Source organism: Rhodococcus sp. P3_B8 (assembly GCF_056402775.1).
This window is the reverse complement of record NZ_JBFUGT010000045.1, coordinates 1-41071: the sequence shown is the minus strand read 5'-3', so window position 1 is coordinate 41071 and position 41071 is coordinate 1. Positions and strand designations below refer to the sequence as shown.

General features: G+C 67.5%; 39 protein-coding genes and 2 pseudogenes. 26 read left to right on the top strand and 15 right to left on the bottom strand.

Features of this window, described 5'->3' with window-relative positions; all coding sequences use genetic code 11:
- Positions 1-480, bottom strand: a 480-nt coding sequence (locus AC1D1G_RS17415) for an ATP-binding cassette domain-containing protein (protein ID WP_477953012.1), incomplete at its 3' end; no start/stop codon positions are given.
- 160 nt (positions 481-640) lie between these two features.
- Entirely contained in the window at positions 641-1930 is a 1290-nt protein-coding gene (locus AC1D1G_RS17410) for an NAD(P)-binding domain-containing protein (RefSeq protein ID WP_477953011.1), read from the bottom strand.
- 101 nt (positions 1931-2031) lie between these two features.
- Between AC1D1G_RS17410 and AC1D1G_RS17405 the strand changes: the two genes are divergently transcribed.
- The 6 genes from AC1D1G_RS17405 (at position 2032) to AC1D1G_RS17380 (ending at position 6424) form a co-directional block, all read left to right on the top strand.
- Positions 2032-2895 (top strand): helix-turn-helix domain-containing GNAT family N-acetyltransferase, encoded by an 864-nt coding sequence (locus AC1D1G_RS17405; protein ID WP_477953010.1) that lies wholly within the window; start codon positions 2032-2034, stop codon positions 2893-2895.
- A gap of 25 nt (positions 2896-2920) precedes the next feature.
- Positions 2921-3451, top strand: coding sequence for a DinB family protein (locus AC1D1G_RS17400; RefSeq protein WP_283353074.1), 531 nt, complete (start codon positions 2921-2923; stop codon positions 3449-3451).
- A 453-nt stretch (positions 3452-3904) separates the two neighbouring features.
- Positions 3905-4219 (top strand): hypothetical protein, encoded by a 315-nt coding sequence (locus AC1D1G_RS17395; RefSeq protein WP_283335781.1) that lies wholly within the window; start codon positions 3905-3907, stop codon positions 4217-4219.
- Positions 4220-4270: 51 nt separating this feature from the next.
- Positions 4271-4897: an alpha/beta fold hydrolase gene (locus AC1D1G_RS17390; protein ID WP_283353075.1), complete on the top strand. Its 627-nt coding sequence runs from the start codon at positions 4271-4273 to the stop codon at positions 4895-4897.
- Between the two features lie 69 nt (positions 4898-4966).
- Entirely contained in the window at positions 4967-5875 is a 909-nt protein-coding gene (locus AC1D1G_RS17385) for an alpha/beta hydrolase fold domain-containing protein (RefSeq protein ID WP_477953008.1), read from the top strand.
- A gap of 66 nt (positions 5876-5941) precedes the next feature.
- The gene (locus AC1D1G_RS17380) at positions 5942-6424 is read left to right on the top strand and encodes a carboxymuconolactone decarboxylase family protein (protein ID WP_029539728.1); all 483 of its coding nucleotides are present in this window, start codon (positions 5942-5944) and stop codon (positions 6422-6424) included.
- 12 nt (positions 6425-6436) lie between these two features.
- On the opposite strand, the gene AC1D1G_RS17375 is transcribed toward AC1D1G_RS17380, so the two are convergent.
- The 5 genes from AC1D1G_RS17375 to AC1D1G_RS17355 all read right to left on the bottom strand — a co-directional run bounded on the left by AC1D1G_RS17375 (position 6437) and on the right by AC1D1G_RS17355 (position 12659).
- Positions 6437-7330, bottom strand: coding sequence for a LysR family transcriptional regulator (locus AC1D1G_RS17375; RefSeq protein WP_283335784.1), 894 nt, complete (start codon positions 7328-7330; stop codon positions 6437-6439).
- A gap of 90 nt (positions 7331-7420) precedes the next feature.
- On the bottom strand, positions 7421-8692 hold the full coding sequence (locus AC1D1G_RS17370) for a glucarate dehydratase family protein (protein ID WP_283335785.1): 1272 nt from the start codon (positions 8690-8692) through the stop codon (positions 7421-7423).
- On the bottom strand, positions 8692-9627 hold the full coding sequence (locus AC1D1G_RS17365) for a 5-dehydro-4-deoxyglucarate dehydratase (protein ID WP_477953007.1): 936 nt from the start codon (positions 9625-9627) through the stop codon (positions 8692-8694). The genes AC1D1G_RS17370 and AC1D1G_RS17365 overlap by 1 nt, the downstream gene beginning before the upstream one ends.
- A gap of 25 nt (positions 9628-9652) precedes the next feature.
- Complete coding sequence (locus AC1D1G_RS17360) at positions 9653-11248, bottom strand: aldehyde dehydrogenase (NADP(+)) (RefSeq protein ID WP_283335786.1); 1596 nt, start codon at positions 11246-11248, stop codon at positions 9653-9655.
- Positions 11249-11297: 49 nt separating this feature from the next.
- Positions 11298-12659, bottom strand: a complete 1362-nt coding sequence (locus tag AC1D1G_RS17355) for an MFS transporter (protein ID WP_477953006.1) — start codon at positions 12657-12659, stop codon at positions 11298-11300.
- Positions 12660-12850: 191 nt separating this feature from the next.
- Between AC1D1G_RS17355 and AC1D1G_RS17350 the strand changes: the two genes are divergently transcribed.
- Entirely contained in the window at positions 12851-13438 is a 588-nt protein-coding gene (locus tag AC1D1G_RS17350) for a GNAT family N-acetyltransferase (protein WP_477953005.1), read from the top strand.
- Here AC1D1G_RS17350 and AC1D1G_RS17345 read toward each other — a convergent pair.
- Entirely contained in the window at positions 13414-14424 is a 1011-nt protein-coding gene (locus AC1D1G_RS17345; RefSeq protein WP_477953004.1) for an AraC family transcriptional regulator, read from the bottom strand. The two genes, AC1D1G_RS17350 and AC1D1G_RS17345, sit on opposite strands and share 25 nt — an antisense overlap.
- Before the next feature lie 204 nt (positions 14425-14628).
- Here AC1D1G_RS17345 and AC1D1G_RS17340 point away from each other — a divergent pair, with 204 nt between their 5' ends.
- The 11 genes and pseudogenes from AC1D1G_RS17340 (at position 14629) to AC1D1G_RS17290 (ending at position 25764) form a co-directional block, all read left to right on the top strand.
- Positions 14629-15603: a quinone oxidoreductase family protein gene (locus AC1D1G_RS17340; RefSeq protein WP_007296272.1), complete on the top strand. Its 975-nt coding sequence runs from the start codon at positions 14629-14631 to the stop codon at positions 15601-15603.
- Positions 15604-15639: 36 nt separating this feature from the next.
- On the top strand, positions 15640-16554 hold the full coding sequence (locus AC1D1G_RS17335; protein WP_477953003.1) for a TauD/TfdA dioxygenase family protein: 915 nt from the start codon (positions 15640-15642) through the stop codon (positions 16552-16554).
- Between the two features lie 48 nt (positions 16555-16602).
- Positions 16603-17655 (top strand): beta-keto acid cleavage family enzyme, encoded by a 1053-nt coding sequence (locus tag AC1D1G_RS17330; protein ID WP_283335791.1) that lies wholly within the window; start codon positions 16603-16605, stop codon positions 17653-17655.
- A gap of 107 nt (positions 17656-17762) precedes the next feature.
- Complete coding sequence (locus tag AC1D1G_RS17325; RefSeq protein WP_477953002.1) at positions 17763-19094, top strand: MFS transporter; 1332 nt, start codon at positions 17763-17765, stop codon at positions 19092-19094.
- Between the two features lie 27 nt (positions 19095-19121).
- Positions 19122-19730 carry an RBBP9/YdeN family alpha/beta hydrolase gene (locus AC1D1G_RS17320; protein ID WP_477953001.1) on the top strand — a complete coding sequence of 203 codons (609 nt, stop codon included), beginning with the start codon at positions 19122-19124 and terminating at the stop codon, positions 19728-19730.
- Positions 19727-20485 carry a CoA transferase subunit A gene (locus tag AC1D1G_RS17315; protein ID WP_283335794.1) on the top strand — a complete coding sequence of 253 codons (759 nt, stop codon included), beginning with the start codon at positions 19727-19729 and terminating at the stop codon, positions 20483-20485. Before AC1D1G_RS17320 ends, AC1D1G_RS17315 begins: the two co-directional genes overlap by 4 nt.
- A 1-nt stretch (position 20486) precedes the next feature.
- On the top strand, positions 20487-21134 hold the full coding sequence (locus tag AC1D1G_RS17310) for a CoA transferase subunit B (protein ID WP_317570924.1): 648 nt from the start codon (positions 20487-20489) through the stop codon (positions 21132-21134).
- A 36-nt stretch (positions 21135-21170) separates the two neighbouring features.
- The gene (locus AC1D1G_RS17305) at positions 21171-22742 is read left to right on the top strand and encodes a long-chain-fatty-acid--CoA ligase (RefSeq protein ID WP_477952999.1); all 1572 of its coding nucleotides are present in this window, start codon (positions 21171-21173) and stop codon (positions 22740-22742) included.
- 16 nt (positions 22743-22758) lie between these two features.
- Positions 22759-24457, top strand: a pseudogene (locus AC1D1G_RS17300) (PHA/PHB synthase family protein).
- A 27-nt stretch (positions 24458-24484) separates the two neighbouring features.
- Complete coding sequence (locus AC1D1G_RS17295) at positions 24485-24937, top strand: MaoC family dehydratase (protein ID WP_477952998.1); 453 nt, start codon at positions 24485-24487, stop codon at positions 24935-24937.
- Complete coding sequence (locus AC1D1G_RS17290; RefSeq protein ID WP_477952996.1) at positions 24934-25764, top strand: alpha/beta fold hydrolase; 831 nt, start codon at positions 24934-24936, stop codon at positions 25762-25764. Before AC1D1G_RS17295 ends, AC1D1G_RS17290 begins: the two co-directional genes overlap by 4 nt.
- A gap of 20 nt (positions 25765-25784) precedes the next feature.
- Here AC1D1G_RS17290 and AC1D1G_RS17285 read toward each other — a convergent pair whose 3' ends face one another.
- From AC1D1G_RS17285 to AC1D1G_RS17270, 4 genes are all read right to left on the bottom strand, one after another.
- Positions 25785-27500, bottom strand: a complete 1716-nt coding sequence (locus AC1D1G_RS17285) for an alpha/beta hydrolase (protein ID WP_477952995.1) — start codon at positions 27498-27500, stop codon at positions 25785-25787.
- Between the two features lie 130 nt (positions 27501-27630).
- Positions 27631-28008: an SHOCT domain-containing protein gene (locus AC1D1G_RS17280; protein ID WP_317570929.1), complete on the bottom strand. Its 378-nt coding sequence runs from the start codon at positions 28006-28008 to the stop codon at positions 27631-27633.
- A 62-nt stretch (positions 28009-28070) separates the two neighbouring features.
- On the bottom strand, positions 28071-28520 hold the full coding sequence (locus AC1D1G_RS17275) for a DUF6325 family protein (RefSeq protein ID WP_011596324.1): 450 nt from the start codon (positions 28518-28520) through the stop codon (positions 28071-28073).
- Between the two features lie 80 nt (positions 28521-28600).
- Positions 28601-28825, bottom strand: a complete 225-nt coding sequence (locus AC1D1G_RS17270; protein WP_283335803.1) for a three-helix bundle dimerization domain-containing protein — start codon at positions 28823-28825, stop codon at positions 28601-28603.
- 215 nt (positions 28826-29040) lie between these two features.
- Between AC1D1G_RS17270 and AC1D1G_RS17265 the strand changes: the two genes are divergently transcribed.
- Genes AC1D1G_RS17265 through AC1D1G_RS17250 form a run of 4 tightly spaced genes read left to right on the top strand, consistent with a single transcriptional unit; the run spans position 29041 to position 34819 of the window.
- Positions 29041-29439: a DUF7144 family membrane protein gene (locus AC1D1G_RS17265; protein ID WP_009476827.1), complete on the top strand. Its 399-nt coding sequence runs from the start codon at positions 29041-29043 to the stop codon at positions 29437-29439.
- A 25-nt stretch (positions 29440-29464) separates the two neighbouring features.
- On the top strand, positions 29465-30307 hold the full coding sequence (gene ppk2, locus AC1D1G_RS17260) for a polyphosphate kinase 2 (protein ID WP_009476826.1): 843 nt from the start codon (positions 29465-29467) through the stop codon (positions 30305-30307).
- Positions 30308-30334: 27 nt separating this feature from the next.
- The gene (locus AC1D1G_RS17255) at positions 30335-33094 is read left to right on the top strand and encodes a cation-translocating P-type ATPase (RefSeq protein WP_283353092.1); all 2760 of its coding nucleotides are present in this window, start codon (positions 30335-30337) and stop codon (positions 33092-33094) included.
- Between the two features lie 9 nt (positions 33095-33103).
- The gene (locus AC1D1G_RS17250) at positions 33104-34819 is read left to right on the top strand and encodes a SulP family inorganic anion transporter (protein WP_477952994.1); all 1716 of its coding nucleotides are present in this window, start codon (positions 33104-33106) and stop codon (positions 34817-34819) included.
- Between the two features lie 4 nt (positions 34820-34823).
- On the opposite strand, the gene AC1D1G_RS17245 is transcribed toward AC1D1G_RS17250, so the two are convergent.
- Together AC1D1G_RS17245 and AC1D1G_RS17240 are read right to left on the bottom strand one after the other, a co-directional pair.
- Positions 34824-36170 (bottom strand): diacylglycerol/lipid kinase family protein, encoded by a 1347-nt coding sequence (locus AC1D1G_RS17245; protein WP_477952993.1) that lies wholly within the window; start codon positions 36168-36170, stop codon positions 34824-34826.
- A 131-nt stretch (positions 36171-36301) separates the two neighbouring features.
- Positions 36302-38332: an alkaline phosphatase family protein gene (locus AC1D1G_RS17240; protein WP_477953013.1), complete on the bottom strand. Its 2031-nt coding sequence runs from the start codon at positions 38330-38332 to the stop codon at positions 36302-36304.
- Positions 38333-38366: 34 nt separating this feature from the next.
- Between AC1D1G_RS17240 and AC1D1G_RS17235 the strand changes: the two genes are divergently transcribed.
- Positions 38367-39149 (top strand): MBL fold metallo-hydrolase, encoded by a 783-nt coding sequence (locus tag AC1D1G_RS17235; protein ID WP_317570931.1) that lies wholly within the window; start codon positions 38367-38369, stop codon positions 39147-39149.
- 103 nt (positions 39150-39252) lie between these two features.
- A complete protein-coding gene (locus AC1D1G_RS17230) occupies positions 39253-39861 on the top strand; it encodes a potassium channel family protein (RefSeq protein WP_283353094.1) in 609 nt (202 codons plus the stop codon).
- Between the two features lie 26 nt (positions 39862-39887).
- Here AC1D1G_RS17230 and AC1D1G_RS17225 read toward each other — a convergent pair whose 3' ends face one another.
- Positions 39888-40295, bottom strand: coding sequence for a DUF7144 family membrane protein (locus tag AC1D1G_RS17225; RefSeq protein WP_283335809.1), 408 nt, complete (start codon positions 40293-40295; stop codon positions 39888-39890).
- Positions 40296-40460: 165 nt separating this feature from the next.
- Between AC1D1G_RS17225 and AC1D1G_RS17220 the strand changes: the two genes are divergently transcribed.
- Complete coding sequence (locus tag AC1D1G_RS17220; protein WP_105414911.1) at positions 40461-40859, top strand: DUF7144 family membrane protein; 399 nt, start codon at positions 40461-40463, stop codon at positions 40857-40859.
- Positions 40860-40865: 6 nt separating this feature from the next.
- Positions 40866-41071: pseudogene (locus AC1D1G_RS17215) on the top strand (hypothetical protein); the annotation flags it as partial.

The window sequence follows — 41071 nt, the reverse complement described above, 5'->3', positions numbered from 1 at the left end:
GTCGAGGAACAGTACCGACGGGGAGCCGACGAGGCTGGCGGCCAGATCGACCCGGCGGCGCGAGCCCCCGGAGAGTTCCCCGACCCGCCGGGACGCGTATTCCTGCAGCCCGAGCCGGTCGATCAGCGCGTCGGCCCGCGCGCGGGCGGTGCGGCGCAGCCCGGTCAGTCGGCCGATCAGCTCCAGATTCTCTCGGGCGGTGAGGAATTCGTCGAGACCGGCGTATTGGCCGGTCACGCCGATCCGGCGGCGGACCTCGGTGGCGTGGACGACGACGTCCAGGTTCTCGATCCGCACGCGGCCGATGGCGGGCCGCACCAAGGTGGCGAGGGTGCGGATCAGGGTGGTCTTGCCGGCACCGTTGTGGCCGAGCACACCGAGCGTGGTCCCGGCGGCAGCCTCCAAGTCGACACCGTCGAGGGCCCACGTCGTGCCGTAGGCGACGTGCAGATCCTCGACCACGACGGTCGGCGCGCTCATCGCACACCCCCGAACCGGTAAGCGGCGGGGCGGGCAATCGGATGGATGGTCATCGGAGGTTCCTCTCGGAAGATGTGCTCCCACCCGCGGGTGAGTGGGAGTCCGCTTCCTCAGACGAACCAACCTCGAGTTGGACGCACCCGCAGCAGAATCAGGCAGGTCAGGAGATGGTGGCGCCATCGGCGGCGGGTTCAGGTTCGTCGAAGACCCCGGCGCCGCCGCATACCCCGGTCTCCGGCAACGTGAGTTCGACGCGGGCGGCGGCGGCGTGGTCGCCGGCCAGGGCGGCGGTAATGCTGCGGACCTGCTCGTACCCGGTCATTGCCAGGAACGTCGGCGCCCGCCCGTAGCTCTTCATCCCGACCAGGAACACATTCGGCTCCGGATGCGACAGTTCGGCTACCCCGTGCGGGTAGACGCTGCCGCAGGAGTGCACGTTCGGATCGATCAACGGCGCCAACCCGACCGGGGCCTGCAGCACCGGGTCCAGGCCGAGGCGGACTTCCGAGAGCCAGGACAGGTCGGGACGGAAGCCGGTGAGCACCACCACCCGATCGACGTTCTCGATCCGGGCTCCGGTGTCGGACACCAACACCACCTGACCATCGGCGGCAGCTTCGACGGCCGCGGTGCGAAATCCCGTGACCACCCGCAACATTCCGTCGTCGACGGCCCTCTTGGCGCGCAATCCGAGGGCGCCGCGAGCGGGCAGCTGGTCGCCCTCGCCGCCACCGAAGGTGGATCCGACGTCGCCGCGGCGCAGCACCCAGCTGATTCGGGTACCCGGCGTCTGCTTCTCCAGGCCCGCCAGCGCCACGATGGCGGTCAGCGCCGAGTGCCCGCTGCCGGCGATCACGATGTGCTTGTCCGCGTACCGGGCGCGCACCTCGGGGTTGTCGATGTTCGGGACCCGGTATTCGAGAACGTCGGCGGCGGCGCGCTCGCCGAGCGCGGGCAGGCCTTCCCCGCCGAGGGGATTGGGGGTGGCCCAGGTGCCGGAGGCATCGATCAGGGTCTGCGCGGTGATCCGATCCTCGGTGCCGTCGGCGCGGCGGATGTGTACCGAGAGGGGTTCGGTGTCGCGGCCGGCGTCGACGACACGGTCCCGGCCCCGCCGGGCCACCCCGACCACCTCGGTCGACAGCTGCACGGTGTCGCCGAGTGCGGCCGCGAGGGGTTGCAGGTAGTTCGCAGTCCAGTCCTGGCCGGTCGGGTACGCCTGGTCGTCCGGCGCCACCCAGCCGGTGGCGTCGAGCAGGCGGCGGGCCGACGGATCGATCAGCTCACCCCAACGGGAGAACAACCGCACGTGATTCCACTGCGCGATCGCCGCACCGGCTATCGGACCGCGGTCGAGGACCAGCGGAGTCAGGCCGCGCTCACGCAACTGGGCCGCGGCAGCGAGGCCGATTGGTCCGGCCCCCACGACGACAACGGGCACAGAGTTCATCTCGGAAGTCCTTTCATCGACACTCATCGATCTTCCACTGCGGAGAGTATCGATACGCGTCGATGAAGGCAACCATCGATGGATATCGATATAGTGGGGGCATGACTGCACTGGACATTCCGGTCGCTCGCACCGCCAACGAGGTGGATGCGTTGGCGCCGGAGGACGCGGCCACCTATGCCGGGTGGTTCGCCTGCCTGGCCGATCCCACCCGGGTGCGACTGCTGCACCAGGTCGCCTCCCGCCCGGCCGGGATCAACGTGGGCGAACTGGCCGAGGCTCTGGGCATCGGCCAGCCCACCGTCTCGCACCACGTGCGCAAGCTTGCCGCCGTCGGATTCGTCTCGGTCCGCAAGAGCGGAACCAGCACCGTGGTCATGGTCAATCCGGCCTGCTGCACCGGGCTGCCGCACGCCGCCGACGCAGTGATGGGCGTGCTGACCCCGCGCCCCTGCTGCCCGGACGACCTGCCCGGCGACGTCACCGTGCGAACCATGACCGATCAGGACTGGGATGACGTGCGCCGGATCTACGGCGAGGGCATCGCCACCCGCAACGCCACCTTCACCACCGAGGTCCCCACCCAGGCGACGCTCGATGGACTGTGGCTGCCCGGGCATCGGTGGGTCGCCGAGATCGACGACGTCGTGGTCGGCTGGGCCGCCCTGTCCCCGGTGTCCGGGCGAGCCTGCTACGCCGGGGTGGCCGAGAACTCGATCTACGTCGCCGACGGGATGCGCGGGCGCGGCGTCGGCAAGGCGTTGCTGCGCTCCCAGGTCATCGCCGCCGACGAGGCCGGACTGTGGACCTTGCAGACCTCGATCTTCCCCGAGAATCGGGCCAGCATCGCCCTGCACCACTCCGCCGGATTCCGCACCCTCGGTGTGCGCGAACGCATCGCCCGACTCGACGACATATGGCGCGACACCGTGTTTCTCGAGCGCCGCTCCCCCGTCGTCGGATAATCCTCTGAATCGACTGGGGCACAAGATGTCCGAGCAGCAACCTGTCGATCGTGCCGCGATCGCCGCGGAGCTCGAACGCGCCCGGAGCGTGCTGCACGAATTACTCGACGGCGCGAGCGCCGCAGATCTCGCGAGGCGTTCGTCCGGAACCCGGTGGACCAACGAGCAATTGCTGTTCCACATGGTCTTCGGCTACATGGTCGTTCGCCGGCTGCTCCTGCTGATCCGGATGTTCTCCCAGTTGTCGGAGGGGGCGAGCCGACGGTTCGCGCACGTGCTCGACGCGGCCACCCCAGCCTTCGACGAGGTCAACTATCGGGGCTCCGCCCTGGCAGCGGTCGTCTACAACCGCCACCGGATGGGCCGCCACTTCGACCGCGTCATCGCTTCGCTGCAACGCTCCCTCGCCCGGCAGACCGATGCAGACCTACAGCGCAGCATGTCCTTTCCGGTGCGCTGGGACCCGTTCTTCACCGAGACCATGACCGTCGAGCAGGTCTTTCGATACCCCGGGAAGCACTTCGACTTCCACCGGCAACAGCTCACTCTCAACTGAACCGGGCCAGCTGCCCGTTGTCGATGGGGATGGTTCATCGATGCGCCGGCGCGGGCCCCGCATGATCGACATATACGACACGTAGGAATTCGATTCCTACCGACGTGACGAAATCATGGTGGACAGTTGTTTAATATCAGAATGTGAGAAAAAGCGTCTTTAATCGAAACGTTCCGCAGACCCGTGTGCGATAGGCAAAGTAAGCGGAGATCGACGATCCCGTGGTTCACAGAAACAACAGAGAAGAGAATTACTCGCACTCGGCTGACGATCGAGTGATCCAGGACAGGGATTCTCGGCTCCCACCGGTAGCCGAGAATCCACACCCTGAACAGGGGTAATTCGCCTCCGCAAGTGTGTCGTAGGAATATTTGACAGATCGGTGGCACGATCTCGGGAGAAAACTGACAATTCCGCTGCAGGAGTCGGGGATTATCGAATGAGGTGAGCACCATGAAAAACAAATTCGCTGTGCGATCGGCAGTCGTGGCCGCCGTCATCGCTCCCACCCTGGTTTTCGCGGGCGGCACTCCGGCCACAGCGGCACCAACACTGAACGCGGGCGGATCCGGCCAGGTAGAGGTCAGAGTCCCGACCGGTGAAAGCTGGACGTGCTTCGCATTCGACTCGAACTTCACGTTCAAGACGGGTGCCTTCGCGGCGGGTCTCGGTACGCTCGACGGATTCGCGAAGGGATCGAATGTGACCGCGTTCTGCTTCGGCAACATGGCCCCGTTCTTCTTCTCGGGCAGTGTGAAAGTCACCTAGACCGGAACCCTTTCGCCGCATCGAACGTGCCCTCGGCAGTATGTTGGAGACATGAAGGCCTTACTCGCCCTTCTGTCTCTGCTGCTCGCCGTCGTGGTGGGCTGCTCCGGCGATGACAGCACACCGTCGGCGGGCAGTGACACGTCCGGCACCGAGATCGAGGTCGGCGGCGGCGACGCGTTGCAGTGGGGAGATGGCGAGTACGGAGTGGTGCTGGCCCACGGTGCCGTCTTCGACGCCGCCAGCTGGGAAGACCAGGCCTCGGCGATCGCCAACCAGGGTGCCACTGTTATCGCCGTCGAGGACATCACGCCGGAGTCGATCGCGGCCACCGTCGCCAGCCTCATAGACAATGGGCACCCCGACGTCGCGCTGGTGGGCGGAAGCGCGGGCGCCGACGCCATCCTGCAACTGGCCTCGCAGCAGCCCGACCTTCCCGACCAGCTGGTGCTGCTCTCCCCGAATCGGGTGGTCGACGGCCTCGGCAGTGAGCCCAAGCTGTTCATCGCCAGCGAGGACGAGCCCGTCGCCGGCGTGTCGCAGCAACTCGCCGACGGCTCACCGGGCGCCGACAACAAAGTGATCCTTCTGCCGGGCTCCGCCCACGGGCAGAACATCTTCGACGGTGAGAACGCTGACGCGGCAATGGACGCGATCCTCCAACGACTGGCCAACTGAGGACCGAATTGCCGTGTCAACTCGCCGGAGCGGCCGCGCCGAGTCCGCGAACACGTCACAATGAGGGGCGTGATCATTCCCGATATTCGCCCCGCAATCGTTCACACCGGGGTTCGGATACTGCTGGGCCGCAACAAACTCCGCACGGCCGAGGACACGCGGCGCGACGTCCACGCGACGACGCTGCGGCCGGCCTCGTTCAACCCGCCACCATCTCCGCTCCTGCGCGGGGTGCGGCTCTCCGCCGACCGCACGGGCGGATTTCCCGTCTTCACCGTCGAACCGGACAACGGGCGATACGGAAAGACTGTGGTCGACTTCCACGGCGGTGCCTATGTCCGCGAAATAACGTCCTTCCACTGGCTGTTCGCGCGCACCATCACCACGGCGGCATCGGTCCGGCTTCTGCTACCGATCTACCCCCTCGCCCCGCACCGGACGGCCGCCCGCACCGTCGCCGATGCGGCCGACCTCGTCGAATCGGCAATCTCCGCCCGAGGCGCCGACAACGTGGCGGTGATCGGCGATTCCGCCGGTGGCGGGCTCGCGCTCGCCGCAGCGCAGGAACTCAAACGGAGGGGCGCACCCCAGCCGTCGCGGCTGATCCTTGTCGCCCCGTGGCTGGACGCCACCATGAGCGACCCCACGCAAGCCATCATCGAGAAGCGCGACATCCTCCTCGCGCGCGGAGGACTGGAAGAAGCCGGCCGACTCTACGCGGGAGACCTCGAGGTCACCGACTGGCGCGTCAGCCCCCTCTTCGGCGACCTCACCGGCCTCGCGCCCATGAGCGTGTACACCGGCACCCACGACATTCTCGTCACCGACTCCCGCGCGCTCACTCAGCGAGCACGCGAGGCCGGCACGACAGTCGACTACATCGAGGAGATCGGGATGCAGCACGACTACGCACTCTTCCCCCTGATCCGTCAGGCACGTGCCGCCCGCGAAGACATCGTCCGCACACTGCGAGCGTAACCACCGAAGATATAGAACACGTGTCAGATCTTCCGCCTGCGACACCTCCCGCTGTAGCATTCGGGGATGAGTCGAGTAGGTAGCTACAGTGACGATGACGTGGCAGGTTGGCTGTCGATCTCACCCGAGCTGGGTGGTGCACTCGGCGCTTTCACGGACGCCGTGTACAACCGGAACCGGTTACCGTTACGGGTCCGGGAGATCGCGCGGATGGCGGTCGCGGAGGCCAATGAGTGCGCCGTGTGCCTCGGCACCCGCGACAGGAGTGGCGCCGATGCGGGGATCGACGAGCACTTCTACGATCACGTTCTCGAGTGGGAGTCGTGGCCCGGGTACAGCGCCGAGGAGCGGACGGCGGCGGAGTTCGCCCACCGGTTCGCCACCGATCACACGGCGCTCCGCGACGACGAAGACTTCTGGGCGCGGTGTCACGAGCATTTCACCGACGAGATCCTGACGGACCTGGCGCTGTCGTGCGCGTTGTGGCTGGGGACGGGCCGGGTACTGCGGGTGCTCGACATCGGTCAGACGTGCAAGCTCACGCTCTGAGCACTCCGGTTCTCATTCCCATTCCCGCTTCGGCAGGACGTCCTCCATGAACCTGCGCAACGCGGGGTTCCGGTTGTCCGACCGCCAGGCGGCGTTCATCTGGACGGGCCGGTCGCGGACGGCGGAGACGGGACGGAACACAACCCCCTCCGGGTGCATCGTCTGCGCGGATTCGGGCACGAGGGCCATGCCGAGCCCGGACCGGACGAGCACCAGCATGGTGTGCACCTGCGTGACGTACTGGACGTAGCGCGGAGAGGCGCCGACGATCGTGAACGTGCTGATGAGCAGTTCGTGGAAGTACCGCGCATCGACGGGCGAATACATGACGACGGGCTGATCGTCGAAGTCCTCCACGGCCAGCTGCTCGGCGTCGGCGAGGGGGTGACCCGCGGGCAGCGCGGCGACGAGCCGTTCGTGGTGGATGGGGCGCGTGTCGATGCCGGGGCGGGTGAGGATCGGGCGGATCAGCCCGAGGTCCAGTTCACCGCTGATCAACGATTCGATCTGCACGGAGGTGACCATTTCCCGCAGAACGACTTTCACGTCCGGGAGTCTGTCCCGGGCGGCCTCGAGCAACCTCGGCAGCACCGCGTGCGCGGACGCGCCGGTGAATCCGACGACGACGGTGCCGAGGTCACCGGCCGGGACGCGCCGCACCGTCAGTGCGGCACTCTCCGACAGGCTCAGGATGCGCCGGGCGTCGGGCAGGAACGCGGTACCGGCGGCGGTGAGGGTGACGGATCGGCTGGTGCGGTCGATCAACTGCACGCCGAGTTCGCTTTCGAGTTGCTGGATCTGACGGCTCAGCGGCGGCTGCGTCATGTGCAGGCGTTCGGCGGCGCGACCGAAGTGCAGTTCCTCCGCGACGGCGATGAAACACGACAGCCGCGCGAGGGAGAACATTCGATCCACTCCTTTGCCTCGGGGTGGACTCAATGTATCCCACCCCGAAGGCGCCGACCGAGACCGCGGTCGGCGCCTCCGATGAGACAGTTACCAGCGAGGGCAGGTGTTCTCGAACGTCGGATCCACCGACTGCATGTATCCGGTGTCGTCGCGGTCGCGCACCCCGCAGTCGAGGTACTGCTGGTGCAGGGCGGCGAGGGCGTCCTCGTCGATCTCCACACCGAGACCCGGCGTCGTCGGCACCGGGACCGCGCCGTCGACGAACTTCAGCACACCGGGCTTGACGACGTCCTCGGTCTTCCACGGCCAGTGCGTGTCACACGCGTACGTGAGGTTCGGTGTGGCGCCGGCGAGGTGCACCATCGCGGCCAGGCTGATGCCGAGATGCGAGTTGGAGTGCATCGACAGGCCCAGACCGAAGTTGTCGCAGATACCGGCGAGCAACCGCGACCGCTGCAGGCCACCCCAGTAGTGGTGATCCGACAGCACGACCTGGACCGAATCCTTCCGCACCGCGGGCTCGAGCTGATCGAAAGCGACGACGCACATGTTCGTCGCCAGCGGCATCTTCGCCTCCCGCGCGACCTCGGCCATGCCGTCGAGGCCCGGCGTCGGGTCCTCGAGGTATTCGACGATGCCGTCGAGTTCCGACGCGACCCTGATCGACGTGTCGACGGTCCACGCGGCGTTGGGGTCGAGGCGCAGCGGCAGGTCGGGGAACGCGGCACGCAGTGCCTTGATGCCGGCGATCTCTTCGTCCGGCGAGAACACGCCGCCCTTGACCTTGATGGCCTCGAAGCCGTACTCGCCGATCATCTTCTGCGCCTGACGGACCAGACCGTCGGGGTCGATCGCCTCGCCCCATTCGTCGGGCTCGGCGCCCGGGTGCCCGGCCCACTTGTAGAACAGGTAGGCGCTGAACGGGACGGCGTCGCGCACCTTGCCGCCGAGCAGATCGGACACCGGCCGGCCGAGCGCCTTGCCCTGCACGTCGAGGCACGCCACCTCGAATGGGGAGAACACGCGGTCGGTGGTGCTGGCCGTGGTGATCATGCCCGCGACACCGTCACCGCCCGTGACGGTCAGGGTCGCGACCTTCTCGTCGATCGCCGCGCGGATCGCGTTGAGCGCGAACACGTCGAGCCCGACGATCGCCTCGGCGGCCGCCTCGAGCCGGATGAGGTGGGCTGTGTCGGCGTACGTTTCACCGAGGCCGACGAGCCCGCCGTCCGTGTCGAGCTGAATGATCGCACGCAGCGCGTAGGGCTGGTGCACGCCGACGGTGTTGAGGAGCGGCGGGTCGACGAACGCGACGGGAGTGATCCGCGCGCCGGTGATCCGGATGGGTGCGGCAGCCATCAGACTGCCGCCTGCACAGCCAGGGCGTCGGCGAGCACGGCGCGGCCGGCCGCGGTGATCTGCGCGAGTTCGAGCAGGTGGGCCTCGCTCGTCGGAACGAGCGGCGGCCGCACGGACCCGGCGTCGATACCTTCCATCGCGACACCCGACTTGATCAGCGACACCGCGTATCCGGGCACCTGGTCGCGCAGGCGCACCAGGGGGTGGAAGAAGTCGCGGAGCAGCGCGTCGGTGAGTTCCTCGTTGCCGGATTCGAGCGCCTCGTAGAACCCGAGAGCGAGTTCGGGCGCGAACGCGAACGTCGCGGACGAGTACAGTGTGACGCCGATCGCGCGGTACGCCTGCTGGGTGACCTCGGCGGTGGGCATGCCGTTGAAGAACAGGAACGGCTTGCCGGACGGGGCGAGCGCATCCTTCACCGCACGCACGATGCGGCTCACCTTGTCGAGATCACCGGTGCCGTCCTTGAACCCGACCACGGTCGGGAACTGCGCGACCTCCACGGCGGCCGCCTCGTCGAACCGGGCGTTACCGCGGTTGTAGACGACGAGCGGGAGATCGGTGGTGTCGGCGACCGCGCGGGTGTACTCCACCAGACCGGCCTGCGGCATCGTCACCAGGTACGGCGGGAGCAGCAGGATGCCGTCGGCGCCATTCTCCTTCGCGCTGGCGGCGAATTCCTTGGCCTGCTGCACCGAGCCGCCGGCCCCGGCGAACACGGGGACGCGTCCGGCGACGACCTCGGTGGCCCTGGCGACGATCTTGCCGAACTCCTCCAGCCCGAGGGCGTGGAATTCGCCGGTGCCGCAGGCGATGAAGACGCCTCCGGGGCCGGCGTCGACACCCTTGGCAACGTGCTCGGCGAGCCGGTCGTAGTCGACGTCGCCGGATGCGGTGAACGGGGTGACGGGGAAGAACAAGACGCCGTCGAGCATGGGGAACTCCTTCACGAAGGGAAAATCAGGCTTGGGTGAGTCGGCCGTCGATGCGGCGCCACAACTGGTCGGGGTTGCCGTCGGCGATGGCGGCGGGGAGCAGCGAGCTCGGAACATCCTGGTAGGCAACGGGACGCAGGAACCGTTCGATCGCCAGCGAGCCGACGGACGTGGTACGCGAGTCGGAGGTCGCGGGATGCGGGCCACCGTGCACCATCGCGTGGCCGACCTCGACCCCGGTGGGCCAGCCGTTGAACAGGATCCGGCCGGCCTTGAGCTCGAGGACGGGCAGCAGCCGTCCGGCCTCGTCGAGATCGGCGTCGTCGACGTGGACGGTCGCGGTCAACTGGCCTTCCAGCTGCGCCGCCACGGCACGCACCTGCTCGGCGTCGCGGCACTTGACGATCAGACTGGACGAACCGAATACCTCCTGCTGCAACACCTCCGAACCCAGGAACGTGTCGGCGTCGCTGCTGAACAGGGCGGCCCGGCACGAATTGGGTGCGTCGGACTCGACGCCGCGGGCCTCCACGGTGGCCGCACCCTCGAGGGCGGCGACACCGTCGGCGTAGGAGCCGGCGATGACCGGAGTGAGCATCGGCGTCGGCACCGCCTCGGCGACCGCGGCATTCGCGGCCGCGACGAACTCGGCGAGTCCGGGACCGTCGACGGCGATGACGAGTCCGGGGTTGGTGCAGAACTGGCCGGACCCGAGCGTCAGCGACCCGACGAACGCGCGGCCGAGGTCGGCGCCGCGGGTGGCGAGGGCGTTCTCGAGAAGGAATACCGGGTTGATCGAACTCATCTCGGCGTACACCGGGATGGGTTCCGGACGTCCGGCGGCAGCGGCGACCAGAGCGGTTCCACCGGAACGGGATCCGGTGAATCCGACGGCCTTGATGCGCGGGTCGGTGACCAGTGCGGTGCCGAGCCCGCGGCCCGAGCCGAACAGCAGGGAGAACGTGCCCGCGGGCATGCCGGTGCTCGTGACGGCGTCGGCGATGGCGCGGCCGACGAGTTCGGAGGTGCCGGGGTGCGCGTCGTGAGCCTTCACGACGACGGGGCAGCCCGCAGCCAGCGCGGACGCGGTGTCGCCGCCGGCCACGGAGAAGGCGAGGGGGAAGTTGCTCGCGCCGAACACCGCGACGGGTCCGAGCGGTACCTTCCGCTGCCGGATGTCGGCACGGGGCAGGGGCGTCCGGTCGGGCATCGCGGGATCGATGCGGGCACCGTTCCAGCCACCGTCACGCAGGACGCCGGCGAACAGCCGCAGCTGTCCGGACGTGCGGCCCACCTCACCGGTGATACGGCCCTGGGGAAGTCCGGATTCGGCGCAGGCCCGTGCGATGAGCGTCTCGCCGAGGGCCTCGATGTTGTCGGCGATCGCCTCGAGGAACTGGGCGCGCTTATCGCTGCTCGTTGCGCGGAACGGCGCGAACGCCTCGGCGGCGGCGGCGCAGGCGGCGTCGACGTCTCGTTCGTCACCGTGCGCGAAGCCCGGTTCCAGCCGGCCGTCGGTGGTGGGGTCGATGCCGTGGATCGTCGTGCCGGAACCCTGGACGGGCTTCCCTGCGATGATCATCTGTCCGGTCACGTCGGTCCGGTTCACCGTTGCTGTCATGATTCAGTCCTCGAGTTCTCGTCTGCGTTTCGTATGTGCCGGTGAGAGGTCACTTGGCTGCCACGGTGGGCTCGTCGGAGCCCACCTCTGGCAGGTCGGCGACGTCGTCGATGTCTTCCTTGTCGCGCCGGAAGTACGTCACCGCCGCGGCGGCGGCCAGGGCGAAGAGCGACAACACGACGAGGCCGATCGTCACCGTGCCGGTCTGCTCCTTGATCACTCCGAAGCCGAACGGGGCCACGAAGCCACCCAGGTTGCCGAGCGAGTTGATGATCGCGATCGCCGGCGCCAGCACCATCGGGTGGAGTGTGCGCTGCGGAATGGACCAGAACAGCGGGCTCGCGCTCTTGAATCCCATCGTCGCGACGCACAGCAGCGGAAGCGCCAGCCAGGGCGTGACGAACGCGGCGGCCATCGTGCCGATACCGCCGATGAGCAGCGCGGCGACGAGGTAGGGCTTGTGCCGTCCGGTGCGGTCCGCGGAGCGGTTGGAGTAGTACATCGCGAAGATCGCGCAGATCCACGGCAGCGAGGAGAGCAGTCCGACGGTGACGTCGGTGGTGCCCGGGATGCGGCGGATGATCGAGGGGAGCCAGAACGTGTTGGCGTAGATCGCCATGGTGATCGCGAAGAAGATGCCGCAGCACACCAGGATCCGCGGCTGCAGGAGCAGCTTCCAGCGCGAGCCCGACTCGCCGCGCTTCGCGGACGCCTTGCTGCGCAGCACGTCCTCCTCGGCGATGACGGCCTGCAGGTCGTGCTTCTCCGGGCCGGTGAGCCACTTCGCGTCGTCGATCTTCGAGTCGAGCAGGCGGTAGGCGATGCATCCGACGACGACGGACAGCAGTCCCTCCAGCGCGAACATCCACTGCCAGCCGTGATGTCCGCCGAGTCCGTCGAGGGACAGCAGCGGTCCGGACAGCGGTCCCGAGATGGCGGCCGCGATGGAGGATCCGGCGATGAACAGTGCCGTGGCGCGGCTGCGGTGGTTGTTCGGCAGCCACCGGGTGAAGTAGAAGATGATGGCCGGGAAGAAGCCGGCCTCGGCGACACCGAGGAGGAACCGCAGGGCGTAGAACATCTCCGGGCCGTTGACGAACGCCATCGCCGCGGACACCAGGCCCCACGAGATCATGATGCGGGTGAGCCACACCTTGGCGCCGAACTTCTCCATGAGCACGTTCGACGGCAGTTCGAAGATTGCATAGGCGATGAAGAAGACACCCGCACCGAAGCCGTACGCCGCAGCACCGATTCCCACGTCCGCCTCGAGATGCGTCTGCGCGTAGCCGATGTTGGATCTGTTGAGCTGGTTGCAGATGAGCATGACGATGAACAGCGGGACGACGCGACGGAAGATCTTGGAGACCGCGCTGTCGACTGCCGGGGAAACGGCGAGGGGGAGGGTCATCGGTGACTCCTCTCTGTGTGCTGGCGCTGGTGGTGCGGGGAACGTTGGAGGACTCCGATCACGCCCGGCTACCAGGCGTGACCTGAGTCATAGGAATCACGCTAGAGGCATGTTCGATACATGTCCAAGTCAAAGATTCTCGTTATCGATGCCGAAGTTGAATCGACGTGGTTCCTGCTAGTTTTCCTACCGTGAGCGCCGACGTAGTCACCTTCGAGTTCGTCCGCACGACCCGCGAATTCTTCCCCCAACTGCAACGATGGCTCCGCGAACCGCACGTCGCGCGGTTCTGGAACCACGACACCGCGGACGCCGACATCGAGCGCGACTTCGGCGGCAGCATCGACGGCACCGAACCCTGCGAGGACTTCCTCGTCCTGCGCGACGGCGTGCCCTTCGGATTCATCCAGCGGTACCGGATCGCGGACTACCCCGAGGACCTCGCGCTCCTCACGGCCCTCGTCGAGATCCCGCCGGGAAGCATCTCCATCGACTACTACGTCGGCGACCCGCAACACACCGGACAGGGACTGGGAACCGCGATGATCAGCGCGTTCGTCGCCAAGTGCCGCGCCGACCTACCCGACGCCACCGCGATCGTCGTCCCCGTCGTCGTCCCCAACCGGGCGTCGTGGCGCGCGCTCGAGAAGGCCGGCTTCCGCCGCGTCGGCGAGGGCTACCTGCCGCCGGACAACCCCATCGACGACGGCGCCCACTACATCAGCAGGCTCGATCTGGACGAGTTCCGGCCGATTCAGCCGGCGTCGCCCGACCGCTGAGCGCGCCAGCGGCTCGGGCTGCACCCGAACCGCCCGCTGAACCAGCGCGAGAAGTTACTGGGCGCCGAGAACGCCAGCACGTCCGCGATCTCGGTGAGACTCAGGCGGGGATTCGCGACCATCCGTTCGGCGAGTTCGACGCGGGTCGCGTCGAGGACGGTCGAGAACGTCTCCCCACTCTCGGCGAGGCGGCGATGCACCGTTCGCCGGTCGACCCCCAGACTGCGAGCCACTTGCTCGACGGAACAGCGGCCCGTCGGCAGCAGTAGTTCGATCAGCTCGCGGACCCGGCTCACGATCGTCACGTCGTCCGACGGCTCCCAGGACTCGAGGAGTTGCTGGGTGTAGCGACGGAGCAGTGGATCGGACATCTTGTTCGGCTCAGCCAGGTCGCCGGCGTCGATGACGATGCCTGCGAACTCGTGGTCGAAGTTCACTACCGGCCCGAACAGACGCCGGTGGGTCGCCGCGTCCGCAGGAGCCGGATGAGGGAAGCAGACGGCGAGCGGTTTCCAGCCGCCCCCGAGGAAGCCGCGCAGCAGCCGGTGCAGCACTCCGACCGCCAGTTCCACCGACTGCCGTGTCTCGGTTGCCTCCCCCACGTCCAGTTCGACGCGCAAGGTCGCGAGACCGTTCGACTCGGACATCCGCGTCTGCAACGCCTCGTTGTACGTGTGCGTGTACCGCGTGAGCACGCGCAGGGCGCTGCGGACGTCGGGCTCCTCGCGCACGACGAGGCTGAGCGGGCCAAGGTTGGAGAACTGCCGGCGCTCGGCGAGGCGCACCCCGAAGTCTGCGTGCCCGGACGCCTCCACCGACTGCTCGAGCAGGTGCGCGATCGCCGCGGCCGGGATCCATCGGTCTTGCAGTGCGAGGCCGGACGGATCAAGGCCGGCGGACCTCATCAACGGCACCGGATCGACGCCGAGCGACCGGCACAGCTCGAGGTATCCGTTCAGCGACGCGTAGCGCGCAAGGGGTTTCATGCCACCTCCAATGCCCTGTCCCGAAATGATAGGCCGTCTGTCCCGTCAGGATAAGCAATCGACCAGGTGCGCCCGTACTGTTAGGTGCATCACAGAAGCGGTCGGAGAGGTGATCCGCCACACCGGGCCACCCCCGCCCCGCCCGACCGCGACCGGTCCGGCGGCGGCACCGCACCGATCATCACATCGAAGAGGAGAAATACTGTGGCACAGGCTGTTCGGTTCTACGAGCACGGCGCTCCGGAAGTCATGAAGTGGGAGAACGTCGAGGTCGGGGAGCCCGGTCCCCACGGGGTCCGGATCCGGCACGAGGCCGTCGGACTGAACTTCGCCGACACCTACTTCCGCACCGGCCTGTACCCGGCCGAGTTGCCCGCGGGCATGGGAGTGGAGGCGGCCGGTGTCGTCGAGGAAGTCGGCTCCGGCGTGACCCACGTGCAGGTCGGTGACCGCGTCACCTACACGGGCAGCCCCCTCGGCGCCTACAGCACCGAACGCGTGATGCCGGCCGCACCGCTGATACCGCTGCCCGAAGCGATCCGCTTCGACACCGCGGCCGCGATGACGATGCGCGGTCTGACCACGGCCTACCTGCTGCGGCGCATCCACCCGCTGAAGGCGGGCGACACCGTGCTCCTGCACGCCGCGGCCGGCGGCGTCGGCCTGATCTTCACGCAGTGGGCAAAGTTGCTGGGCATCAACGTGATCGGCACCGTGTCCACCGACGAGAAGGCCGCGATCGCCCGCGCCCACGGCTGTGAGCACGTGATCGTCTACACCCGGGAGAACGTCGCCGAGCGGGTTCGGGAAATCACCGACGGTGCCGGCGTCCCCGTCGTGTACGACAGCATCGGCGAGTCCACCTTCCAGACGTCGCTCGACTGCCTCGCCCGGCGCGGACTGCTGGTGTGCTTCGGAACGGCCTCCGGACCGATTCCTCCGATCAACGCGATGCAGTTGGCTGTCAAGGGTTCACTGTTCGTCACCCGACCCGCGCTCGCCGACTACATCGCCGACCCGGCGGAGCGCGCCGAACTCGCCGGTGAACTCTTCGGGCACGTCGAGGCCGGCCGGATCCGGATCGAGATCAACCAAAGCTACGGGCTCGAGGACGCCGTCCAGGCGCACCACGATCTCGAATCCGGCCGCAGCATCGGCTCCTCCGTGTTCCGACTCTGACAGCGCCACCACATTCACCCCGACGGAGACACCACCATGACCGACACCGCGCAACTGACCTACTCGCCCGAACCGCACACGATCCTCTCCCCTTCCGGATCCTTCCGATTCGCACCGCTCACCTGCTCGATCGGCGCCGAACTGTTCGACGTGAACCTCGGTGACGCCGCCCGCGACGACGCCCTGTTCGCCGAACTGCGGGAACTGCTGCTCGAGTACAAGGTTTTGTTCCTCCGCGACCAGGACATGTCCCGCGCCGAGCACGTGGCGCTGGCCGAGCGGTTCGGCCCGCTCGAGGACCACCCGGCCGTGGGGAGCGACCCCGACCACCCGGGGCTGGTGCAAATCTACAAGGACCTCGACAGCCCGGCCGAGCACTACGAGAATGCCTTTCACTGCGACGCCACCTGGCGGGAGAACCCGCCGATGGGCTGCGTGCTCCGCTGCGTGGAGACGCCCCCGATCGGCGGAGACACCATCTGGGTGAACATGGCCCTGGCGTACGAGAAGCTTCCCGAGCAGGTCAAGAAGCAGATCGACGGACTCCGCGCCCGGCACAGCATCGAGGCGTCGTTCGGTGCCGCGCAGCCGCTGGAACAGCGGCACGCGCTGCACGAGAGGTTCCCCGACGCCGAGCACCCCGTGGTGCGCACGCACCCCGACACCGGCGAAAAGATCTTGTTCGTCAACGCTTTCGCGACCCACTTCGTCAATTACCACACCCCGGAGAACATCCGGTACGGCATCGACTACGCGCCCGGCAGCAGCAACCTGCTCAACTACCTGATCAGCCAGGCGTCGATTCCCGAGTACCAGGTGCGGTGGCGGTGGACGAAGAACAGCGTCGCGATCTGGGACAACCGGTCCACCCAGCACTACGCGGTCCAGGACTACTGGCCCGCCGTCCGCAAGATGGAGCGCGCCGGCATCATCGGCGACCGGCCCTTCTGATTACTCACTGCCCCTTTTCATCAGATCCGATTTCGAACGGAGAACACCATGCACTTCCACGACGACGCCCTCTTCCCCGAGACCCAGGAGAAGCTGGTCATCACCTGTGCCCCGTACGGTCCCGAGTGGGAGCCGGACGACTTCCGCGAAGACCTGCCGCTGACGATGGACGAGCACGTCCAGAAGGCGGTGGACTGCTACGAGGCCGGCGCCACCGTCCTGCACATCCACGTCCGCGAGCTCGACGGCAAGGGCTCCAAGCGGCTCTCGAAGTTCAACGAGTTGCTCGCCGGACTCCGCCAGGCGGTGCCGGACATGATCCTGCAGGTCGGCGGATCGATCTCCTTCGCACCCGAAGGCGAAGGGGCGGATGCGAAGTGGCTCTCTGACGACACCCGGCACATGCTGGCCGACCTCGATCCCGCACCCGACCAGGTCACGATCGCGATCAACACCTCTCAGATGAACATCATGGAACTCATGACCGCCGACGACATCGCCGGCACCTCGATGGAGCGGCCCGAGCTCGCCGAGGCGTACCGGGAGATGACGGTCCCGGCAGGCCCGGCGTGGGTCGAGGAGCATCTGCGTCGCCTGCAGGCGGCCGGAATTCAGCCGCACTTCCAGCTCTCGAGCATCCCCCAGCTCGAGACCGTCGAGCGGCTCATCCGGCGCGGGATCTACACCGGTCCGCTCAACCTGACCTGGGTCGGCATCGGCGGCGGCTTCGACGGACCCAACCCGTACAACATCATGAACTTCATCCAGCGAGTCCCGGACGGCGCCTGCCTGACCCTCGAGACCCTGATGCGCAGCGTGCTGCCGGTCAACGCGATGGCGATCGCGATGGGCCTGCACCCCCGTTGCGGTAACGAGGACACCATCTGGGGACGCAAGGGCGAGAAGATGACCTCCGTCCAGCAGATCGAGCAGTTGGTCCGCGTCGCCGGTGAACTGGGCCGCGAAGTGGCCACCGGCAAGGAGGCCCGCGACATCTACCGGATCGGTCAGACCTACGCCGATGCCGACGAAACCCTCGCCAAGCTCGGCTACGCGCCCAACCGCCGTCCCGGCCAGGTGGGCTTCACCCACCACGCCTGAGTTCCGGCGCCGGGGGGATCTCGGTCACGACCGGGGAGAGAGCGGGTAGATCGCTGCCCGCTCTCTCCCCCACCCCTTTATCACTCCTGACGGCCATAGGAGGCCTCATGGGACTGCCTGCCACCACCGCCCTGAACACCACCACCCCGAATACCACCACCGGGAGCACCGCTCCGGCCTCCCGGTCCCGGTTCTATCCGTGGATCGTCTTCGCACTCACCTTCGGTCTGCTGCTGTCGGACTACATGTCCCGGCAGGTCCTCAGTGCCGTCTTCCCGCTCCTCAAAACCGAATGGACACTGACCGATTCACAGCTGGCGTCGCTCAGCAGCGTCGTCGCGCTGATGGTCGGACTGCTGACCCTCCCGCTGTCGCTGCTCGCCGACCGGTGGGGTCGCGTGAAGAGCCTGCTCCTGATGGCCGTGCTCTGGAGCCTCGCAACCCTGCTCTGCGCCGTGGCGAGCAGCTACGAGCAGATGCTCGGGGCCCGCTTCCTGGTCGGCGTGGGTGAAGCCGCGTACGGCAGCGTCGGCATCGCGGTGGTTCTCAGCGTGTTCGCCCCGCGAGTGCACTCCACGCTCAGCGGCGCCTTCATGGGCGGCGGATCGTTCGGGTCCGTGATCGGCGTCGCCCTCGGCGGCGTGATCGCCGTCAACCTCGGCTGGCGCTGGTCGTTCGCCGCGATGGCCGTCTTCGGGCTCATGCTCGTCGCCCTGTTCCGGGCTCTGGTCTCCGAACGCAAACTTGCTCAGCATGCGGCCGACGACGACCCTGCCGACACACCCGGCCCCGCCGGATTCCGGGCGCCGATCTCGAGCCTGTTCACCACCCCCGCCGTCGTGTTCGCCTACATCGGTGGTGGTCTCCAGATGTTCACCGCAGGTGTGCTTCTGGCGTGGCTGCCGAGTTTCTTCAACCGGTCCTACGGTCTCGCCCTCGACAAGGCCGGTGCGATGGCCTCGATCTTCGTCCTGCTCGTCGGCAGCGGCATGGTGGTGTGCGGCATCATCACCGACCGCGTGAGCCGCAACGATCCCGCTCGGAAATGGACCACCGCGGTGGTCTTCGGAGTGATCTCCCTCGTCTTCCTCGGCGCCGGGTTCCAGTTGCCGACCGGCACGTCCCAACTGGTCCTGATCGGTATCGGTGCCTTCTTCTCCGCCGGCTCGTCCGGCCCCATCGCCGCGATGGTCGCGAACCTCACCCACTCGTCGGTGCGCGCCTCGGCCTTCGGCACGCTCACCCTCGCCAACAACCTCCTCGGACTGGCACTGGGGCCCTTCGTCGTCGGGGTGCTTGCCGACCGCTTCGGGCTCGTCACTGCCTTGCAGATCGCTCCCCTGATCTACATCGTCGCGATCATCGCCCTCGTCCTCGGCAAGCGCGCCTACCCGGCCGGACGCCGCAAGCTCGCCGCCCTCACCACCGCACCCGCCTGATCCACCTCCGAAGAACTGGAGTCGACCGTGACCACCTCCACCTCCACCGCACCGACCGTGGTGATCGTGCCCGGACTGCGGGACCACGTCGCCGACCACTGGCAGACCTTGCTCGCCGAGAGACTCGACACCGCGCGGACGGTGCCGCCGCTCGAACGGGACAAGCTCAGCCTCGCGGCCCGGGTCGCCGCCCTCGACGCCGTCGTCGCCGACATCGACGGCCCGGTCGTGCTGGTCGCTCACAGTGCGGGAGTGGCGATCACCGTCCACTGGGCGCAGCAGTCCACCTGCCCGGTCCAGGGCGCCCTGCTGGTCACCCCACCGGACCTCGAGGAACCACTGCCCGCGGGGTATCCCACCCCCGGGGAACTCGAGCAGGGTGGCTGGGATCCCGTCCCCCGGGGCCGGCTGCCGTTCCCCAGCGTCGTCGCCGCCAGCACCAACGATCCGATGGCCCGATTCCGCCGGGTCGCCGGGATGGCCGAGTCGTGGGGCAGCAAGCTCGTCGACCTCGGCGCGGTCGGCCACCTCAATCCCGCCGCCGGCTACGGGTACTGGCCGTACGCCGAGGAACTGCTTCGGGAACTGATTGAGAGCACGGTCGTCCCCGGCCTCGCGAACGCAGATGCCCGATGACGCGCAAAGTGTTCGGTTCGGCCGCCGACGCCGTCGCGGACATCGGGCCCGGTGCGTCGCTGGCGGTCGGCGGGTTCGGGTTGTGCGGCATCCCGGACGAGCTGATCGCCGCGATCGCCGCCGGTGACGCCACCGACCTGGAGGTGTACTCCAACAACTGCGGCGTCGACGACCGCGGGCTCGGGATCCTGCTCACCCGCAACCGGATTCGCCGCGTCACCGCGTCATATGTCGGGGAGAACAAGGAATTCGCCCGCCAGTACCTGTCGGGTGAACTCGAGGTCGAACTGACGCCGCAGGGCACCCTGGCCGAGAAGCTGCGAGCCGGCGGTGCGGGGATCCCCGCGTTCTTCACCCCTGCCGGGGTCGGAACGCCCGTGTCCGACGGCGGGCTGCCGTGGCGGTACGCAGCCGACGGATCGGTGGCCGTCGCGTCTCCGCCGAAGGAGGTCCGCGAATTCGCAGGCCGCCAGTACGTGCTCGAGGAGTCGATCACTGCCGACTTCGCACTCGTCCACGCCCGCATCGGCGACGCCGAAGGCAACCTCGTCTTCGCGAAGGCCGCAGGCAACTTCAACCCGCTCGCCGCGATGGCCGGCCGCATCTGTATCGCACAGGTCGAGCAGCTCGTCGAGCCCGGGGTCCTCGACCCGGCGCGGGTGCACCTGCCGGGGATCTTCGTCGACCGCATCGTCCACACCGGGACTCAGGACAAGCAGATCGAGAAGCGCACCGTCGCCGCGAGGAAGGACTGACATGACCACCATCGTCGAGACGATCGGCTGGACCCGCGAGGACATGGCAGCCCGTGCCGCCCGGGAACTGTCGCCGGGTGAGTACGTCAACCTCGGTATCGGGCTGCCCACGCTGATCCCGAACTTCCTGCCCGCAGGGTTCGACGTGACGCTGCACAGCGAGAACGGCATCCTCGGCACCGGACCGTATCCGGACGAGGACGCGGTGGATGCGGATCTGATCAACGCAGGCAAGGAAACGGTCACCGTCAACGCGGGTGCGTCGTTCTTCGATTCGGCGCTCAGCTTCGGGATGATCCGCGGCGCCCACATCGACACCGCCGTCCTCGGCGGAATGCAGGTCTCCGCGGCAGGCGACCTCGCGAACTGGATGGTTCCGGGGAGGATGGTCAAGGGCATGGGCGGTGCGATGGACCTCGTGCACGGCGCCCGCAAAGTCATCGTGGTCATGGAGCACTGCGACAAGTCCGGTGCCCCGAAGATCGTCGAACGCTGCACCCTGCCTCTCACCGGACGCGGTGTCGTGCACCGGGTCATCACCAACCTAGCCGTCGTCGACGTCACCGACTCCGGTCTCGTGTTGCGCGAGTGCGCGCCCGGGGTCACCGAAGACCTGGTGCGCGCCGCCACCGCAGCGGCGCTGTCGTAGCGCTTCTCCCACCCTCCCACCACGAGAAAGTCTCCCGTGCTCAACCTTTCCGTCCTTCTCGAAGACTCCGCCCGCCGATTCCCCGACCGCGATGCCCTGATTCTCGGCGACGCACGGATGACGTACGCCGACCTCGACGCCCGGTCGAACCAGGTCGCGAACCTGCTGATGTCATGCGGCATCGAACCCGGTGACAAGGTCGCGCTCTCCTGTCCCAACATCCCCCAGTTCCCCGTCGTCTACTACGGCATCCTCAAGGCCGGCGCGGTGGTCGTACCGCTCAACGTCCTCCTCAAGGACCGCGAGATCGCTTATCACCTCGCAGATTCCGACGCCAAGGCGTACTTGTGCTACGACGGCACCCCCGACCTGCCGATGGGCGAGTACGGGCGCTCCGCGTTCACGCAGAGTCCGCACTGCCGCAGCATGTTCCGCATCACCACCGACCCGGACGCTCCCGCCTCGATCGACGGCATCGGAACGCTCGCGGACGCCGTCGCGGATCGCGACATCGAGTGCGAGACCGTGGTCCGCGAACCCGGGGACACCGCGGTCATCCTCTACACGAGCGGGACCACCGGAAAACCCAAGGGCGCCGAGCTCACCCACGCCAACATGGTGCTGAACGCGCTGACCGCCAATCGTCTCTTCGACAGCACACCGGCCACCCACGACCGGTACCTGGTGACCCTGCCGCTGTTCCACTCGTTCGGCCAGACCGTCACCCTCAACGCCGGAATCTCGGTCGGGGCGACCCTCGTGCTGCTGCCCCGGTTCGAGGCCGCCGCCGCACTCGATCTCATCGAACGGGAGAACATCACCGTATTCGCCGGGGTGCCCACCATGTACTGGGGTCTGCTCGGCGCCCCCGACGAACACCCCGCCGACATCGACCGCATCGCCGGCAACATGCGACTGGCGATCTCCGGTGGCGCCGCGCTGCCGGTGGAGATCCTCACCCGGTTCGCCGACCGCTTCGGTGTCCAGATCCTCGAGGGATACGGACTGTCCGAGACGTCGCCGCTCGCGACGTTCAGCGATCCCGGCGGCGATCCACGGCCCGGATCGATCGGTGTCCCCGTGTGGGGAATCGAGGCCCGGCTCGTCGACAAGAACTGGAACACCGTCACCGGAGCCGGTGACATCGGCGAGATCGCGTTGCGCGGGCACAACATCATGAAGGGCTACTACAACCGCCCGGACGCCACGGCAGAAGTGCTGCGGGACGGCTGGTTCCGGACCGGCGACCTCGCCCGCGTCGACGACGACGGCTTCTACTACATCGTCGACCGGGCCAAGGACCTGATCGTGCGCGGCGGATTCAACGTGTACCCCCGTGAGATCGAAGAAGTCCTCCTCGGCCACGACGCCATTTCTCTCGCCGCCGTCGTCGGCGTCCCCGACGACAGTCACGGCGAGGAGATCAAGGCCTACGTCATCCTCGAGCCCGGCGCACGGGTCACCGCGGACGAGGTGATCGCCTGGGCCAAGCAGCAGATGGCGAGCTACAAGTACCCCCGCACCGTCGAATTCGTCACCACCCTTCCCATGACCGCCACCGGCAAGATCCTCAAACGCGAACTCGGCCGCGCCCCGGCCGCACTCTGATACCGAAAGCACAAGCGTGAGCGACACTCCCCTCCCCACCATCCCCGACGAGCTCACCGCTCCCCTCGACCTTCTGCTCACCAGCGGAACCCGCGGCGTCGCCGCCCGCATGCTCCCCGACAGCTCGTGGACCCGTCTCGGGGTCGGCCTCGCCGGCCGGCCGGGTACCGTTGCCCGGCGCGGCGGCGCCCTCGTCCGCGAACTCGGCGCCATCGCCGTCGGCACCTCGGATCGAACTCCCGCGAAGTCGGACAAACGCTTCGGCGACGCCGCGTGGCAGCAGAATCCGGCCCTGCGCCGGGCGATGCAGGCGTATCTCGCGACGTCGCACACCGCTGCGGCCCTGCTCGACGACGCCGAACTGGACTGGCGTGACCACGAGCGGATGCGGTTCGTCCTCGACAACCTCGTCGAAGGCATGTCCCCCACCAACAATCCACTTCTCAGCCCGCTGGGCTGGAAGGCAATGGTGGACACGGGCGGCCTCAGTGCGGCACGCGGAGTCCGCGCGCTCGTCCGCGACATGCTGTCGAAACCGCGCGTGCCCGCCATGGTCGAACCCGACGCGTTCGCCGTCGGGGAGGACGTGGCTGCGACGAAGGGTGCCGTGGTCCTGCAGACCCGCACCTTCGAACTGATCCACTACACGCCGCAGACGGAGAAGGTCCACGCCACACCGCTGTTGATCGTCCCGCCCGTCATCAACAAGTACTACATCCTCGACATTGCACCGGGCCGCAGTCTGATCGAGTACCTCCTGCAGCAGGGTCAGCAGGTCTTCGCGATCTCCTGGCGCAACCCCCACGCCCGGCACCGGGACTGGGATGCCGACACCTACGGCGCGGCGATCGTGGAGGCGCTCGATACGGCGCAGTGCATTGCCGGGACCGACAGCGCCCACGTCCTGGGCACCTGCTCGGGTGGGATTCTCGCGGCGATGGTCGCGGCACATCTCGCCGAGATCGGTGAGGGCGACCGCATCGCCGGCCTCACCCTGGCCGTCACCGTCCTCGACCAGACCCAGGCCGGCACCGCGGCTGCCGTCATGAGCGAGCGCGCCGCCGCGGCCGCGATCCGCGACTCGGCCGCCAAGGGGTATCTCGACGGCCGCACCCTCGCCGAGATGTTCGCCTGGCTGCGTCCGACCGACCTGGTCTGGCGGTACTGGGTGAACAACTACGTGCAGGGCCGGGCTCCTGCCGCCTTCGACGTGCTGTTCTGGAACTCCGACACCACCCGCATGGCGGCGGCATTGCACCGCGATCTCGTCCTGCTCGGGCTGCGCAACGCGCTCACGACGCCGGGCGCTGCGACCATGCTCGGCACACCCGTCGACCTTGCCACCGTGACCGCCGACGCGTACGTCGTCGGCGGCTCCGCCGACCACCTCTGCCCGTGGCAGTCCACCTACCGGAGCGCTCGCCTGCTCGGCAGCAAGGACTCCCGGTTCGTGCTGTCGTCGAACGGACACATCGCCTCACTCGTGAACCCCCCCGGGCAATCCGCGAGCGTCCTTCCGATTCGGGCAACCCGACCCGGAGACTCCGGACGAATGGCTGGCCGCGGCGGAGACCGCACCGGACTCGTGGTGGCCCGACTACGCCCGCTGGCTCGGCGAACGCAGCGGACCCGACATCGACGCCCCCGGCAGCCTCGGCGCCCGGCAGTTCCCCCCGCTCGGGCCCGCCCCGGGCACCTACGTCCACCACAGCTGACCCGCTCGACACCACAGAGGGACATTCATGCCCATGCATCTCACACAGCCCACCGATCTCCTCGGGCTCGTCGGACAGACCGTCGGAACCACCGGCACGCTCAAAATTGCTCAGGATCAGGTGAATCTGTTCGCCGACGCGACCGGGGACCACCAGTGGATCCACACCGATCCCGAACGGGCGGCCCATGGCCCCTTCGGCTGCACGATCGCGCACGGCTATCTCACGCTGTCGTTGGCGCCGAGCATCCTCGCCGAGGTTCTCACCGTCGACGGCGTCCACGCCGCCCTCAATTACGGCCTGAACAAGGTGCGGTTCCCGGCGCCCGTGCCCGTCGGTTCCGCGCTGCGCGTCACAGTGTCCGTGATCGCCGCGCAACGGAAACCGGCCGGCATCGAGGCAGTCTTCGGGTTGACCTACGAGATCGACGGCGGAACGCGTCCGGTATGCATCGCGGACGTCGTGGTGCTCTACACGTGAGCGTGACCGAATTGTTCGGCAGGGGCGACCGGTTCGAAGACAGGGACGTTCCGGTCGGGGGTCGGCGGATCCGGGTGCGGATCCGCCGCGGGACCGGTGTGCCCCTGGTTCTGTGCAACGGCATCGGAGCGGGCCTGGAAGTACTGGACCCGCTGGTCGCCGCATTGGATCCGGCGGCGACGATCATCAGTTTCGACGTGCCCGGTACCGGGGGTTCGCCGGCCTCACCGGTCCCGTACGGGATTCCTGCCCTCGCGTGCGGCCTGAGCCGCCTCCTCACCGAGATCGGGGTCGATGTCGTCGACATCCTCGGCTTGTCCTGGGGCGGAGCGCTGGCCCAGCAGTTCGCCCTGCAGAATCCGCGGCGCTGTCGGCGCGTCGTCCTCGTCGCCACCGGGACCGGGGCCCTGATGATTCCGGGCCACCCGCGTGTGCTCGCGAAGATGCTGACTCCGAGGCGGTTCACCGACACCGGCTATGCGGCTGCCATCGCCGGCGACCTGTACGGTGGCACGGCGCGCCTCGGCGGTGAAGCCGTTGCGCGAGTCTTCAGAAAACAGATGCACACGGGCTCCCGCATCGGTTATCTCCATCAACTCCTCGCGGGGGCGATGTGGACGAGCCTGCCGATACTTCCGCTCATCCGGCAGCCCACACTGATCGTCGCGGGCACCGACGACCCGATCATTCCCATCGCCAACGCCCACATCATGAACGCGCTCCTGCCGCACGCGACGCTGCACCTGCACCCCGGCGGTCACCTCGACATCGTCACCAACGCAACCGATCTCGCACCCGCTGTCAGGTCCTTCCTCGCGTCGCCGTAGCCGCCGGCCCGCACAACAGGTCAGCCGTCCTCCCCCATCTCGGCGAGCGTCGTCCGCAGGCGCTCGGTATCCGCCGGGGTCCAGCCCTCGGGCGACAGGATTGCGCTCCACGCGTCGGCGATGTCGACGACGTACGTGTGTCCGTGCCCGTCGGGAACGCCCGTCGACACCGCCATGTCGGCCGCCACCTGGAGGAAAGTCACGAACGGGAACCACTGTGTGCTGTCGAGGACGTCGTAGCCACGGTCCTCCTTCAGCCAGTCGGGCTCGCTCAGCAGCAGTTCCGGCGACCACCAGACGATCGGGTCCGACGGGTGTTGGAGGTAGACCATCCGCGGCCGTCCCCACGGGGCGTCGGGGCGCGGCAGGTCCTCCTGCGCCCGCGCACCGAATCGGACGGTCTCGCCCTGCTCGTAGATCGGCAGCCATTCGGGCGAGCCCGGATCGCGGTTCGTGGTGACGTCGGTCCATATCTCGTTCGCGTTCGGCGGCCCCGTGAACAGCACGCCGTCGGTGCGAGCCTCGACGTCGTCGACACTGCCGAATGCACTTTCACCTCCGAAGGAGCCGAGACTCTCCCCCATCACGACGAGCTTCGGACGGGACTCCGGTGGCAATACCTTCCACTTGTCGTACACAGCGTCGAACAATGCCTCCCCGGCCTGGTGGGCACGCTCCTTGTCGACCAGGAAGGACAGCCAACTCGGCAGATAGGAGTACTGCAATCCGACCATCGCGGTGTCGCCGTTGTACATGTACTCCAGCGAGGAGGCGAGGCTCTCGTTGATCCACCCGGTACCGGTGGTCGTGGCCACGCCCACGACCGCACGATCGAACCCGCCGGCGCGTTCGAGTTCGTCCGCTGCCAGCTGGGCGTTCCCGGTGATCGAATCGCCGCCGCTGGCGAGCCCGGCGTAAGTCCGGATCGGCTCCACCGCGGGCCGCCCGCCATTGAACGCGGACAATTCGTCGACGGTCGGGCCACGCGACATGAATGAACGGCCCTGCCGGCCCAGCGAATCCCACGTGACGAGCGAGTCCGGTCCGCCCGAACGCAGCGACGACGTCGGCGGCTCGTCACCGGCCTTGGTCTCCTGGTTGACGGCGGCGAACGAATTGTTCAGCCCCGACATGATCACGCGCACCGCGGCGCCGTTGACGAGTGCGAACAGCAGCGCCACCACCAGTACGCCGATGGCCGTCGCCGAGATCCGCCGCGGCACCACCCGGCTGATCTTGCGTTCGACCCACCGCACCGCCCGCAGCAGAACCCGGGCAAGCGCCACCAACCCGACGTAGATCAGCACCGCCACGACCACCATGACGAGATACCCGAACCACGGGAATGGTGCGGCACTCATGATCGCCCGCAACTGCGACTGCCAATCCCAGAACCACACCAGTATCGCTACGGTTCCGACGATTCCGATCACCGACGCCACCCGGCGCACCATTGTCTTCACATGGGTGGGCGCCTCCCGCTGCACGAGGTAGCGGACCAACTTGGAACCGAGGAATCCGATGGCGTAGCCGATCGCCGCCGAGACGCCGGTGACCAATCCCTGGAAGAACGGACCGCGCGGCAGCAGTGTCGGCGTCAACGACAGCCACACGAACAGGACCGCGACCACCAGCCCCCCGAAGGCATAGCGGTCGGGAAGCCAGCGACGATGCCCGGGTGGCCGGACAGGACCGGCTTCGCGCTCGGGTGCACCATCGATCACATCGTTCGGCACCTACCAAGCGTAGCTGTCACAGAGTCGCTATCGACGGCAATCCGCAATCACACCACGTCCCGTGAACACCGAAGCCCACGTGGGATGTTCGGATTTCTGCCGAGTCTGCCCGGCCGACCGTCGACCGACGCTACGTCAGTGTCTTCGTCTTGATCGCCTGGAACTCGGCGTCGGTGATCGCGCCGGAATCGAGCAGCGCCTTGGCTTCCGTGATCTGCTGAGCCGGGGACTTCCCGGCGACGTCGCGGATGTAGGAGTCCTGGGCCTGCTTGACCTGATGAGCGGCGGCCATCGACCGCTTCGCCATGCCGTCGCCCCGGGCGATCACGTACACCAGTGCCGACAGGAAGGGAATGACGAACAGCAAGAGGATCCAGATCGCCTTGACCCACCCCGAGGTCTCGCGATCCCGGAACAGGTCGGTGATGATCGAGAACAACACGGACAAGTAGGCCGCGAAGGCGAAACAGACGAAGATGAACCAGAAGAACTCCCAGAAACCTTCCATTTTCGACGCTCCGTCCACTAGGTGTTCCGGTCAGCAGGCCAGGATTCCGGCCTCCTCGAATCTCAATTGGTGGTGTCGAGCGTGTCGAGCGCCGCCAGAATGCCCTGGACGGGGATTCGCCCGGAGGCCACCAGCTGCGCACCCTCGCGCCGGAGGGCGGAGGCGAACGGTGCGGCCCAGCAGTTCTCGTAGACGAGGATAGCTCCGGAGCATCCGGGGGCCAGGACGGCAGCCGCGTCCTCGAGGTCTGTTCGGTCGATCAGACCCGTCGCCGCCTCGGCGAACAGCGTCACGTCCACACCGCCGTCGAGCCCGAGGTCCTCGATGGCGACACCGGCGAGTGATCCGTCGGCTTCCTTACGGACGAAGATCAGGTCGAGCACGCGGATGATGTTTCGTTCTACCAGGTCGATCAGAAGGGGCAAGGCCGATCCGTCGGGTCTCCGGTCGGCAGGGAACTCCACGACGAGATAGTCGATGGGCCCGAGTTCGTCGAAATCGGTGTCGTTCACTGCAGGACCTCTCTTCTGAAGACAGCAGCGACAGCCACACACGGCGTCGCACCAGTATTACCCAGTCCGCGACGACACCGCTAGAGCACAATGTCACCGGCGGCCGGCACCGTACTGTCGGCAAGGTCGCGGCGGGCGGCCTTCTCCACCAGGAGCGGGACGAAGTCCCGGATCCTGCACTCCGCGAAGCGCTTGTGAACTGTGCGCACGGTGTGCTCGATGTCCACGGGTGACACGGACGGGTACCGAGTCATCAGGCGCTCGATGACCTGTTCGACCTGAAGGAACTCGTCGTCACCGATCATCGACTCATCGTCGTCCCGCTGCGAAACCACCGTCAAGACACGAAATGGCCTCTCGAGCAACTCGGTTCGGTGTCAGGGCGGTGAATATGCCTGATTCTGGGATCGATCCAGTATCCGCAGAATTCGCGGAAATCCAATTTCCCGACTACCGCCAGGTGGAACGGCGGACAATGGAGGTACCGGGCCGCCGGCTCGCAGTAGGGAAAGGGACGGTCATGTCCGAGACAACGTCGGTCAAGCAGGGCGTCGCGGCAGGCACTTCGATCGGGGCGGCCATCATCATGGTGACCGTGGGGATCATCCACCTCTTCCAAGGAATCGCTGCGGTTGCCGAGAACGAAGTATTCGTGGCGGGGCTGAACTACATCTACAAGTTCGACCTGACCACCTGGGGCTGGATCCACATCGTGCTGGGTGTGCTCGTCGCAGGCGTCGGCCTCGCGCTGTTCACCGGCGCGGGATGGGCTCGAGTGTCCGCGATCGTGATCGCGGCCGTCTCCATACTCGCCAACTTCCTGTGGCTTCCCTACTACCCGTGGTGGTCGGTGCTCATCATCGCCCTCGACGTCGTGGTGATCTGGGCCGTGTCGACCTGGAATCCGGATCGGGTCTGAGCAGTCGGCGGCCAGGGTAGAAGCCGTGGGAAAGAAGTCGAAGCACGAGAAGTCCGGCCTCGACCTGCCCCGGCCGGACGGTGCCGAGCCTGCCGCACCGATGAAGAACAAGAAGTACCGCCGCCTACTCCGTCCGCTTCACGGCGAACTCGTCGCATTGCAGGAGTGGGTGAAATCGTCGGATGCGCGGATCTGCATCGTCTTCGAGGGCCGCGACACCGCCGGGAAAGGCGGCGTGATCAAGGCGATCACCGAGCGGGTCAGTCCGCGCGTATTCCGTGTCGTCGCCTTGCCTGCCCCGACCGATCGCGAGAAGTCGCAGATGTACGTGCAGCGGTACCTTCCCCATCTCCCGGCCGGCGGAGAGGTCGTCATCTTCGACCGCAGTTGGTACAACCGCGCGGGCGTCGAACGGGTGATGGGTTTCTGCACCGAGGAGGAAGCGCAGCAGTTCCTCCAACTCGTCCCGACGGTCGAACGCGCGATCGTCGACTCGGGCGTCATCCTGCTGAAGTACTGGCTGGAGGTGAGCGAGGAACAACAGACGCTTCGCCTGCAGAGCAGGATCGACGATCCGCGGAAGGTCTGGAAGCTGTCGGACCTGGACCTGAAGTCGTACACCCATTGGTACGACTACTCGCGGGCGCGGGACGAGATGTTCCACTTCACCGACACCGGCTGGGCGCCCTGGTACGTCGCGGTCAACGACGACAAGAAACGCGGTCGGCTCAACATCATCAGCCACCTGCTGAGCCAGATCCCCTACGAACCCCTCGAACGCCCCGACATCACCTTGCCGGAGCGGCGGGGCCCGCACGGCTACGAGGCGCCGAGGCAGCCACTGCACTGGATTCCCACCCCCTACTGAGAATCCGAGCCGAAAGGACGAGCGGTCATGGTCTCGACGGAACCCGCGCAAGCGCAGACTGCCTGGCATGCCCAGGACGCCGACGCCGTCGTGTCCGCACTGGCCTCCGATCGGCAGGCGGGGCTGACGGCCGGCGAAGTGGACGAACGTCGCCGACGGCACGGTCCGAACGAGATCGCCTCCGAGCCGGCGCCGTCGACGTGGTCGATCGCGTTGCTGCAGTTGAAGGACCCCATGAACCTGATGCTGGTCGCGGTGGCCGTGGTCAGCATCGTCATCGGCGAAATTCCGACGGCGATCGTGGTCGCGGTTCTCGTCGGGCTCAACATCGTGCTGGGCACACGGCAGGAAGTGAAGGCGCGCGCCAGCGTCGACGCACTGGCGAAGATGCAGACACCGCAGGCGCGGGTGGTCCGCGACGGCACTCTGACCCAGCTCGACGCCACCGAGCTCGTGCCGGGCGACGTCGTGCAGCTCGAGGCGGGCGACATCGTCCCCGCGGACGGCCGCCTGCTCACGACGGCCACCTTGGAGACCCAGGAGGCGGCACTGACGGGTGAGAGTGCACCCGTCGCGAAGGACCCCCAGACGCTCGGCACCATCGACGTTTCTCTCGGCGACCGCAGCAACATGGGTTTCCAGAACACCTCGGTCACCCGCGGTACCGCCACCATGGTGGTCACCGAGACGGGAATGCACACCCAGATGGGCCAGATCGCGTCGATGCTGTCTGCGGTCGCACCGAGCAAGTCCCCGCTGCAGCGCGAACTGGACTCGCTCACGAAAGTGCTCGGCGTCATCGCGTGGACTTCGGTGGCGATCATCGTGATCATCGGGGTGATTCGCGGACAGGACGTGACGACGCTTCTGCTGCTCGGCATTTCCATGGGGGTCTCCGCGATCCCCACCGGTCTGCCGACGTTCGTCCAGGCGATGCTGGCCTACGGTGCACGGCAGCTGGCCGACGCCAAAGCCATCGTGAAGAATCTCACGGACGTCGAGACGCTCGGCGCGACCAGCGTGATCAACTCGGACAAGACCGGCACGCTGACGATGAACCAGATGACCGTGCGGTCGCTGTACTTCCACTGCCGGTGGTACACCGTCGATGGTGAGGGTTACGCCAAGTCGGGGAAGATCACCCACGTCGCGGGCGAGGCCGCCCCGGATTTCACGCTGCTCGCGTACGGGTTGTGCCTCGACAGCGACGCCACGGTCTCCGGCACCGGAGAGGTCGTCGGCGACCCGACGGAAGCCGCGCTGGTGGTGCTCGCGGCGAAGATCGGTGTCGACGCCCCACTGACCCGGCGAACGTATCCGCGCGTCGCCGCCGTGCCGTTCGACTCCGCATACAAGTTCATGGCGACGTTCCACCATCTGGAAGTCGATGGCCGAACCCAATTCGTGGAACTGGTCAAGGGCGGGCCCGACGTTGTCCTGGCGCGGTGCGCGACCGCCTTCCGGCCGGGCAGGCAGGAGGTGCCGCTCGACGAGGTCCGGGAGGAACTGACGGCAGCGAATCGGACCATGTCCGAGAAGGGACTTCGCGTGCTGGCCTTCGCGGTCCGCCGCCTCGACGGGCAGGAGGAGGCCGCGGTGGCCGACCCCATGTCCTACGTCGCGGACCTCACGTTCGTCGGCATGGTCGGCATCATCGACCCGCTTCGGCCGGAGGCGATCGAATCGGTGCGCACCGCCCACGAGGCCGGCATCGACGTCCGCATGATCACCGGCGACCACGCGATCACGGCATCCGCGATCGGCGCCGAACTCGGGCTCGGACCGGGCGCGATCGGTGGTGCGGAACTGCAGGCCATGACCGATGAAGAACTGTCGGCCGCACTCCCGAACCTGCACGTGTTCGGCCGCGTCACTCCCCAGGACAAACTACGCCTGGCCGACGTCATGCAGAAGAACGGCGCGGTCGTGGCGATGACCGGGGACGCCGTCAACGACGCGGCCGCGCTGAAGAAGGCCGATATCGGCGTAGCCATGGGCTCGGGGAGCGAAGTCACCAAACAGGCGGGCAAGATGGTGCTCACCGACGACAATTTCGGTACCCTGATCACCGCGATCCGGTTGGGCCGCAACATCTACGACAAGATCGTGTCCTACATCCGATACCAGATGTCGAAACTGTTCTCGCTGGTGCTGCTGTTTCTCGTCGCGAGCATTTTCGACATCAACGACGGGGTCGCGCTCACCCCGCTGATGGTGCTGTTCCAGCACTTCTTCATCACGCTGTTCCCGGTCGCCGTCATCATGCTCGACCCTCCTGCGCCGGATCTGATGAACAAGCCGCCCCGCGACCCGAAGATGCCGATCGCCAACCGGAGGGCGTTCGTGCAGTGGCTGGCATACGGCGTCCTGCAGTTCGCCGTCACGCTTGCCGCGATGCTCCTCGCGCCGGGCGAGATGAGCACGACCGAGGCGACCGTCCCCATGACGACGGCGTTCGTGGTGCTGTCGTTCGGTTCCATCCTCGCCGGGCTCGTCATGCGGCGCGACCCGGAGTCCGGGCTCACCCCACCGATCCTCGGCGCACTGAAGATCCTGTCGATCCCGGTCATCGTGACGGTGTTCGCGGTCGAGGCTGGGTTCCTCCAGGACCTCCTCATGACCACGTCGCTGACCGGCGGCCAGTGGCTCGCCTGCCTCGGGTGGTCACTGATCATCCCGATCGTCGTCGAAGCGGAGAAGGCGTTCCGGCGCCGGCGCCACCTCCACTCGGAGCCGCCCGCACCGATGACCGCCCCCGCCGTCGTCGACCCCCAGCGCGCACGCTGAGACCCGACCATGTCCTGGACAGGAAGCCTCGGCCGGTTACCCGGGATCGCGACGGCGCGGGCATACCGCCGGGAGTGGTTACGCCCCGACGTCACCGCCGGACTCGTCCTCACCGCCCTGCTCATTCCCGCCGGGATGGGGTACGCGGAGGCCGCCGGGTTGCCCGCCTACGCCGGCCTCTACGCGACGATCATCCCGCTCCTCGCGTATGCCCTGGTGGGACCGTCGAAGATCCTCGTGCTCGGCCCGGACTCGTCGCTGGCACCGCTCATCGCCGCGGCGGTCCTGCCGCTCGCCGTGGCCGACGACCCGGAGAGCGCGCTCGCCCTCGCCGGCGTCCTCGGCGTCCTCGTCGGCCTCATTCTCCTCGTCGGCGGATTCCTGCATCTCGGCTTCGTGACCGAACTGCTGTCGAAGCCCATCCGGCTCGGCTACCTCAATGCGATAGCGCTCATCGTCGTCGTCGGCCAACTGCCCAAGCTGCTCGGATTCTCCGTCGACGCGTCCGGCCTCATCGGAGAGGTCGGGGAGATCGGAAAGTCCGTGGTACAGGGCAACATCGACCCCGTCGCCGCCGCCGTGGGCATCGGTTCCCTCGCCGTCATCGTCGGATTCCGCATCTGGGTGCCCCGCATCCCCGGTGTCCTCGTGGCCGTGGTCGGCGCGATCATCCTGTCTGCGGCACTCGGACTCACCGACGACATCGGGATGGTCGGCGCCCTACCCGCCGGCCTGCCGCTGCCGTCGTTCGGCGGTGTCGACTGGGGGGACGTGGGGAACCTCGTCGGCCCCGCGGCCGGTATCGCCCTGATCGCGTTCGCCGACACGGGAGTGCTGTCCCGCACGTTCGCCGCCCGGCACGGTGAAGACGTGAACGGCAGCACGGAGATGAAGGCGGTCGGCGTGGCCAACATCGCCGGCGGACTGTTCGGCGGGTTCCCCATCTCCGCCAGCGGGTCGCGGACCCCGGTGGCCGAACAGAGCGGCGCCCGCACCCAACTGGCATGCGTCGTCGGAGCACTCGCCGTGCTGGTCTTCGTCCTCGTCGCCCCCGGGGTCACCACGTACCTCCCCGACGCGACACTCGGGGCCGTGGTGATCGTCGCCGCCACCGCGCTGGTCGATGTCGGTGGAATGGTCCGGATGTGGCGCATGAGCACCGTGGAGTTCGGACTCGCCGTCGCGGCATTCCTCGGGGTGGCCTTGGTGGGCGTGCTGCAGGGAATCCTCGTCGCGATCGGGTTGTCCTTCGTCGCGGTGGTCGCGCAGGCGTGGCAGCCGTACCGCACGGAACTCGTCCGGACGCCCGACCGCCCCGGCTTCCACGACGTCCAACGCCACCCCGGCGGCCTCCGCATCCCCGGACTGGTGCTGGTGCGCTTCGACGCTCCCCTCTTCTTCGCCAACGGCGAGATCTTCGACGAATACGTGCGCTCGGTGGTGGCGGCCGCGCCGACCCCGGTCGAGTGGGTGGTCGTGGCGTCCGAGCCGATCACCGGTCTCGACACCACCGCCGTCGACGAACTCGTCGACCTCGACACGTATCTCGAAGGGAAAGAGATCCGGTTGGTGTTCGCGGAGATGAAGGGYCCGATCAAGGATCGGCTCATCCGGTTCGGGGTGGGCGACAGGTTCGATTCGTCGCACTTCTATCCGACCATCGAGTCCGCTGTCACCGCATTTCACAGTCGAGCCGACCACACCGGAGATCCTTCCGGCGGCTGAACCCTCAACCGTGGGGCGCCCCGGACGCAGTGTGAGTGCCGTGCGCCGCCCGCCACAGTCGCACCCAGTCGAATGCAGGCGCAGCCGGACGCACCCCGGGCCTCGTCCTGGGCACCCGCACCCGCAGGGCGTCCGGTTCGATGGTGCACCGCACCGGAGTGCGGAGCATGAGTGATTCGCCGTCGACTCCGACGGGGATCTCCGGGGTGTCGGCGTCCACAACCACCTCGATCGCCGTTTCCTGCGTCAAACCGTGAACATTGGTGCGACGCAGCAGACCGACCGCCTGCCGGGTGTTCGCCACCGACACGGTGACCGCGCCGAGGACGCCGCGATCGAGACGGTCCCGGCGGCTCAGACCGGCCAGATCACTGTTGCCGTAGGGATTGTTGCTCACCAGGACCGCCTGCGGTCCCTCCACGGCCGTCTCACCGATCCGCGCGACCAATCGAGGCCCCGCGTGCCCGGTGAGCAGATCGGGAAGCAGCGTCAGCACTGTTGCGGCCTTGTCGTCGCGGTAGGCGGGACTGCGGACGATTTCGGCGTAGACCCCGAACGACGCGTTGTTGACGAAGGGTCGGCCGTTGATGGTGCCGAGGTCGACACGCAGCTCGACACCGTCCCGGAGTGCGTCCAGCGATCGGGTGGGATCGGTGCGGTCGAGTCCGAGATCCATCGCGAAGTGGTTGCGGGTTCCGGCACTGATCACGAGGAACGGCAGGTGGTGTTCCGCCGCGACCGCCGCCACGAGAGCCTGGGTTCCGTCTCCGCCCGCCACCCCCAGCAGATCGGCCCCTTGCGCGACCGCCCGCCGGGCCAGTGCGGTGACGTCGATGGTGGCCGGCCCTTCGAGCAGCTCGACGTCGGCGCCCAGCTCCTCGGCTCTGCGCTTCAGGTCGAATTTCGTGACCTTCCCGCCTCCGGAATGCGGATTCATGATCAGGAACGGGTGCTGCGCGGGCGGGGCAGGGTATTCGGGCATGGTCGTCTCCGCACGTCTGCCACGCAAAGCGGCGCGAGCGCAGACGACGGCCAGCACAGCGAGGCCATACGAGAGCAGCACCACCCACAGCAGGTGTGCGCGGACGAACAGTGTCAGCACGACGATCGGCGCGACAATCGCCACTCCCAGGGAGATCCACCTGAACACTCCGCGCCGGGTGAGGAACCAGTACAACGCCGCCACCGTGACCACGACGCCACCGGTCCCCACGATGAGCAACGCCACGGTGCCCAGCACCCCGGCGAACAGCACGGGCACCGCCGCCGCACCGACGGCGAATACGAACGCCACACGGGCCCACCAGCGCCGGCCACTGCCGCCGGTATCGGCGGTACCTGATCTGTTCACGTGACTGCCCCTCACCGGCGGCGTGTACTTCCTCGCGACGGTCCGACTTCCCGTCGTATGTCCATCTTCCGCCGTGCGCGGAGGCGAGCGCAGCACATTGCACGCCTCGGGCTGCCGGTCTTCGCCAGCCGTCAAGCGCCAGTTCCCGATAGGTCGCCTGCGCGCGGTCCCGTCGAAAGGTCCCGCCATCCGGCGAGCACCCTGTGCACGGCCTCGGCGCCGTGCAGCGGGTCGGGCGGTGAGGGCAGGTCGGCGGGGTAGATGAGAAACGGAGTGCTCTGCGGTCCGCCCATTCCGCCGTGCGAGCCGACCTGCTCCTCGAACGCCGCGACCTCGTCGGTCTCGGGCCAGTATGCGCCGCCGACCATGATGTCGGCGACGTTGTCGAAGGTGTCGGTGCGTCGCACCTTCGCCAGCGCGTCGGGGCCCATCACCGCGAGCGGGTTCTCGCCCGTGACCTCGCCGGTCGTCACGTCGACCTGGCCGTAGGGCCCGAGCACCACGGACCCGCCCGGGGCGGCAACGAGCAGGAAGCCGACCCCGGGATGCTCGCGGAGCCCGGTGAGCAGCCCGGGATGGGCAGCCTCGATGGCATTTACATCGGCGCGGCCGGGCAGGTGTGGGAAGTAGATCAGGCCGAGATTGCCCGAGCCGAGCACGATCGGCTCGCCCGTGGAGGCGTGCGCCTCTTCGCYGGCCGTCGGCGAGTGCACGCTGGCCGCGGCGTAGCCGCGCCCCTCCGCCCCGGGCTGTCGGGAGGCGTCGGATTCGCGCTCGTACCAGTGGCGCTTCCCCGCGACCGGTTCGCGCTGTGCGGCAAGCCGGATGACCAACTGCCCCAGGGTTTCCCCGTAGCGCTGCAGGAAGGTCGCGCCCTGACTCTGCCCGTGATCGGACAACACGACGACGCGGTAGGGCCGATCGGCCTGCCCCACCACGGCGAGCAGCATCTCGATGACGTCGTCGAGTTTGGTCAGCACCGCAAGGGTCTCCGGCCGGGAAATGCCGGAGTGGTGCGACACCTCGTCATAGCCGATCAGGTCGACGTAGACGACACTGCGCCCCTTGATCAGATCGCCGACCACCGCGGCGGCGGCGACGTCGGTGGCGAGCACGGTCGCGAACGCCCGCACAAACGGATAGACCCCACCCCGCGGCACCCGCGGCTGGATGTCCTTCCGCTTCTGGCGCAGTGACTGGCGCAGTTCCCGTTGCAGTTCCGCGACCATCCGGATGAACGTGCGCAGCGCGCTCGCCGGGTCCGCGAAATAGTCGCTGTAGCCGGCACCGCCGCCGAGGCGGGCACCGCGCATGCGGCTGACGACGAGCACGTTGTCGTGCGCGCCGCCGGTGAACAGGTTGCCGCGGCTCGCACCGTCGTGCGCCAGCAGGCCACGAATGTCCGTGCGTTCGAGTTCGCGCTGCTCGTTGTCGGCCGGGTTGCTGAACACCGAAATGTGCTCGGTCGTCTTGTCGTACCAGCGAAACGCCGGCACGTTGTGGTTGGAACCGTGCAGCACGCCCAGCTGGGTCGCACCCGTCTGACTGCTCCAGTCGGTGTGCCACGGCACCAGCTGGTGGGTCTCGCGCACCAACTTCGCCAGCCCGGGCGTCACGCCGTCGGCGATCGCGCGACGCAGCACGTCGTAACCGAGGCCGTCGATCTGGATACACAACAGCCCCGGGGACGCGTCCACGAGCGCGGCGTTGCGACGCAAGCGGAACCGCTGTCGGCGCACCTGCATCAGTCGGTAGGCGGTATCGGAGCGGGACGCGATCGCGCCCGAAATCACGGAGGTGAACAGCGAGAGCAGCGCCGCGAGGTAGAACGCATCGCGCGGCTGGTCCACCGACGCGACTGGTACCAGGTACAGCGTCAACAGCATGATCACACCGCCGGCGAGGAACACCCCGACGAACAGCAGCACCGGGCCGATCCACGACATGCACCGCATCATCACCGGCCAGAGCGCGGCGTTGAGCAGGCCGAACACCAACGCGAGCACCAGCGCGGCCGGGAGCGTCGGGATCGGAGCGAAGCTCGACGGGTCCAGGATGATGCCGCGGAGGATCCGGTCGAGCACGATGATCGCGAGCGCCGACGACCCCCACAGCACGAAGAATTCGACGAGCACCCGCACCACGCCGCCCACCGTGCGCATCGCACCGCCTTTCGTCATCTGGAATCGTAAGGGTGTGAGCGCAACGCCGGGTCCGGTTGCCGCCGCACCCGGTGTGCGCTGGCTCGGACATTCCAGCGCGCTGATCGTGGACCGCGGGACGGTCGTCCTGACCGATCCGGTGCTGACCGACCACGTCGCGCACCTACGACGCCGCCGAGGGCCCGCACCGATCGGGCCGCACGTGCGCAACCCGGACGCAGTCCTGCTCTCGCACCTGCACGCCGACCACACGCACCTGCCGTCGCTGCGGATGCTCGATCCGGACGTCCCGATCGTGGCACCGTGGCGGGCGGTCGACGGCCTGCCGGCGCTGCGACAGTTCGCCGACCGCCTGGTATTGCTGCGGCCGGGCGAAGAGGCACGAATCGGCAACGTCACCGTGCGCGCCGTGCCCGCCCGACACGACGGCAGGCGCTGGCGGCGCGGCCCGCAGATCGCGCCCGCGGTCGGGTACGTCGCCGAGGGTGACCGGCGGACCTACTTCGCCGGCGACACCGACCTGTACCCGGACCTCGCCGACCACGTCGGCCCTGTCGATCTCGCGCTGCTACCCGTCGGGGGCTGGGGTCCGACCCTCGGCAAGGGTCACCTCGACCCGACTCGCGCCGCGGTCGTCGCACGCCTGGTGGAGGCGGGCCTGGCGGTGCCGATCCACTACGGAACACTGTGGCCGATCGGCCTCGACGCCGTGCGCCCCCGGTTGTTCTTCGGTCCGGGCGCGGAATTCGTCCACCACGCCGAGAGGGCGGGTGTCGTTGCGGTGGAGTTGCACCCGGGTGGCGAACTCGGGGTGTGAATTCGGTTGCTCCGAAACCGTGTCGATCGACGTGTGGGTGCGCTCCGAGGCGCAAAGACGGCCAAAGCGCTCTGGTCGGCTCCTCGATCGGCGGAAACTGGAGGTGGCAATTTCAAGTCGCACCATCGCCGACAAGGTGGTGAGCTGGGCGGTGTCGATGGACGAGGACGGCGTGCGAAGTCTCTCCCGCCATGCGCGCGCACGTGTGCTGGTTCCGGCGATCCTGCGCCCGGTGTGCGCCACGGTAGTGCTGGTGGGCGCATATTTCCTGCTGCCCTTCACCACGGTCGACAACCTTCGCACCGTGTCCCTGGTGGTCGGTGGTCTCGCTGTGGTCTGCGCGGTGTACGTCTGGCAGATCCGCAGGGTGCTGCGTGCCGAATACCCGGTCGTGCAGGCGGTCGAGGCGTTGGCCGTCACTGTGGGGGTCTACCTCGTCGGCTACGCGACGACGTACTTTCTGCTCTCGCTCTCGGGCCAGGACAACTTCAGCGAAGTGCTGACCCGCCTCGATTCCCTCTACTTCACCCTGACGGTATTCACCACAGTCGGATTCGGTGACATCGTGGCCACCACGGAGACCGCGCGGGCGGTGGTGTCGGCACAACTCATCGGCAACCTGATCCTGATCTCGTTGGGCATCCGGGTGCTGACCGCGTCGGTTCGCTGGCGGCGAAAGCCCGGGATCGCCCGTGACCCGGCAGGGCCCTGACGACCGGTACTCGACGGGTTCGCGACCTAGAGCCGCTCCTCATAGCCCGGCTTCCATGTCGCGACAGCCCAGATCACGAACACGTCCAGCACGATCATGACGACCGACCACCACGGGTAGTGGGGCAGCCACAGAAAATTGGCGAGGAGCGAGAGAGCACAGATCACCATGGCGCCGACGCGGGCCCACGTCGCCCCGGTGAACAACATGACACCGACGGCCGCAACGATCACACCGAGCACCAGGTGAATCCAGCCCCACGCGGTCGTGTCGAACTGGTAGATGTACTCGGCGCCCGCCACGACGAGGTCGTCCTTCATGAGCGCCGAGATGCCCGACAGCACATGGAGAATTCCGATAGTGAGCAAAACTATCGCTGCCACCATGGACGTCGCGGCAGCGACCCCCTGCTTGACCAACGACTCGTCGGACATCGCGATCCCCTTTCCGGACAAACCTTGGCCTGCAGATATTTTCCGTCGCCGCGTCGAGCGAGGTCAATACGCACCCGTCCGGGCATCTTCCTGACAAGGGGTGATCCGACGGAGGATACTTACTTTCGCCAGTTCATTTCGTACGGTGACGAAAGAGGAACGGTCATGTCCGATGAATCGCTGGTCAAGCAAGGTGTGGCAAAGGGAACGTCGATGGGCGGGGCGGTTCTTCTCGTCACCGTCGGCGTGCTCGAGTTCCTCCAGGGGATCTCCGCGGTAGCCAAGGACGACGTGATCGTCGTCGGCATCGAGTACACCTACCAATTCGACGTCACTACCTGGGGCTGGATCCATCTCGTGCTCGGCGTGATCGTCGCGGCCGTCGGTGCGGCACTGTTCACGGGGGCTACCTGGGCGCGTGTCGGCGCGATGGTGCTGTGCGCCCTGTCGATCTTCGTCAACTTCCTGTGGTTGCCCTACTACCCCGGGTGGGCGATCACGATCATCGCGCTGAACGCCGTCGTGATCTGGGCGGTCGCCACCTGGAACCCCGAAGTGATCTGATCCGCAATGGAAGACGGCACGAGCACCGGCTCACTGGACAAGGACGAACGCGCCGAACTCCTCCGGTTGCGCGACGAGGTGGCGACGCTGCGCGGACAGGCCGCGGGCGCCGCCGCAGGTGTTCCGGCAGAACCGGTCGCCCACCCACCCCGGAACGGATTGCGTTGGACGGCCGTCACGATTCTGCTGGTCCTGGTCCTGGTCGCCGTTCT

What these genes read in the sequence shown, in the direction of transcription:
- AC1D1G_RS17330 (WP_283335791.1), top strand. Translation starts at nt 16,603, where the DNA reads ATGCACTTCCACGACGACGCCCTCTTCCCCGAGACCCAGGAGAAGCTG.
- AC1D1G_RS17395 (WP_283335781.1), top strand. Translation starts at nt 3,905, where the DNA reads ATGAAAAACAAATTCGCTGTGCGATCGGCAGTCGTGGCCGCCGTCATC.
- AC1D1G_RS17400 (WP_283353074.1), top strand. Translation starts at nt 2,921, where the DNA reads ATGTCCGAGCAGCAACCTGTCGATCGTGCCGCGATCGCCGCGGAGCTC.
- AC1D1G_RS17370 (WP_283335785.1), bottom strand. Translation starts at nt 8,692, where the DNA reads ATGGCTGCCGCACCCATCCGGATCACCGGCGCGCGGATCACTCCCGTC.
- AC1D1G_RS17335 (WP_477953003.1), top strand. Translation starts at nt 15,640, where the DNA reads ATGACCGACACCGCGCAACTGACCTACTCGCCCGAACCGCACACGATC.
- AC1D1G_RS17390 (WP_283353075.1), top strand. Translation starts at nt 4,271, where the DNA reads ATGAAGGCCTTACTCGCCCTTCTGTCTCTGCTGCTCGCCGTCGTGGTG.
- AC1D1G_RS17360 (WP_283335786.1), bottom strand. Translation starts at nt 11,248, where the DNA reads ATGACAGCAACGGTGAACCGGACCGACGTGACCGGACAGATGATCATC.
- AC1D1G_RS17255 (WP_283353092.1), top strand. Translation starts at nt 30,335, where the DNA reads ATGGTCTCGACGGAACCCGCGCAAGCGCAGACTGCCTGGCATGCCCAG.
- AC1D1G_RS17225 (WP_283335809.1), bottom strand. Translation starts at nt 40,295, where the DNA reads ATGTCCGACGAGTCGTTGGTCAAGCAGGGGGTCGCTGCCGCGACGTCC.
- AC1D1G_RS17325 (WP_477953002.1), top strand. Translation starts at nt 17,763, where the DNA reads ATGGGACTGCCTGCCACCACCGCCCTGAACACCACCACCCCGAATACC.
- AC1D1G_RS17405 (WP_477953010.1), top strand. Translation starts at nt 2,032, where the DNA reads ATGACTGCACTGGACATTCCGGTCGCTCGCACCGCCAACGAGGTGGAT.
- AC1D1G_RS17265 (WP_009476827.1), top strand. Translation starts at nt 29,041, where the DNA reads ATGTCCGAGACAACGTCGGTCAAGCAGGGCGTCGCGGCAGGCACTTCG.
- AC1D1G_RS17270 (WP_283335803.1), bottom strand. Translation starts at nt 28,825, where the DNA reads ATGATCGGTGACGACGAGTTCCTTCAGGTCGAACAGGTCATCGAGCGC.
- AC1D1G_RS17355 (WP_477953006.1), bottom strand. Translation starts at nt 12,659, where the DNA reads ATGACCCTCCCCCTCGCCGTTTCCCCGGCAGTCGACAGCGCGGTCTCC.
- AC1D1G_RS17310 (WP_317570924.1), top strand. Translation starts at nt 20,487, where the DNA reads ATGACCACCATCGTCGAGACGATCGGCTGGACCCGCGAGGACATGGCA.
- AC1D1G_RS17315 (WP_283335794.1), top strand. Translation starts at nt 19,727, where the DNA reads ATGACGCGCAAAGTGTTCGGTTCGGCCGCCGACGCCGTCGCGGACATC.
- AC1D1G_RS17280 (WP_317570929.1), bottom strand. Translation starts at nt 28,008, where the DNA reads ATGGAAGGTTTCTGGGAGTTCTTCTGGTTCATCTTCGTCTGTTTCGCC.
- AC1D1G_RS17375 (WP_283335784.1), bottom strand. Translation starts at nt 7,330, where the DNA reads ATGTTCTCCCTCGCGCGGCTGTCGTGTTTCATCGCCGTCGCGGAGGAA.
- AC1D1G_RS17345 (WP_477953004.1), bottom strand. Translation starts at nt 14,424, where the DNA reads ATGAAACCCCTTGCGCGCTACGCGTCGCTGAACGGATACCTCGAGCTG.
- AC1D1G_RS17380 (WP_029539728.1), top strand. Translation starts at nt 5,942, where the DNA reads ATGAGTCGAGTAGGTAGCTACAGTGACGATGACGTGGCAGGTTGGCTG.
- AC1D1G_RS17220 (WP_105414911.1), top strand. Translation starts at nt 40,461, where the DNA reads ATGTCCGATGAATCGCTGGTCAAGCAAGGTGTGGCAAAGGGAACGTCG.
- AC1D1G_RS17295 (WP_477952998.1), top strand. Translation starts at nt 24,485, where the DNA reads ATGCCCATGCATCTCACACAGCCCACCGATCTCCTCGGGCTCGTCGGA.
- AC1D1G_RS17365 (WP_477953007.1), bottom strand. Translation starts at nt 9,627, where the DNA reads ATGCTCGACGGCGTCTTGTTCTTCCCCGTCACCCCGTTCACCGCATCC.
- AC1D1G_RS17410 (WP_477953011.1), bottom strand. Translation starts at nt 1,930, where the DNA reads ATGAACTCTGTGCCCGTTGTCGTCGTGGGGGCCGGACCAATCGGCCTC.